Consider the following 57671-nt stretch of genomic DNA (forward strand, 5'->3'; position numbering starts at 1 on the left):
GCGGTAGTAGGTGGCGACCTGGGTGACGTGGTTGAGCATGGCGTTGCGCAGCGAGGTGCCGGACATGTTCTGCATCCAGCCGGGCTGCTGCGAGTGCCAGGCCAGCGCGTGACCGCGCACCCGCATCCCCTGCGAGATGGCGTGGTTGACGATCCGGTCCGCGTTGCCGTAGCTGAACTGGTTCTGGTTCGGCTCGGTCGCGTCCATCTTCATCTCGTTCTCAGCCGTGACCATCTTGAACTCACGGTTGAGGATGCCCACGTACGTGGAGTCGCCCAGCTTGTTCGCCGCCACGGCGGTGCCGTAGTACCGCCCGCTCTCCGCGGCGGACGCGCCCAGCGTCGTGCCGGCGCTGGCCACGCTGGGCAGCACCACGGCCAACGCGCCGAGCAACCCGACCGCGCCGGCCAGGGCGGCGACGCGTCGCTGCCCTCCTCGCGCCACCGGCCTGCCGGCAACGGTGACAGCATTCCTGGACATCACTTCCTCCAAGGGATCGTCGTAGCAGGTCGAAAGTTTCGCATCCTGCGGTGGCGGCTTTCGAAAGCTAGGACGAATGATCTCCGGAGTCAAGCACCGGACTTCACCTATAGAGACGCAAGATCCCAGGTAGACGAGCAGTGGTCGGCACGCGTACTACCTTCCGCGAGTTACGAAACTATCGAAACTTACGGCCGGTGATCGGCCAAAACTACGCCGCCTCAGTCCTCCAGCAGCGCGGCGATCGACGGAATCCGCCGAATCCTGGCCAGGCAGCGCTGCCGGGTCGGGCCGATGGACCCGCGCGGGATGCCGAGGTTCTCCACGATCATGTCGTAGGGCGTCGGCGGGTCGGAGAACAGCAGCGAGAGCAGTTCGCGGTCGCGTTCCGGCAGCAGGACGAGGGCCTGGCGCAGGGCCTCGTGCCGCTCGGCGTCGAGCAGGGACACGTCCGCGCCGGGCTCCGCCTGGTCGACCGGCTCGTCGTCGGTCGGGGTGTGGCGGTTCCGGTGGCGCAGCGCCATGAAGCACTCCCGCCTGGTCGTGGTGGCGAGCCAGCCCGGCAGCGCCTCCGGCTGGCGAATCGTCTTCAGGTTCAGCACGAGGCGCAGCCAGACGGTGGCCCCGACGTCGTCGGCGTCCGCGCCTCTGATCCCGTGTCGCAGGCACACGGCCCGGACCAGCGGGGTGTAGCTGCGGACGATGTCCCGCCAGGCCGGTTCCCCACCGCGCGCGGCGTGTTCCAGGAGGAGTGTGTCCGTGGTGTTGTGACCCATGTCAGGCCCCCGATTTCGCTTGCCGGTTCGACCCGTTCACGATTTCGGGTCGCCCTGCTCGAAAACCTTGCGGCGACCTTGCGGAGCGACGAGCATCGATGGATGTGGAATTCCGGTTGTTCGGTGAGGTGAGGTTGCTCGCGGGCGACCGGCCGCTGGACGTCGGAACCCCTCGCCAGCAGGCCGTGCTGGCCGCGCTCCTGGTGGACGCCGGCCGGCCGGTCGACATCGGACTTTTGATCGACCGGGTGTGGGACGACGCACCGCCCGTCGAGGCGCGGAACGTCCTGTACTCGCACCTCAGCCGGATCAGGCGGCTGCTCGCCACCGCGAGCGGGCGCACCGGCGTACCGGCACGGCTGGAGCGGCGCAGCGCCGGGTACGTGCTGGACGTCGACCCGGACCTCGTCGACCTGCACCGGTTCACCCGGCTGACGGCACGCGGCCCGGCCGAGGACGAGGCCCGCGCGGCGGCGTTGACGGAGGCGTTGGGCCTGTGGCGCGGCCCGCCGCTGGCCGGGATCGCCGGTGACTGGGTCGACCAGGTCCGGGAGAGCTGGCGGCGGCGCAGGCTCGACGCGGTGACCCGGTGGGGCGAGGTGCAGCTCCGGCTCGGCCGTCCCGACGCGGTGATCGCCGCGCTGCCCGACGTCCTGGCGGAGTACCCGCTCTCCGAGCCGCTGGAGGCCCTGTTCCTGCGGGCGCTGCACGCGACCGGGCGGGACGCGGAGGCGGTCGAGCGCTACGCCGTCGTCCGGGCCAGGCTCGCCGACGAGCTGGGCACCGATCCCGGCGTCGAACTCCGCACCCTGCACAGCGCCATCCTGCGCGGCGAACTGCCACCGCCCGAACAGGACAGTCCACTTGCGACCCCCGCCCAGCTGCCGCCGGACCTTCCTGGTTTCGCGGGCCGCGAGGACGAGGTGCGGCTGCTCGACGACCTGGTGGGTGGCAGTGCGACGGCGGTGCGGATCGTCGCCGTGTCCGGCACGGCGGGCGTCGGCAAGACCGCGCTGGTCGTGCACTGGGCGCACCGGGTGCGCGGGCACTTCCCCGGCGGCCAGCTGTACGTGAACCTGCGCGGGTTCGACCCGACCGGGTCACCGGTCACGCCCGCCGAGGCGGTGCGGCGGTTCCTGGACGCGTTCGAGGTGTCGCCGCAGCGGCTGCCGGTCGGCTTCGAGGCCCAGGTCGGCCTGTTCCGCAGCCTGCTCGCGAACCGCCGGGTCCTGGTGGTGCTGGACAACGCGCGCGACGCCGAGCACGTGCGCCCGCTGCTGCCCGGCTCGCCGGGCTGCCTGGTGCTGGTGACCAGCCGGGACCAGCTGTCCGGCCTGGTGGCCGACGGCGCCCGGCACCTGTCCGTCGACCTGCTCGAAGCCGACGAGGCGCGGCGGCTGCTGGCCGGTCGGCTCGGTGCCGAACGGGTCTCGGCCGAGCCCCGGGCGGTGGACGAGATCGTGACGCTGTGCGCCCGGCTGCCGCTGGCGCTCGCGGTGGTGGCGGCCCGTGCGGCCACGCACCCGAAGTTCGGGCTGGCGGCGCTGGCCCGCGAGCTGCGCGCGGCGCGGGGGAGCCTCGACGAGTTCGCGGGCGCAGACCCGGCGACCGACCCGCGGGCCGTGTTCTCGTGGTCCTACCTCCGGCTGACCGCCGACGCGGCCCGGCTCTTCCGGCTGATGGGCCTGCACCCCGGACCCGACCTCGGCACCCGTGCCGCGGCCGGCCTCGCCGGACTGCCGTTGCGCACCGTGCGCCGCCTGCTCGCCGAGCTGTCCCGGGCGCACCTCGTCACCGAGCACAGCCCCGGCCGCTACACCTGCCACGACCTGTTGCGCGCCTACGCCTCCGAACAGGCAGAAGCGCTCGACCCCGAACCGGAGCGGCGGGCGGCGGTCCGGCGGACGCTGGGCCACTACCTGCACAGCGCGAACGACGCGGACCGGCTGCTCGACCCCCGCCGGGAGGAGCTGCCCGCCCTGACGCCACTTCCGCCGGGCGTCACGCCCGAACCGGTCGCCGACCGCACGGAGGCGCTGGCCTGGTTCGACGCCGAGCACCGCGTGCTGCTGGCCGCCACCGACCAGGACCCGGAGTTCGACGTCGAGGTGTGGGAGCTGGTCTGGACGATGCGGCGGTTCCTCGCCCACCAGGGCCACTGGCAGGACGAGGTCGACGCGCTGACCGTGGCGCTGGCCGCCGCGCGACGCCTCGGCGACCCGCTGAAGGAGGCGTTCGCGCACTGCTACCTGGGCTGCACGTACGTGTGGTTCGGCAAGTACGAGGACGCCTGCGCCGAACTGGACCTCGCACTCTCCCTCTACCGCGGGGAGGGCGACCGGGTCGGCGAGGCCTTCGTCCGGTTCTACTGGTCGTGGCTGCTCGAACGGCAGGAGCGCAACGTCGAGGCGCTGTTGAACGCGGAGCAGGCGCTGGAGCTGTTCCGCGCGGCGGGCCACCAGGCGGGGCAGGCGAAGGTGCTCAACGCCGTCGGGTGGTTCCACACGCTGCTGGGCGACCACGTGACGGCCATCGAGTACTGCCGCAAAGCCCTCGACCTGCAAACGGAACTCGGCGACCAGCTCGGTGCGGGCCAGACCTGGCACAGCCTCGGCTACGCCCACCACCAGCTCGAGGAGCACGCCCGCGCGGTGGCCTGCTACCAGGCCGCGGTGGACCTGTTCCGGGCGTCCGGTTACCGGATCAACGAGGCGCACGTCCTGTCCTCGCTGGGCGACGCGCACCACGACGCGGGTGACGTCGACGCCGCCCGTGCCGCCTGGCAGCGGTCCGTCGACATCCTCGACCAGCTCAGCCACCCGGACGCGGACGACACCCGCGCCAAGCTGGAGAAGTCCACATCGGACACGTGAAAGGAGCGCAGAACGATGACACAACCGCACATCACCGCCGAAGAGGTCGAAGAGCTCTTCGCGAAGCTCGACGAGGTCCAGCTGAACGACCCGCAGCGCGCCCTGTTGTCGGCCATCCTCAAGGTCGCCGGCGACGTCACCGAAGTCACCGGCCTGTCGGGTGCAGCGGACGACCGTCCCCCCGACGACCGTTCCTTCAGCGACCAGTTCGCCACCGCGTTCACCCCGCACCAGGCGGCGCTGGTCGTCGAGTACGCCGCGGCACCGCAGGAGAACCTGATCAGCCGGAACAACCCGCCGTGCCCGCCGGTGCCGCCGGGCTCCGCGCAGGCGGCGATGATCAGCAGACGCGGCACGCCGAGCAGCTCGCAGCCATGACCGTGCCGACGGTCCTCGTGTCGATGCCGTTCATGCAGGTCGATCGACCGTCGATCCAGGTGGGACTGTTGAAGGCGATCGGGGAGGCGAACGGCTTCCCGGTGCGCACCCTGCACGCCAACCTCGACCTCGCGGCGCGGATCGGGCCGGCCTACTACCGGCTGCTCGCCGAGCACCGGGGCAGGCAGGTCGGCGACTGGCTGTTCTCCGTGGAGGCGTTCGGCGCCGCCGCACCGGACGTCGACGGCGAGCTGCCCGCGGAGTTCGCCGACGAGTTGGCCTACCTGGCGGGGGAGTCCGCGTCGGTGCGCGACCGGTTGATGCGGACGCGGGAGCACGACGTGCCGGCGTTCCTGGACGCGCTGGTGGACGGTGGCGACTGGCACGGCACGGGGGTCGTCGGCTTCAGCTCGACGTTCCAGCAGAACACCGCGTCGTTCGCCCTGGCCCGACGGCTGAAGGAGCGCTTCCCGGACATCGTCACGGTGTTCGGCGGCGCGAACTTCGACGGCGTGATGGGCCTCGAACTCGTGCGCTCGGTGGACTGCGTCGACTACGCGGTCATCGGCGAGGGTGACCGGGCGTTCCCCCGGCTGCTGGCCGCGCTGGCGGCGGGAACCGACCCCGCCGACGTCCCCGGCGTGGCCCGCCGCGACGGTGACCGGGTGGTGGCGACCGAAGCGGCCCCACCGCTCGACCAGCTGGACGACCTGCCCGCGCCGGACTACGGCGAGTTCTTCGAGCGGTCGGCTTCGCTTGGCCTGCCGACCGCGGAGACGTGGCTCCCGTTCGAGTCGGCGCGGGGCTGCTGGTGGGGCGCCAAGCACCACTGCACGTTCTGCGGGCTCAACGGCACCACGATGCGGTTCCGCGCCAAGTCGCCGCAGCGCGTGCTGGACGAGCTGGTCGGGCAGGCGCGCCGCTACCACGCGTTCCGCTTCGAGGCCGTCGACAACATCCTCGACCCGGCCTACCTGAAGGAGCTGTTCCCCGCGCTGGCCGCCGGACGCCACGACTTCCAGATCTTCTACGAGGTCAAGGCGAACCTCACCAGGGAACAGCTCAAAGTCCTGGCGCACGGCGGGGTCACGCACCTCCAGCCGGGGCTGGAGTCGCTCAGCTCCGGCGTGCTGCGGCTGATGGACAAGGGCGTGCGGGCGGCGCAGAACGTCAACCTGCTCCGCTGGGCCCGGTACTACGGCTTGCACGTGGGCTGGAACATCCTGTGGGGCTTCCCCGGCGAGACCGAGGAGGACTACCTGGCGCAGGCCGCCGTCGTGCCGCACCTCGTGCACCTGCAACCGCCGGCGAGCGCCGCCGGGATCTGGCTCGAGCGCTTCAGCCCGCTGTACGCCCAGCCCGACCGGTTCGGACCCCAGCGCCGGACGTTCGAGGCCAGCTACCGGCACGTGTACCCGGAGGGCGTCGACCTCGACCGGGTCGCGTACTTCTTCGACCACGAGTTCGTCGACGCCCTGCCGCCGTCCGCGTACGCGCCGTTGGCGAAGGCGGTGGCGGACTGGGCGGAGGCGTGGTCGGGCGGTCCGCCGTCGCTCACGTTCCGGTCCACGCGCGGGTTCCTCCGGATCGAGGACCGGCGCCGGCAGGGGCACGACGGCACGTACACGTTCCACGACACGCTCGCGGACATCTACGTCGCGTGCAGCGAACGCCCGACCACCGCTCCGGCGGTCCGTTCCGCTCTGGGGCTGGACCGGCCGGTGGCGGACGTGGAGGCGGCGTTCGAGCAGTTCGCGGAGCGTGGGCTGATGTTCCTGGACGGCAACCTGGCGCTGTCCCTCGCGCTGCCCGCCACGCCCGGGCGCTGAGCCCGGCAAGACCGCTGCCTGGGACCGCTGCCTGGGACCGCTGCCTGGGGCCGCCTACCGAGACCGCCTACCGAGACCGCCTACCGGGGCCGCTGACCGGGGCCGCTGACCGGGGCCGCCGAGTAAGACCGCCGCCTGGGACCGCCGCCTGGGACCGCCGCCTGGGACCGCTGACCGGGACCGCCCACCGAGAGACCGGGAGTCGACGATGTTCGAGGGTCGGGTCGGCGAGTACCGGCTCAGGCGACAGAAGGGCGGGGTCGGGTACTTCGGTCAGGTCCGGGTGAGGGTGGCGGCGGCCGAGGGGAGCGGGGCGGCGGTCGTGTGGCGGGTGGACGAGGACGACACGTCGTCGCTCCAGCCCGGTCCCGACCGCGAGTTCGTGGACGCCGCGCTGGCGGGCGCGGCGGACGGGCTGGACCTGGTGTCGCGCTGCGGGCCGGAGCCGGCCGGCGTCGTGGTCGAGGTGGTGCACGCGCAGTTCGACCCGACGGACCTGGAGGAGTCCGCCGTCCGCGCTGCGGCGGCTCTCGCGGTGTCGGCGGCGTTCGGCGTCGCCGACCGGGTGGAGCTGCGGTTCGACGCCGGGTGGACCGTCGGCCTCGGGAACGCGTAGGCGTCGACTAGCGGGACTGGAGGGCGTCCACGGCGACGGCCTGTGCGATCACCACGCGGCGGTCGACGTGCGGGTCGGCGATCTGGATCAGGTAGTGGTCGCGGATCCAGGTCTTCTTGTCGACGCTGAACACCGGCTGACCGTCGCGGGCGAAGTCGAAGTGGTAGCGGAACGGGAAGGGCAGGTCGTTGACGAAGGGGAGGAAGCCCCACAGGCGGCGCAGGACCGCCAGGCCCGCGTTGCGCTCGCGCCCGGTGGCCGTCGGCGCGCCCTGCTGGTCGAGGTGCCAGGTGGAGTTCGTCAGGGATTTGCCGAAGTCCTTGCGGAAGTTGCCGATCGGCCGGCCGTCGCCGTCGGTCACGTCGTAGCCGCTGCCGAGGTCGATCACCTTGCGCGCCCGGAAACCCGCGAGCACCTGGCTCTTGCCGGAGTCGGTGTAGATGGTCACCTGCTCCTTGAACGCCATCCGCTTCTGCTCGACGAACGCCACGAGCTGACCCGGTTCGCCGCCCTGGTCGGCGAAGATCTCGTAGCGGTTCACCATCAGGGTGACCTTCTGGTGCATGTGCAGCACGTTCATCGCCTGCGAGAGCATCGGTGTCCCCTTGACCTTCGGTGGAGCCGCATTCTCCCACCCGGCCCGACCAAGATCGCCGCCGGGATCGTCGTCCCCGGTCCGTCACGCGTCGGTCACGACCCGCAGGCATGACCGTGAAACGACAGGTACCGATTGACATTCGATAGGGAACGAGTGACACTCAATGCATGATCGCAGAGCGTTGGGCGGTAGCCCTGCTGAGGGTCTTCCTCGTGTTGCTGTTCGGAGTCCTCGTCCTGTTCCAGGTGATGTCCCTGCCCGGCCAGTTCGCGCACATGGCGCAGGAGTCGCCAGACCTGGCCCACCTGAGGTGGCCGCTGACCGCCATCACGGTGTTCTGGGTGCTGTGCGTGCAGGTGGTCGTCGTGTCGACCTGGAGGTTGCTGACCCTGGTCAAGAACGACCGCATCTTCAGCGAGGCGTCCCTGAAGTGGGTGGACGCGATCGTGTGGGCCATCGCCGCCGCGTGGGTCGTGTTCGTGGGCGTGTTCCTCTGGGTCGGCTTCAACGCGGACGACCCCGGCGTGCCGCTGATGCTGTTCCTGATGCTGATCGGCCTTACCGTGCTTGGGCTGCTCATGGTGGTGATGCGGGCGCTGCTGCGGCAGGCCACCACGCTGCGGAACGACATGGAAGCGGTGATCTGATGCCGATCATCGTGCGCATCGACGTGGAGTTGGCCAAGCGCAAGATGAGCGTCGGCGAGTTCGCGGAACGCGTCGGGCTCACGCCGTCGAACGTGGCGGTGCTGAAGAACGGCCGGGCCAAGGCCGTCCGCTTCAGCACGCTGGAAGCCATGTGCCGGGTGCTCGAGTGCCAGCCCGGCGACCTGCTGGAGTGGGTCGACGAGGCCGACGAAGAAGGACAGCGGTGATCGAGGTCCGCGGCCTGACGAGGCGCTACGGCGACGTCCTCGCCGTCGACGACCTGAGCTTCGACGTCGAACCGGGCAAGGTCACCGGGTTCCTCGGGCCGAACGGCGCCGGCAAGTCCACCACCATGCGGATCATGCTCGGCCTCGACCGGCCCACCTCGGGCACGGCCCTCGTCAACGGGCGTCCGTACGCGACGTTCACCGAACCGCTCCGGGAGGTCGGCGCGCTGCTCGACCCCGGCGCGGCGCACCACGGCCGCACCGGGCGCAGCCACCTCCGCGTGGCCGCCCGGTCGAACGGCATCCCGGCCCGCCGGGTGGACGAGGTGATCGAACGGGTCGGCCTCGACCGCGCGGCCCGCCGTCGGATCAAGGGCTACTCGCTGGGCATGAGGCAGCGCCTCGGCATCGCGGCGGCGCTGATCGGCGACCCGGGCGTGCTCCTGTTCGACGAGCCGATCAACGGGCTGGACCTCGACGGCGTCCGGTGGATTCGCGGGCTGCTGCGCCAACTCGCCGACGAGGGCCGCACCGTGCTGGTCTCCAGCCACCTGATGAGCGAGATGGAACAGGTCGCCGACCGCCTGGTCGTCATCGGCCGTGGCCGGCTGATCGCCGACGCGACGACGGCGCAGATCATGAGCGGGCTGGGGCACGTCCGGGTGCGTGTCCGCGGCCCGGAGCCCGATCGCCTCCTCACCGCGCTCCGGGAGCACGGCTTCCAGGCCGAACGGGTCGACGCCGACGAGGTGCGGGTCGAGGACAGCACCGCCGAGGAGGTGGGCGACCTCGCCCACGCCCTGCACGTTCCGCTGCACCACCTGTCCGAGGTGCGCCAGTCCCTTGAGGATGCCTACGTGGAGTTGACCAACAGCAGCGTCGAGTACCACGGCCGTGAGGCGCGGTCGGCGGGGACGACCGAGGTGGCGCGGTGACGGCGGCGTCCGGCGTGGCCGGCCAGGTCCCAGCCGACAAGGCCCCAGCCGGCAAGGCACCAGTCGGCCGAGGCCGAGCCGGCAAGGTCCCCGTCGGCGGCGTGTCCTCCGGCGGCGTCTCCGTCGGCAGGGTGTTCGCCCGCTCCTGCGCTGCCGAGTGGACGCGACTGTGGACGGTCAAGGCGACGTGGTGGTTCCTCGCCGCGGCGGCCGTGACGATGGTGGGGGTCGGCGCCATCGCGGGGTTGGAAGCAGCCTCGGACCCCGTTCCCCCGCAGGGCGCCCCGGCGTGGTCGGCGGCCTCCGTCGCCGGGATGCCGGTGCAGTTCGCCCTGCTCGCCCTCACCCTGACCGCGGTGACGTCCGACTACGCGACCGGCGGGATCATCCCGGCCCTCCAGTGGACGCCGCGGCGCGGCATCTTCTTCCTCGCCCGTACGACGGTGGCGGTGGGAACGGTGACGGGCCTCGGCGTGCTGCTCGCGGTCGCGTCCACCTTCACGGCGTTCGTCACGGCCCACCCGCTGCTCGACGTTCCGCTGGGCCACGGCCTGGACGTGCTCGGCAACGTCGCCTTCGTGTTCGCGGCGGGGTCGGCGTTCGCGATCGGGCTCGGCTTCCTGCTGCGCAACATCGCCGGAGCCCTCGTCACGGTGTTCCTGCTGATGCTCGTGCTCCCGCTGATGCTGCCGAACTTCGGCTACGAGTGGACGTCCGCGGTCGCCGAGCGCCTGCCCGGGTCGGGCGCGGTGTTCCTGCTGATCGGGGAGGTGCCGGGGATGACGTGGACGTCCTCGGTGGTCACCTTGCTCTGCTGGGCGGGTGGCGCCCTGCTGCTCGGCCGGCTGCGGTTGGGGCGCGACGACGCGAACCGGTGACGAGCCGCGTCCACCGGTCCGCCGCGTCCACCGGTCAGCTGGGGTCGCCGGGCTGGGGGTCGGTGGGGCGGTCCCAGGCGTGGGTGGTGAGGCGGGCGAGGGTGGAGCTGGTCAGCTCGGTGACCAGGAGGCTGCGCCGGAGGGGGAGGAGGCGGTGGGCTTTGCAGTGCTGCGTGGGCAGCACGGTGACCTCCTCGCCCACCACCCGGGTGTAGTCGGCGTCGAAGGCGACGCGCACGACCACGTCCAGCACGTCGTCGCAGATGATGGACGAGCCCAGCAGCCACGCGCCCGGTCCGCGGCCGGCGTCGGGCGGGTCGAACGCGATGTGCAGCAGCCCCGCGTCGGCCACCTCCGAGGACTGCAGCCGGAACCACGTGATCCGGCCGCGGGCGTCGATCCGGCCGAACGTGCCGGTGCCCTGCTCCTTCGTGCCCAGCATCGCCACCCACAGCCCGGTCGGGCCCGGCACGAGCCCGACCGGCGTGCGGCCCTCCACCGGGATCTGCGTGACCCGGTCCGCGCGCGGGTCGATGCGCAGGATCAGGCTCGCATCGTCCTGGCTCGCGTAGAACTCGCCTGACAACGGGTGCCGGGCGACGAAGATCGGGTTCTCGCGCGCCCGGTAGAGCCGGTAGCGGGACGGATCGGCGTGGTCGATCGACAGCACGTCGTTGCTGGTCTTGAGGCTGACCCAGAGCCGGTCGTCGTACTCGCCCACGTAGTGCGGGCCCCGTCCCTCGGGCACGTCGATCACCCGCACGACCCGCGGCGGGACGTCCACGTCCGCGCCACCGGGGTCGACCAGCAGCAACCGGTTGCCGCCCTCGTGGGTGGCCCACACCATCCCCGGGTAGCGCTGGGACACCGCGAGGCCGTGCAGCATGTCGCCCGGCCCGCCGAGCGGGTGCGCGCGCACCGCCACGGCCTCTTCGGTGTCGGGGTCGAGCCGGACCTTGACCAGCCGGGCGTCGGACATCTGCGACACCAGCACCAGCGGCAGGCCGGGCACCTTCACCAGCTCGTGCGTGTCCTTCGTCGGCGGCAGGCCGTACTCCACCACCGACCGGCTGGGCACGTCGTTCGCCGTGGCGCCGATCGCGACACCCGACCCGAGCGCGGGCACGGTGACACCGCTCAGCAGCAACGCCCGGTGAAAAGCTCGTCGTTCCACGCCACACCCCGCAACGGTGGTAACGGTCTCCACCGGCACGGTAAGCACCGGGACCTCCCGCCACCCGCCCGAACAGCCGGTTCAGCCCTTGTGGGTGACCCCCGTCGAGCGGCCCGCCGCGGGCCGCAGAAGTTTTTCGCCGGTCGTGTCGATTCGCGGTGCCCGCCGTTCGACCTGAGGGTGAAGGGGGCCGGGAACGGCCTGAATGGACACAGGAGAGACTAGGGCCATGAAGTACATGTTGATCATGCGCGCGACCGACGAGGCCTACAAGAGCATGGGTGAGTTCGACTTCAACCAGATCTTGGAGACCATGGGCAAGTACAACGACGAGATGCTCCAGGCCGGTGTCCTGGTTGCCGCGGAAGGACTTGCCGACGCGGAGGAAGGCGTGGTCGTCGACTACTCCTCCGAGCCGCCCGTCGTCACCGACGGCCCGTACGGCGAGACCAAGGAGCTGTTCGGCGGGTTCTACATCCTCAACGTGACCTCGAAGGAAGAGGCCGTCGAGTGGGCCAAGCGGTCGCCGATGAGCGGTCCTGGCTTCAAGACCGAGATCCGCCGGGTCACGTCGATCGACGAGTTCCCGCAGGACAACGAGTGGATCCAGAAGGAGCGGGCCTGGCGCGAAGCCACCGGCCAGCTCTGAGCGGGTAGACCGGAATGGCCACCCCCGCCGACCGCGCGGCTCGTGACGCCGTCGCCGCCGTGTGGCGGATCGAGTCCGCACGGATCGTCGGCGCCCTCACGCGGTACACCGGCGACTTCGCGCTGGCCGAGGACATCGCCCAGGAGGCGTTGGCGGAGGCGCTCGTGACCTGGCCGCGTGACGGTGCGCCGCGCAACCCGGCGGGGTGGCTGCTCACCGTCGGCAAGCGTCGTGCGATCGACGCGTTCCGCCGGCATTCCGCCCTGGACGAGAAGTACGCCGCCCTCGCCCGTGACCAGGGTGAGGGCGGCTCCTTCCCGGGGAGCGCGTCCGACCAGGCCGAGGACGTGCTGTGGGACCCGGACCAGATCGACGACGACGTGCTCGCGCTGATGTTCACCTCCTGCCACCCCGTGCTGTCGCGGGAGGCGCGGGTGGCGCTGACGTTGCGCGTGGTCGGCGGTCTGACCAGCGATGAGATCGCCAAGGCGTTCCTCATCCCGACCGCCACCGTGCAGGCCCGGATCACCAGGGCGAAGAAGACCCTCGGTGCGGCGAGGGTGCCGTTCGAGGTGCCGCCGGTCGAGGAGCGCGGGAAGCGGCTCGGCTCGGTGCTCAACGTGCTCTACGTGATCTTCACCGAGGGGTCGACGGCCAGCTTCGGCGGCGACCTGATCCGGCTCGACCTGGCGAGCGAGGCGCAGCGCCTGGCACGGGTGTCGGCGCGGCTGATGCCGGACGAGCCCGAGGTGCACGGCCTGCTGGCGCTGCTCGAACTGACCGCGGCCCGCTTCCCCGCCCGGACCGGGCCGGACGGTGAACCCGTGCTGCTGGAGCACCAGGACCGCCGCCGCTGGGACCGTGCCGCGATCCGCCGTGGACGGGCCGCCCTGGCCCGTGCGGAACAGGTCGGCCGCGGTCTGGGCGCTTACGGCTTGCAGGCGGCCATCGCCGAGTGCCACGCCGTCGCGCCGTCGGTCGAGGCGACGAACTGGGACCGGATCGTGCTGATCTACGAAGCGCTCGGCCGGCTCGCGCCGTCGCCGGTGGTCGACCTCAACCGGGCGGTGGCCGTGTCGATGGCGCGGGGACCGGCCGCCGCGCTGTCGATCGTGGACGACCTGGTGACGGCCGACGCGCTGGCCCACTCGCACCTCCTGCCGAGCGTTCGCGGTGAACTCCTCACCCGCATGGGACGGGTGGAGGAGGCACGCGCGGAACTGGAGCGCGCCGTGCGGCTGTGCGGCAACGAACGTGAACGCCTGGTGCTGGAGCGCAAACTCGCCGACCTCGCCTAGATCGTCTTCCCTATATTGGAGAATCGGGGGGCGTCCCCCCGGTTCTCGGAGGGGGATTGATGGGCGACACCGGCACGGCTCCGGGGGCGGCGGTCGGTCGCGGCAAGTGGCGTGACGCGGCGGAGTTGTTGGCGGACCGGAGGTTCCGGCGCTTCTTCCTCGGCTACGCCACGTCCCTGGTCGGGTCGTCCATGGCTCCGGTGGCCATGGCGTTCGCCGTGCTGGAGACCGGTGCTTCGGCGACGGCCCTCGGCCTGGTGTTCACGGCGGGCGTCGTGCCGTCGATCGTGCTGCTGCTCGCCGGCGGGGTGCTCGCGGACCGGGTCTCGCGCCGGACCGTGATGGTGGTGGCGGACGTCGTGTGCGCCGCCGCCCAGTTCGTGTTCGCCGCGCTCGTCCTCACCGGCACGGCCGAGGTGTGGTCGATGATGCTGCTGGCAGCCGTGCGTGGTGGTGCGGCGGCGTTCTACCAGCCGGCGTTGACCGCCATGCCGCCCGACCTGGTGGAGCCGGACCGGTTGCAGCGGGCCAACTCGTTCCTCGGTCTGGCGAAGGCGATCCCCGACGTGGCGGGTCCGGCCGTCGCCGGTGTGCTGGTGGTGCTGGGCGGTTCCGGTGTGGTCCTCGTGGTGGACGGGGTGAGCTACCTGCTCAGCGCGGTGTTCCTGGCCGGTGTCCGGGTGCCGCGGCGCAGCGCGCCGAAGCGGGAGTCGATCCTGGGCGACCTGCGGGAGGGCTGGGCGGAGTTCCGGTCCCGGCGGTGGGTGTGGACGGGCGTCGTGCAGTTCGCGTTGTGGAACATGGTCGTGGTGGCGCCGTTCATGGTGCTGGGACCGGTGGTCGCGCGCGACGGGCTGGGCGGTGCGTGGGCGTGGGGCACGATCGCGGCGGCGCAGGGTGCGGGCGCGGTCGTGGCGGGCGTCGTGCTGCTGCGGGTCCAGGTGCGCCGACCGCTGGTGACCATCGTCCTGGTCCAGCTCAGCTGGGTGTTCCTGCTGGGTTCCCTCGCCCTGGGTCTTCCCCTGCCGGCGGTGGCCGTGTCGGCGTTCGCGGTGGGTGTCGGATTGGGCGTGTTCGTGGCGTTGTGGCGCACCACCGAGCAGACCCTGATCCCGCGCGACGTGCTCTCACGGGTCACGTCCTACGAACTGCTCGGCGCGTACGCGCTGGGACCGGTCGGCCTCGCGGTCGTGGGCCCGGTCTCCGACTCGATCGGCATCGGCCCGGTCCTGTGGTTCGGCGTCGCCTGGCAGCTCCTCAGCAGCGCCGCCATCCTCCTCGTCCCCGAAGTCCGCTCGACCCGCCTCGACCCGTTCTGACGTCCTGGGTGACACCAGCGGGGTGTGGCTAGGTCCGCTGGGGTGGCCGAGACTGGGGCCATGGACGCGAAACGCCTGCTGGGGGAGTTCCTCCAAGCCCGTCGTTCGCAGTTGCGGCCGGAGGATGTGGGTCTGGTCGACCACGGCGACCGGCGGCGGGTGGCCGCCGACCAAGGCGGGGGCCGTCGTCGGGGCGTCGCGGCTGGCGTCCGGGCGACACCCGGACGATCCCGCACTGGCTTCGTTTGTAGGCGAGCTGTCCGCACGCAGCCGCGAATTCGCGTCCCGGTGGGCTGACACCGCGTCACGTCGGTCGGCGAAGCGGTGGTCGAGATGCAACACCCGCTGGTCGGCTCGCTCACTCGCCCTCGCACGCGGCCATGACCCTGCTCGTGCACGCCCTCGATCCACAGAGGACAGCGGTGCGCGAAACGCCGTCGCGGGAGCGGGACGGACGATCGTGCGCGCCTGAGAACACATGAGAATGGGAACAGAATGCGCAGAAAGGCCATCATCACCGTGATCCTGACCGCCGGCACGGCAGTCGCGCTCTCCACCGCCCCCGCGTCGGCTGCGGGGGCAGGTACGCCGGCCGCGATGTCGCAGTCCCGGCCGGCAGCGCACACCCAGGTGGTGCGGTCGCGGATCGCGAACCACTTCGACCTGCTCGCCGGGCAGCTGCCGGAGAACGTCGCCCTCGCACCGGACGGCACGGCTTACGTGACGTTCGCGGCGGCACGACAGGTCGCCGCGGTCATCCCCGGCGGTGCCACCACGATTCTCGCCACCATGCCCGAGCCCGCCGACGGCGGCGTGCACACCCCGGTGCTGAAGTTCGCCCTCACCACCGGAATCGTGCGCACCGCCGACGGCACGCTGTACTTCCTCTACGCCAGTGGCGACGCCGGTTCCACCGGCCTCTACCGGCTCCGCCCCGGTGGCGCACCGCAGCGCATCGCCGCGCTGCCCGCCGACGGCCTGCCCAACGGGCTCGCCCTCGACGAGCGAACGGGAACGTTCTACGCCACCGACTCCGTGCTCGGCACGATCACGACCGTGCCGCTGCGCGGTGGCACGGCGGAAGTCTGGTCGGCGGCACCGGAACTCGCCGCCACCGGTTTCCTCGGCGCCAACGGCGTGCAGGTGCGCCGCGGCGCGGTGTGGGCCACGAACCTGGACCAGGGCACCCTGCTGCGCGTCCCGGTGCGGCACGGACGCCCCGGCCAGGTCGAGGTCCGCGCCACCGGTCTCGTCGGCATCGACGACTTCGCCTTCCTGGGCGACGACGTGCTGGCCGCGCTCAACGGGCCGAACCAGGTGGTGCGCATCGCACCCGACGGCACCTCCACCACGCTGCTCGACGCCGCCGACGGCTTGCAGAACCCCACGTCGGTGGCCGTGCGCGACGACACCGCGCACGTGTTCAGCGCGGCCTACACCACCGCCGCCGACCCGAACCTGCTGCTGGCACAGCTGTCCTGCCGTTGACCGGCGGCCCCGGGGTCCGGCCCGGACGACACCGTCCGGGCCGGACCCGTCGGCTCAGCGGAGCGGGCCGGTCGAGGCCGGTGACCAGCGGACCGCCTTCTCGTCAGCGCGACGACGACCGGGAACCCTTGCCTCCGAACGCATCGCCGTCGCGTCACCCGGAACGGGTCGTGCCCCCTGCGGCACCGCCGGAGCGGTGGCCGTCAGGGGGCACGAGCCGTGTCACCACGGCATCCCGGTGTGTCCTCCGGAGATCGGGTCGGGTCAGCCCGCCGCGCAGGAGACCGTCGGCCAGGTCCAGTTGCCGTTGGCCTGGATCGTCGCACCCCAGTTGTTCCCGCTGCCGTTGGACTTCGCCGTCAGCACCTGTGCGCTCGGGTAGCTCGCGCTGACGTTCCAGGTGGACAGGACCTTCGCCGGCGACGGCACGTTCATCGTCACGGTCCAGCTGGTCGCGCCGCTGACCGAGACGTTGAGGTTGTACCGGTCGCTCCACTTCTCGCCCGCGGACAGGGTCGCGGTGCAGCTGCCGCCGCCGCCGGTGGGAGGCGGCGTGGTGGTGCTGCCGCCGACCGTGATGTTGGAGCTGCCGCTGCTCTGGTAACCCTCGGTCGCCATGATCATGTAGTCGTGCGAGCCGAGGTTCATCCCGTTGCGGGCCCAGGCGTCGAAGTGGTTGCCGGACGTGATGGTGCCGCCCGTCCTCTTCGACTGCCGGACGCTCCAGTACTGGTCGAACGTCCGGGTGCCCTCGATGGAGGGCTGGTTGACCCGCGTCGTCTTGTAGATGTCGTACGTGCCGCCGTCCGAGGTGACCGTGCCCTTGTACGTCCCGGTGGGCCGGTAGGTGCCCCAGTTGTCGACGATGTAGTACTCCACGAGCGGACCCCTGGTCCAGCCGTACAGGGTCAGGTAGGCGTTGCCGGACGGGTTGAAGCTGCCCGAGTAGCTCACCGAACGGCGCCCGCCGGTGCTCCAGCCCTTGCCCGCGACGAAGTTGCCGGTGTTGCGCCACGACGTGCTGTAGTTGCCGCTGGAACCCAGCTCCATCGACACGCTGCCGGGGCTGTCGGTCCAGAACGAGTAGAAGTAGCCGTTGTTGTTGCCGGTTTGGTTGGAGGTCACCGCGCCGTAGGCGTTGGGCGCTCCGAATACGACGAGCATGAATGTGATCGCCATCAGCGGGATTGCTTTCCCGCGTCTGATGTTGACCGACATCGGCGAGTTCCTTTCCGGTGCAGGGGGCATCGGCCGTTCCGGTGGGACAGCGGAACAACCGGGGCGGCTGGATCGGCGCACGTCACGTGCCACGATCGACGTGGAAGAGAATCGAGCTGTTCGCCGGAACCTGTCAACACTTTGCGAAACTCCGAACGCGCACCGGGCGTCAACTCGCGACGCAGGTGAGCACCGGCCGGCCGGGTGTACCGCTGGACGTCCCGAGGAAGCCGAACGTGGTCGTGGCACCTGCGCCCACCGCGCCGTTGTGGGAGACGTTGCGGGCCGTGGCCACCGTTCCCTGGCTGGTGACGGTCGCGTTCCACGCCTGGCTGATCGACTCGCCGGCGGCCAACGTCCAGGACACGGTCCAGTTGCTGATCGGCGACGTGCCCGCGGTGACGCGGACTTCGCCCTGGAACCCGCCCGGCCACTGGTTGACCACCGTGTAGGTCGCGCTGCACCGCGCCCCGCCGGGAACCGTCGTCGTCGTAGTGGTCGTGCTCGTCGGCGTTGTCGTGGTGGTGCTTGTGCTTGTCGTGGTGGTGGTGGATGTGGGTGTGGTGGTGCCGCCCCATCCTGACGCCGAATCCAGCCACGCCGAGCGCCGCTGCATCCAGTCCCGCATGAACTGCACCTGGCCCTGCCACGTGGGCGCGGTCGGCGTGTTGAAGAAGCCGATCATCGGGCTGGAGAGGTTCGGCCAGCGCTGGAAGTTGCGCTGCGCGGCGTTGGTCAGCGGCCTGGTGAGGGCGTCGATCCGGGTCTGCACCGCGGAATCGGAGAACAGGCCGCGGCGCAGCGACTGCCAGCGCGACTTGAGCTGGTTCACGAAGGCCGGGTCGCGCAGGAGCTGGGCGTGCCAGTCGTTCGCCGACGGCTGCCGGGTCTGGAGGTGCTGCCAGCCCGCGATCTGGTCGTTCTGGAAGTACCCGCCCACGCCGAACGTGAGGTCGAAGTCCCACAGCGGACCCGCGACGATCTTGGCGTCCCGGTCCTTGTGGAAGTGCGCGCTGCGCAGGTACGCGTCCATTCCGCGGCTGACCTCGTTGATGATCAGGTGGTCGATGTACGACGGCACGTCGAGGTACTTCTGGTAGCCGGTCACCGGGTCGGCGAAGTTCGGCGCCCTCAGCACGTCGTGGAATTCCTGGACGTAGTTGCGCAACCAGTCGCGCTGAGCGGGTTGGAGCGGGTCCGGGTCGACCACTTCGAGGTAGTTCCAGCACGTGTTCGTCGGTCCGGTGCAGGGCAGCGTCGGCTCTTCGGTGGCCATCCACTCGAACTTGAAGATGTACCCGCCCGAGATCCGGGGCAGGGTCGTGTCGTCGGCGTTCAGCTTCTTGAGGTCGAGCCGGTCCTTGTCGTTCTTGATCGTCTCGACGAGCATGTAGACGCCCATGTAGTCGTTGGCGGCCACGGGACTCGCGTCGGTGTTGACGTACAGCTCCGTGAACGCGTACCGCGGCGCCTTCAAGCCCATCTCCCGCCCGAGGTCGTAGATGAAGGCTTCCCGGATCAGCGACTTGTCGGTGAACGGCCCGCGCAGCACCCAGTCGGACTCGGCGGGCATGCCCAGCAACGGGTAGTCGGCGTCGTCGCTGTCGTTGTCCCACAGCTCGACGCGGTACGGCGTCTTCTCGAACGAGGCCGAGGACTGGCCGCGCAGCTTGAACCCGGCGCGGGTGGCGATGGTGGGCGTGCCGGCCAGCGAGGTCGTCCCGCCGGCGCTCGGCTGGAAGATCATCGCGGTGGCGTCGAAGTACTCGCGGGCGGGCTTGCCCGCGCCGTACGAGTCGATCAGGGTCACCGGCAGGTCGTGCGCCGTGGTGACGTTCTGGGCGGCGTACATGGCCGTTCCGGGTGCACCGGACGCCGTTCCGCCGACGAACGCCTGCGCCCGCAGCTGCGTGGTGCGGGTGAACTGGAGTGGTGAGCCCTGGTAGAGCGTGGACTGCGCGTTGGGCAGCCGCCCGTCGGTGGTGTAGCGGATCTCGGCGCCGGCGACAGCGGTGCTCAGCGACACCGACACCTGTCCCTGGAACGTGCGGCTCGGCACGGAGAAGACGATGTCGCCGACCAGTTCGTCGGCCGACGCGGCGGCGGTGACGGCGTCGGCGGCTGCCGTGCTCGCGTCGTGCGCGGCGGGCGGGGTCGCGGACTCCGGTTCGGCGCCGGCCGACAACGGGACGAGCAGTCCGGCGAGGAGCACGGCGGCGACTGCGAGCCCCGTGGTGCCGTGGGTAGCCGCGGCGCCGTTGCTGCGGTTGGTCAAACGCACGATGCCTCCTGTTCGGGTCGGTGGGACATGGTCGGTGTCGGGTCGGCCGACGACGCGGTGCCGCGGAAGTGGCGACGCAGCGTCCGTCGCCACGGCACGTCGGGCAGGTCGAGTCGGAGCGCGGCCAGACCGGTGGCGTACTTGGAGATGCGGGCGGGTCGCAGCCCTCGTTGCCACAGCATCCGGTCGACCGGTGTGGCGGCCGACGCGGTCTTGGTCTCGACCACGGCCAGGCCGGGCAGTCGCAGCGTGGAATCCGCGTCCCGCCAGGAGAGCCCGGTGTCGATGGTGACCCGGCTCAGGGTCTCCGGGAGCAGCAGGGTGGCCCGGTGGTAGTCGGTCACCAGCACCGGGTCGAGCGTGCTCCCCGCCTCGGGGCCGATCGACTCGCGACCGAGGGCTTCGTCGATGAAGTCGCGTCCGGGGTGGACGGTGCCGCTGTTGCGGGGGTGGTACGGCAGCCGGTGCTTGGTGATGCTCCCGCGCGCACCGCTGATCTTGACCTCCAGCCAGCAGTCGCCGGAGTCCACGTAGGTGCGCGTGCGCACCTTGAAACGGCGGCGTCGCCGGTACGCCGCGCAGTAGTAGCTGGCCAACCTGGGCGTGTCGAAGTACACCGACTCGTAGCGGAACGTGCGCTCGCCGTCGATGTCCAGCACCTTGGCGTGCGGCGCGAGCTGGGCGAGCAGGCGCGGCAACGCCTCCACGGGGACGAGGTACTTGCGGTCCACCCTGGTCTGCAACGCCGCGCGGTCGATCAGCTCGGCGAGCCCGACGGGCGCGAGCCGCGCCAGCGCCCGCTTGATCGGCATCGTGGTCATCGGCGCGCTCCCGTGCGAGCGGGCGCGCCGGCCTTGGCGGGGGCGAGGCCGTGTGCGGTGATCGCGTACCGGACGTCGACCACGGTGGTCTCGTTGACCAGGTCGAGCCGCTGGACCGTGACGGCGTGCACCCTGGCGTGCAGCAGCTGTTCCAGGTGCGCGACGAGCGCCACGTGGTCGGTCATCGCCGTGTCCAGCACCAGGATCTGGTGCCGGTAGTGCCGGAACAGCCGTCGGTGGTCGCCGAGGAACATCACCAGGACGATGAGCGCCATCAGGCCCGCGTTGAGCCAGAGCGCGGTGGTGCCCAGCGCGCCGAGCAGACCGAGGGCGAGCGCGGAGAAGTAGTACGCGACCTCGTGCTGGTCCAGTTCCGTCGAGCGCAGTCGGATGATGGACAGCACGCCGAACAGCGCCATCCCGAGCCCCAGTCCCGCGCCGGTGTTGCTCGCGCTCAGCGCGCTGGCGACGGCGAGGACGCCGATGTTGACCCCGAGGTAGGCGACGACCAGGTCGCGGCGGCGGTGTCGGGGGAAGTAGAGCCCGAACACGAGCAGTGCCACTGCGCAGATGTCGATCGCGAACAGGACGAGCTGGGACATCTCGTTCCTCCTGAGCCGGTGCCGGGTGTCGGCTGGGCACCGCCCGCTTCGTGGCGGGGGTCGCAGGACGGTCGCCGAAACTATCGGGAGTTGAGATAAACTTTCGGGAACTGCTTCGAAACGATAGGGGGCCTTGTGGTGTCGCGTCAATGAACTTCAGGTGCCTGACTCTGGGCCGAAGGGAGCAATTATTGGTGATAAATCTCAATTGCTGCGACATCCGGGTGACAGCCCTGGGCGGGGGAGGTAAACGCTCATCGCGGGTGTCGACTAGCGAAACTTTCGGATCATCCGACTCGGTGTCCGAGGTGTCGGGTGTTCGCCGGACAGTCGCGGAGCGCCCGCGCCCCTAGCCTGAAGATCGACAGCGACGACGCTGGGGGTGTGTGCCGTCGAGGGGCCGGCACACACCGGATCGGCACATCAAGAGGGGGAGGGCCATGCGCAGAGTTCTGGTGGTGGCAGCGGTTTCGGCCGCGATGTCGACGGGTCTGGGCGTCGGAACGGCGTCGGCGGCTTCCGTCGGCACGTGCGACGGCGGCAAGGCAGTGGTGATCAACAGCTCTGGTCACACCATCCGGCAGCCGGTGCACACCGGCACGGGCAGCCGGAACTGCGAGCTGTCGCGCGGGAACAGCGGCGCCGGCGTGCGGCACCTCCAGATCGCGTTGCGGGTGTGCAACTCCGCGAGCAGCCTGGAATCGGACGGGATCTTCGGCCCCCAGACCGAAGCCGTCCTGGCGAAGGTGCAGGCCAAGCTCGGCGTCGGCGTCGACGGCATCTACGGTCCGGAAACCCGCGAAGTCCTGGGGTGGCCCGTGTACGACGGCTACGGCAAGCTGAACGGCAAGTGCGCGCGCTACACCTCTTAGCGCCGTGGACCCGGCCGGTTGAGCGCGTGGGGGGCTCAGCCGGCCGGTACCGCCGCCTTGTCGGGGGACGGGCTGGTGGCGAGGAATTCCCGCAACCAGGCCAGCACGTCGCGCATCACGTGGTGGTCCTGGTTCGGGCGCAGCGCGCCCAACTGGAAGAACTGGACGCCTTCGCTGGGCGGGCCGAGGAACGTCAGCCGCCGGTCCACCCGGTCGTCCGGCCCCACCGGGTGGAAGTCCGGGGTCAGGTCGAGGCCGCCCGGCTCGAAGTGGTCGCCCGTCGCCGACGGGTTGCGCCACTTGTGCACCAACCCGCGTTCGAGCAGGCGCTGGTACAGCGGGGCCGTGTCGAGTTCGGGGTCGAAGGCGTGCACCTTCGCGTCGACCAGGACGTCCACGTCGCGCTCGGCCCCGGTGACGTGGCCGCGCACCGCGTACCGGCCGGTGTCCGGGTTGCCGGCGACCGCCGCGCGCGGACCGGCGGACACGTCCACGACGCCGTGCTCGACCAGCGCCAGCACCTTCTCCATGACCTCCAGCGCCGCGCCGTTGGCCAGCCTGTTGTGGTGGCGCATGTAGACGTCCAGGAACTCGCGGTGCGACGCGGCGGTGAGGCCGCCGAAGTCGACCGCGTGGCCCAGCACCGGGCGCAGGTCGCGCCACACGCCGTCGGCGGCGGCCTTCGCGGGGTTGGTCAGGTTGTCCTGCGCCGCCCACAGGTGGTCGCGGCGCATGAACCCGACCAGCGCGTCGCGGTACCGCTCCGGTGACGCCAGGTCCGCGGCGGGGATCGGTGCGATGGTGTCCGCCCAGGAGAACCTGTTGTCCGCCAACAACAACCCATGACCCCACGGACGTTCCAGCCCACCGGCGACTCGGGCCACGGCGTTCGTGTCGGCGAGCACCTGTTCCCGGCCGGACTGCCCCAGCACGACGTCCAGGTACCGGCTGAACGCCGCTTCGAACGACCAGCCGTCGGCCGCTTCGCAAGCCTCGGCGTACGTCGACGCCCCTTGCAGCACGGCGTCGACCAGCGTCACGGCGGCAGCGACCGCCTCCTCCACCGGTTCGAGCAGGTGCGCGCCGGGATCGGCACCGCCGGACGCACCCGCGAGGAACGCCCTGAAGCGGGCCGACGCCCGTGCCGCCAGGAACTTCCCGAAGTCCGCGCCGAGCAGCGTCGTGTAGTGCAGGTGCGCCATCTCGAGCAGCACGAGCGGGAACACGTGCCGGGTGAAGTCGAGTTGCCGTCGTGCGCCGATCCGGCCGACGACACCGGGCGTGGCGACCGAGGTGCGCAGGGCGTCGATCGCCGGCTCGGTGAGGAACACGCCCCGGTGCTCCAGTTCGGCGAGGTCGCGTTCCTTGGCGTTGTAGGGGCGGGCGAAGGTGAACAGCCCGGCCTCGCTGAACGCCACGACGGACGCGGGCTCCTTGCCGGACGGCCGGTACACGAGCCGACCGCCGACCTCCTCGAACGTGCCGCCGCGCCCCTCGGTGAGCCAGAGGATCACGTCGATCGTGGTCAGGCCCATGCCCATGCACCCGACGACGCTGCCCGCGGGCGCCACGTCCTCGCCGAGCGTTTCCTCCAGCGGGTACGCGGCGCCGACGAACGTGGCGTCGCGGTCGGCCGCGAAGTCCACGAGCGGCCGGAGCCTGCGGTTCTTGGCCGGGTCGTTCCACGAGTGCCCGGTCAGGAACAGCACGTGGTCGGCGGTCACCACCCCGGTCTCGCCGACGACCTGGAGCTCCGTGCCGCCGTCCACCACGTCGACGACTTCGGTGTCGTGCATGGAGACGCGCACGTGCGGCTGCTCGCGGAGGATGTCGACGTACCAGCCGAACACCTCGCGCAGCGCCATGCCGTGCACGTACCGCTTCGGCCAGTCCTCTTTGGACACGTCGAACACCGGGTCGCCGGTCTCCCGGAACTTCCGCCGGCACCACTCGTACAGCGTCGGCCGCAGGTCGGTCGCCAGCAGCGGGCCGGCGTCCGCCACGCTCTCGTCCGCCGCGAACGCGACCTGCCCGACGATGCGGTTGAGGAAGCTGGTGCGTGGCTGGGCGTCGCTGTGCACGGCGCCCGCGCCGAACTGGCCGCCCTTGTCGAAGATGTCGATCTCCAGGGCGACCCGTCCCCGGAGGGCGGGCACCGTGGCGGCCAGGCGTTCCATCACGTAGGTGCACGTGGGCCCGGCTCCGATGACGGCAAGTCGCACCGTGCGCATCAACCCGTACTCCTCGGTGGATTTCAGTGCTGGGAGGCGGTCGCCCGCAACGCGGCGACGACCTGGTCGAAGGCGTCGAGGAAGCGGCGGACCTGCGCCTCGGACAGGTTCCCCATCGTGGCGATGCGGCAGACCCGCCCGAGCGGCGGCGGACAGCCGTAGATGACGAAACCGGCTTCCTTGAGCCGGTCGTGCAGGTGGGTGTAGTCGATGTCCTCGGGCAACCGGAACACGGTCACCGAGGACGCGCTGTGCTCGGGCGTCAGCAACGGCTCCAAGCCGTGGCGCACCAGGTGTTCCCGCAACAACATCGACAGCCCGGCGTAGCGCGCCGACCGCCGGGACACCGTCTCCTCCAGGGACAGGTCCAGCGCACGGTCGAGCGCGTAGAGCGCCTGGACGGCGGGGGTGAACAGCGGGGCATCGACGTGCTCCTGGGAGGCGTAGTGCCCGTGCAGGTCGAGGTAGAACGTCCGGGGCGGCACGGTGGAGAGCTGCTCCAACAAGGCGCGGGGCGCGCACGCGAAACTCGCGCCGGGCAGGCCCTCCAGGCACTTGTTGGCGGTGCCGACGCACCAGTCGACGTGGTCCGCGACGACGTCCAGCTCCTCGGCGCCCAGCGAGCTGATCGCGTCCACGAGCAGTGACCGACCGTGCCGGGCGACCAGCCGGCCCACCTCGGACAACGGGTTGAGCATGCCGGTGCTGGTCTCGTGGTGGACCATGCCGACGTGGGTGATGCCGGGGTCGGCCGCGAGCGCCGCGTCCACCCGGTCGAGGTCGAACGGCTGCGTCCAGCCGAACTCCAGCCGCTGCTGCGCGATGCCGTGCACCGCGGCGATCCGGGAGACGCGCTCGGCGTAGTGCCCGTTGTGCAGCACCAGGAGCTTGCCGTCCGCCGGGATGACCGACGAGATCACCGCTTCCAGCGCGGCCGTGCCGGAACCGGCGAACAGGACGCTGGTGTGCTCCGCGCCGCCGCCGCAGATCGCGGTGGCCTTCGCCCGCACGTTGCGCATCAGGTCGGCGGCCTCGGGCTCCCGGTGGCAGACGTCGGGGTGGCGCAACACCTCGCGGACCCGCTCGTCGACGTTCACCGGTCCGGGGTTGAGCAGCACCTGACTCGGCGGCGCGGCGGTGCGCGGCGCGGACCGGAGTTCGCCTGACTGCACGGTCATCGCGTTCCTCCATGCGACGGTGGGCGTTCCGAACAACGTGACCGCTATTCACGCGGCCATTCGGCTGCACCCGGACCAGGCCACTCTGCCGGCGGCAGCTTACCGCTCGCCATGCCTATTGGACACCTTACTAAAGTGCACGCTTAGTCGTTCATCCAAACGTGTCTACGCTGCGGTCCAGCGGGTCTGGGTGATCTGATCCCGCACTACAGTAGCCGGCGAAACCGCGCGCGGTTCGTCCGCCGAGTCAACGCGGCAAGCCGATTACGAACAGCTGCGAGAAGGACTATGACGAGCACTCAGGGATTTGGTGTGGAAACCGCGCGGCCCCGCCCCGGGGCCCGGTTTCGGTCAATGCTCCGGGATAGCGACAGCCTCGTTTATCTGATGGAAGCCCATGACGGGCTGTCGGCCCGGATCGCCGAGGTCGAGGGTTTCCAGGCCATCTGGGCGTCCGGGTTGTCGATGTCGACGGCGCTGGGCGTCCGGGACAGCGACGAGGCGTCGTGGTCGCAGTTGCTCGGCGTGGTCGAGAACATGGTGGAGTCGACCACGGTGCCGATCATCGTGGACGGCGACACGGGGTACGGCAACTTCAACACCGCGCGCCGGTTCGTGGCGAAGGCCGAGCGGGTCGGGGTGGCCGGCGTGTGCCTGGAGGACAAGGTCTTCCCGAAGATGAACTCGTTCGTCGGCGACTCGCACACCCTGGCCGAGGTGCGCGACTTCACCGCGAAGATCAAGGCTTGCGCGGACGCGCGGCAGGACCCGGACTTCGTGCTGATCGCCCGGGTCGAGGCGCTGATCGCGGGTCGCGGCATGGAAGAGGCGTTGCGCCGTGCGACCGCGTACCACGAGGCGGGCGCCGACGCGATCTTCATCCACTCCCGCCGGTCGGACGCCGAGGAGATCCTGCGCTTCAGCGCGGAGTGGGCGGGCAGGCTGCCGCTGGTGATCGCGCCGACGACGTACGCGAGCACGCCGTCGTCCGAGTTCCACCGGGCCGGCATCTCGGCGGTCATCTGGGCGAACCACAGCATGCGTGCCGCGGTCGCCGCGATGCGCCGGGTGTGCCGGGAGATCTTCAACAAGGAGAGCGTGCACGACACCGACAGCGAGCTGGCCTCGCTGGCCGAGGTGTTCGAGCTGATGGACTACCAGGAGATCGAGGAAACCGAGCGGCGCGTCTACGGCGCCTGAGGAACCGGTGGGAGCACACATGACCGCGTTACCGCTCGACCGGCTGCCGAAAGTCCTCGTCCTCGACCCGGTCGCCGACACCGCGTTGCGCACCTTGCGCGAGGGGTTCGACGTCGTGGTGCGAATCCGCCCGGACCCGGACGCGCTGCTCGCCCTCGCACGCGACGCCGACGTGATCGTGCTGCGCAGTGGTGTGCGGCTGCCGGCCGCGGTGTTCGAGAACGCCCCCGGCCTGCGCCTGGTGGTGCGCGCGGGCGTCGGCATGGACAACATCGACGTGGCCGCCGCTGCCGCCGCCGGGGTGCGGGTGGTCAACATCCCCGCCGAGTCCGCGACGGCCGTTGCCGAGTTGGCGTTCGGGCTGATGCTGGCGCTGCTGCGGAACGTCGCGCTGGCGGACCGGCAGGTGCGTGACGGCCGGTGGCGCAAGCACGAGCTGGTCGGTGGTGAGCTGGAGGGCCGGGTGCTGGGGGTGGTCGGCCTCGGTGCGATCGGCAGCCGGGTGGCCCGGATCGGGCGCGGGTTCGGCATGCGGTGCCTGGGTTCCGTCGCGCGGCCGAGTCCGGAGCGCGCCGCCGAACTGGCCGCCGCCGGCGTGCAGCTCACCGATTTGCCGCAGCTGTTGGCGGACAGCGACGTGGTGTGCCTCGCCGTGCCACTGGACCACCGCACCCGCCACCTGATCGCCACGCCGCAACTGACTGCGATGCGGCGCACTGCGGTGCTGGTCAACGTGTCGCGGGGTGACGTGGTCGCGGAGGGTGATCTGCACGCCGCGCTACGGGCCGGGGTGATCGCGGGCGCTGCGACGGACGTGCACGAGGTCGAGGGGGAGACGAAGCTGGCGGAGTTCGACAACGTGGTGCTGACGCCGCACATCGGCGCGATGACCGCCGAGACGCAGGAGCGGATCGGACGGCGGGTGGTCGCACTCATCCACGACGAGTTCGCCCGCCCTGAAGGCCCTGTCCCCAACGAGTCCCGCGCCGATGGCTCGCGCCCTGACGACTCTCGCGCCGATGGCTCCCGCCCTGACGACGCCCGCCCTGACGACTCGGGCACCGGGGTGTCCGGCTCCGACCATGCCGACGCCCGGCCCGACCCGGCGCCGGTGGGCGCGTGACCACCGTGGCGCGGGGGACCATGAGCGCCGCGGTGCTCACCGGGCCGCGGCACGTCGAGTCCCGCGGCATCCCCGTTCCCGACGTCGAGCCGCGCACCCTGCTGGTCCGGGTGCTGACCACCGGCGTGTGCGGTTCGGACGTGGCCGCCTACCGCGGCACGCACCCGTACAAGACCGCCCCGATCGTGCTCGGCCATGAGCTGTGCGGGGTCGTCGAGCGGCTGGGCGACGGGGTGCGCGGCTTCTCGGTGGGCGACCTCGTCTGCGCGGCGGCGTACTCGCCGTGCGAGCGGTGCGCTGCCTGCCGTGCCGGCGCCGCGAACCTCTGCACCGACCGCCGCAACCTCAGCCACCTCGGGTGGCAGGGCTCGTTCGCCGACTACGTGCTGCTGCACGAGAACATGGCGTTCCGCCTCGCGGACCACGTGGACCCCTTGGCGGGCGCGATGGTCGAGCCGCTGAGCATCGGCCTCCACGCGGTGCGGTTGGCGCGGCCCGCCGGTTCGGTCGTCGTGCTCGGCTCGGGTTCCATCGGCTTGAGCTGCGCGCTGGCCGTGAAGCGGCGGTGGTCGGCCTGGGTGACGTGCGTCGACCTCGGCCCGCACAAGGAAGCACCGGCCAGGCTGGCCGGCGCCGACGACTACGTGGACGCGGCGGGGGACGACTTCGCCTCCTGGGTCGCGCTCGGTCCGGCCGACGTGGTCTTCGTGGCGTCCGGCCACGACGGCGCGCTCGCCCAGGCCGCCGCGATGGTCCGCCGGGGCGGCCAGGTCGTGGTGGTCAGCTACTTCGACGCACCCGTGCTGCTCGACGCCAACGCGCTGGTCGGCGGCGAGCTGACGCTCGTCGGCTCGGCGCTGTCCACCGCGGCGGACTTCGCCGAGGTGATCGACTGGGTGGAGACCGGCGCCGTCGACCCGCGACCGCTGGTCACCCACCACTTCGACCTCGCGGACACCGCCGGCGCGCTCGCGCTGCTCGACGGAGCCGGTGGGAACACCGGGAAGGTCATGATCCACGTTTCGACCAGGGAGGGTGGCGGCCGGTGACAGGACAGGTCGACGTCGGTGTCGTCGGGGCGACCGGGTGGACGGGGCGCGAGCTGTGCCGCCTGCTGCTCGGGCACCCGGCCGTCGGGAGGATCGTGCCCACCGCGCGGGACACCACGAAGGCGTTCCACCACGTGCACCCGAACCTCCAGGGCAGCGGGCTGGAGTTCGTCGACGTCGGCGAGCTGGTGGCACAAGCCGCTGATCTGGACGTGGTGTTCTTCTGCACGCCCGCCGGCGAGGCGATGGCGCTGGCACCCGACCTGCTCGCACGGGGCACCCGGGTGGTGGACCTCAGCGCCGACTTCCGGTTCCCCGATCCCAAGTTGTACCAGGAGATCTACGCCGCCGAGCACACCGCGCCCGACCTGACCGCGCGGGCCGTGCTCGGCGTCACCGAGCTGTTCCGGGAACGCGTGGCCACCGCGCCGCTGGTCGCCAACCCCGGCTGCTACGTGATCGCCACCCTCCTGGGCCTGGTGCCGCTGGTCGAGAACGGCCTGCTGACGCCGTCGTCCGCGGTGCACGTCCACGCGGTCAACGGGACGACCGGTGGCGGCACCAAGCCGAAGACGGAGCTGATGCACGCCGAGGTGTTCGGCTCCGTGCTGCCGTACAGCCTCGAAGGCCACCGGCACAGCGGCGAGCTGGAGCACTACCTGGGTGAGCTGGCGGGCGGCGGGATCACCGTCGTGATGAGCACAGCGCACGGGCCGTTCGCCCGCGGCATCCTGGTGCAGGCCGACGTCGTGGTCCCGCCGGGCGCGAAGGCAGACCTGGACCGCGACGCCCTGCTGTCCCTGTACGTCGACCGGTACGGCGCCGGCCACGACGGCGAGCACTTCGTGCTGGTCAACGACGTGGCCAAGCGCGGCGGCCCGAACGCCAAGGAGTACGGCGCCTACCCGAGGGTCGCGAACGTCGTCGGCTCGAACCACTGCCACCTGGGCGTCGACTACGACCCGGTGCGCGGTGTCGTCAAGGTCGTCTCGGTGATCGACAACCTGGTCAAGGGCGCGGCGGGCTCGGCGGTGCAGAACATGAACGTGATGCTCGGCCTGCCGGAGACCGAGGGCCTGCGGATGTACGGCCTGTGACGGGCCCGGCCGGGATCGCGCTGGTGACCGACCGCACCCCGGAGGCGGGCGAGCGGTGGGTGTACTCGGCGGGGTTCAACATCGCGCCCGGCCCCGGCGGCATGGCCCGCGTCGACGTGGAGGTGCCGGACCTCCTCCGGCTGGCACGGGCGGGCGCGCGCGTCGCGGTGCTGACCCACCAGGGCCGGTGCGCCGACGGGACCGCGCGCCACCTCGACGACCTCGCTGACTACCTCGGCGAGCGGCTGGGCCGGGCGGTGCGCTACGTGCCCGACAACGCGGGGGAGCAAGCGGTGGAGGCGGCAGCCGCGTTGCGCGACGGCGAAGTCGCGCTGTTCGGCAACACCCGGCTGCATTCCGGCGAGGAGTCCAACGACCCCGACCTGGCCCGCCGGTTCGCGCGGCTCGGTGACCGGGTCGCGGTCGGCGGGTTCGCCAAGGCGCACCGCGCCCACGCGTCCAACGTGGGCATCCTGGACCACCTGCCGGGCTGCGCCACGAGCAGCCTGGTGGACGAGGTGGTGTCGCTCTCGCCGTGGGCCGGGGCGGACGACACCCGCTACTCGGTCGCCGTGCTGGGCGGCAACAAGCGGGAGAAGGTCGAAGCAGGGCTGCGCGGCCTGAGCCGGACCTACGACCTCGTCATCCCCGGTGGCGCGGTGCTCAACAGCCTGCTCGCCGCGCTGGGTCACCCGATCGGGCGGTCCGTCCTGGGCGACGACCCGGAGCGTGCGGTCACGATCGCCGGCGAGGTCCTGAACGGCCCGCGTCGGGCGAACATCCACCTTCCCGGTCACGTGGTCGTGGCACGTCCGGTGGACGGCGCGTACGTGGACGCCGAGGTGGTGCCGCTCGAAGGCCCCGGCGGTGGCGTACCGCCGGACCGCGCCATCGTGGACTTCCGGCTGCGCGGCTGGGTCCGCGGTCGGCTGGCGGACCTGGGACGTGGCGACCGGGTCGTCGTCGCCGGTCCGCCGAGCGCCTGCGCTGCCGGTCACCGGGGCGCCGCCGACACGCTGCTCGCCGCACTGGGCGACGCCGAGGCGAAGGGTGCCGAGGTGGTGCTGCTCGGGGGCGACACGGCGGCCGAGCTGCCCTGGAGCGGCCACAGCTCGACGGGTGGCGGATCGGCCCTCCGCTACCTGGCGGACGGCACCTGCGTGGTGCTGGAAGCCTTGCGGCGCAACGCGAACAGGAGGCGACATGCTTCGCTTTGACCACCTCGTCCCGACATCGGTGGCCTTCGGCCGGGGACGGATCGGCGAGCTGGGGCGGATCACCGCCACGTACGGACGCCGGGCGCTGGTCGTGACCGGTCGGACGGCCGTGCGCCGGCACGGGGTGCTGGACCGGGCGCTGGCCGCCTTGTCGGACGCGGGCGTCGAGAGCGTCGTGTTCGACCGCGTGTCACCCAACCCGTTGGCGTCCGAGGTGGACGAGGCCGCGGCGCTGGCCCGTGCCGAGCGTTGCGACGTCGTCGTCGGCATCGGCGGCGGTAGCGCGTTGGACGCGGCGAAGGCGACCGCGGTGACCGTGCCGCGCGGCTCCGTGCGGGACCTGATCGGCGCGACCCTGTCGCACGACCCCGGCAGCCTGCCGATCGTCGCCGTGCCCACGACGGCGGGCAGCGGCTCGGAGGTCACCAAGGGCGCGATCATCACCGACGCGGAGGCCCGGTCGCGGGCCGGGGTGCGCGGTGACGACGTGTTCCCCCGTGCGGCGGTGGTCGACCCGGACCTGCTGGCCACCGTGCCCCTCGCGGTCGCCGCGGAGACCGGGTTCGACGCGTTGGCGCACGCCGTGGAGAGCTACGTGGCCCGTCGAGCCAACCCGATCAGCGACCGGCTCGCCGAGTCCGCCGTCGGGCTCCTGGTCGAGCACCTGCCGCGGGCGGTGGCGGGTGACGCCGACCCCGACGTGTCGGAGGGCCTGGCGCTGGCCGCGCTGCTGGGCGGCTGCAACGTCGCCACCGCGAGCACCTGCCTGCCGCACCGGCTGCAACAGGCCATGGGCGCCGTGCCGCACGCCGACATCTCGCACGGCCGCGGCCTCGCCGTGCTGTACCCCGCGTGGCTGCGCCGCGCCCACCCGTGGGCGGGGGAGCGCTTCGACCGGCTGGGCCGGCTTCTCGGCGGCACGTCGGCGGTCGAGTCGCTGGACGCGTTCCGGGAGCGGATCGGGTTGGCGTCCCGGCTGCGCGACCACGGCTTCCGGCCGGCGGACATCGACGTCCTCGTCGCCGGCGTGACGGGCAACCTCGACAACGACCCGATCGAAGGGGTGGACGCCGGGTTGATCGAGGCCCTGTACCGGGAGTCGTGGTGACCGGGGCCGTGCCGCTGCGGGTTTAGGGCATGGTCTAAAGGTCCGCGCCCGCGTTGACGCTGCGGAGACTCCCGCGAAACGATTCGGCGGTGCTTCAGCAGAAAGCGGTTGTCGACCTGTTGCTGTGGGCTGCCGGGGGAGACGTCGCGCCGCCTGACCTCCGCGAGTCCGATTGCGAGCAACTCGCGGCGGCGCTGCACAGCCACCGGTTGGACGCCAGGTTCCTGCGCCGGGCCAGGGTCGACGGCGTCGAGGTGCCGCACGTCCTGGCGCGGCGGCTCACCGAGCGGCTCGCGGGCATCCGCCGCGACGTCGACAAGCGCGCCGCGCTGGCCCGGACGCTCTCGGCCCTCGCGAGCCCGGACGACCACCGGCGGGGCTTGATCACCCTCAAGGGGTTCACGCTGCTCGGCCTGACCGGCGGCGAACAGGCGGTGCGGCACAGCGGTGACCTCGACGTGCTCGTCGGCGACCCGGCCGAGTTCGTCCAGCGGGCGCTGACGCTCGGCTTCACGATCCGGGACCGGATGGACGTCCTGGACGAGTACGCCCGGCTGGTCCACGACGAGCACGGCATGGTCGAGGTGCACTCGTACTACGCGGTGCCGTCCTGGCGGTCCCGCGCCACCGAGGTCGACTGCGACCCGAAGGCGAACCCGGACCGGTGGGTCCACGGCGTGTCCCTGGGCGAGACCCGGCTGCACTACGCCGACATCGTGGACGACCTGGTCCCGGCGCCCGCCCTCGAAGGGGGCGGGTGGGTCCTGCGACCCGAGGTCGCGGTGCTCGTCCAGGCCGCCCACCTGCACGGCGACTACGTGCGCGCGGTCCTGCCCGAGCCGATGGGCACCGCCCGGCTGGACGAGATCGCCACCGTGCTCGACTTCTGCGCGTTGCCGGGCTTCGACTTCGGCTACCTGGCCGAGCTCGTGGACCGCTTCCAGGCGCACGACGTGGTGGCGTTCGCGCGGGCGCTGGCCGTCGACCTGCTCGACCGCGACCCGTTCCCGCCCGGCACGGGCCTCGACCTGCCCGACGGCCGCTTCTTCCCGGTCGACCTGTGGTGGGACGGGGTCGAGGGGTTGCTCGTGGACCTGGGGTGGAACCCGCTGGAGATCGTCGTGCGGTCCGAGCCGCCCCTCGCGGTCCTCGAACGGCTGGGCGCGTGCCGGGTGCCCGTGACCGACGTGCCGCGTGAGGTGTCCGCGGCCACCGGCACGTCGAGCGACCTGGACCGGTACGTGCTGCGGGAGGGGCGGTCCGGCCACTTCGACGTGCGGTGCGCGCCGGCCGCCGACGACCGCGCCCTGTCGCTCACCATCTCCGTTCCCGCCGCGGCGGACGACCGGATGATGGCCGTGTCGCTCAACTTCGGCGACTACCGCTTCGAGTTCTTCCACCGCAACGCGGAGAACGACCTCCAGTTCGACGACTACTCGCTGACCCCGGTCGAGGGTCCGCCGGTCGAGCGGAGCGCCCGTCGCGTCGACGGCCGTGACGTGCTGACCGTCCGCATCCCCTGGGTCCGCCTGGGTGACACCCGACCGGCGGACCTGCCGCTGTTGCTCGGGGTGCGCCGGCAGGTGCGCGAGTGGGGCGCGACCGACGGTGTCGCGATCCTGCCGCTCCGCCTGACGTGGGGCGCGGCGTGAGGACCACGCGGGGCGGCTTGCCCGTTCCGGTGCGGATCGGCGTGCTGGCGAACGCGACGTTCAGCGGCCTGATCATGGTCGCGCTGCCGCTGCTGCTCAACGCGCGCGGTGTGGGCAAGGCGCACATCGCCGCGTTCTTCGTGCTCAACGCCCTGACGGCGGCCGTGCTGAACCTCACCGTCGGCCGGCGGCTGCGCCGGATGCCGTCCAGCCGGGCCATCTCCATCAGCGCAGGCACGTCGGCGGCGGGGCTGGTCCTGCTGGCCGTGACGCCCTGGCCCGCCCTGGTCTACCCGGCGGGCATGGCGGTGATGGCGATGAGCCTCGTCTACCCGCGGTACGTCGCCATGGCGGACAGCTACTCGGCGCGGTCGGCCGCGCGCACCATCAGCGGGATGCGCTCGCTGTACGTGCTGGGCTACGTGGCCGGGCTCGGCGTGTTCGCCGCGGCGACCGAGCTGGAACGCCTGGCCGGTCCGGCGTTCCGGCCGGTGCACGTCGCGGTCGGGCTCGCGCTGCTGAACGTCCTCGTCGCGTGGCTGCCCCACCGGCCGCCGGCCGTCGAAGAGCCCGGTGCGACGACCTCCGACGCCGCGAAACCGTTGCCGGGACGGGTGGTCCTGCTGGGTGCCGCCGCGGCCGTGCTGCTGCTGCGCGCGGCGGACAGCCTGCGCGCCGTGTACCTGCCGCTGTACGCGGTCAACTCCGGTGTCGGCGAATCGGCCGTGTCCGGGCTCTTCGCCGTCACCGCGATCGTGGAGTTCGCGGTGCTGGTGCCGTTGAGCGGGCTGAGCGACCGCTTCGGCAGCCGTCGCGTCCTGGTGGCGGTGTGCCTGACCGGCGCGCTGTCGTTCGTGGCCGTGGTCGTCGCGTCCGGGTACCCGGTCCTGATCGGCTCGCAGGTGGTCTACGCGGTGTTCGCCGCCGGATTCCAGAGCATCGGGATGGTGGTGCTCGGCGAGGCGCTGCGGTCCGGCATGGGCGGCGGCGCGGCGCTGTTCACCGCGTTGGTGCAGGTCGGTTCCACCGTCGGCGTCCTCGCGCCGCTGCTCGTGCCGGGCTACAGCTCGTCCGTGTTCCTGATCGCGGTAGCGTTCTGCGTCGTAGCAGCGGGGCTGCTGCTCGTGGACCGGCTGCGACCGACCCGCCGCCCGACCGGTGTGCCCGTGGGCGCCGTCGGCAGCACCACGTGACCGACCACCGAGGGAGACGTATCCCGATGACGGATGACCTCCGGGCGCTGTTGCGCGGACTCGCCGTGTTCGCCGGCGACCTGCCGCCGTTCGACACCGAGGCCACGCCGGACGAGCCCGTGCCGCTGTTCACCGAGTGGCTGCGCACGGCGATCGAGCGCGACGTGCCGGAGCCGCACGTCATGACACTGTCCACGGTGGACTCCGAGGGCCGGCCGACGTCCCGCGCGTTGATCCTGAAGAACGTCGACGAGTCGGGCTGGCAGTTCGCGTCCACTTCGGCCGGTCGCAAGGGCCGGGAGCTGGGCGCGACGCCGTTCGCGGCGCTGAACTTCTATTGGCAGCCGTTGGGGCGGCAGGTGCGGGTGCGGGGTGCGGTGCGGTCGTTGGGGCCGGAGGCGAGCGCCCGCGACTTCCTCGCCCGGTCGCCCGGGTCGCGCGTCGAGACGTTGGCGGGCAGGCAGAGCGAGCCGTTGACCGACCCGGCGGAGCTGACGGAGGCCGTGGCGCGGGCCGAGCAGCGGGTGGCCGCCGAACCGGACCTCGTGTCGCCGACGTGGACGCTCTACGCCGTGCTGCCCGACGAGGTCGAGTTCTGGCAGGCGGACAAGGGGCGGCGGCACGTGCGGCTGCGGTACGAGCGCGGTGACGACGGGTGGACCAAGGGCCGGCTGTGGCCGTGACGACAGGAGGACGGTCATGCTGATCGCGGTCGTGGGCAGTGACGGGGCCGGCAAGTCGACGGTCACGTCGAGGGCCGCCGAGCGGCTGGTGGGGCTGGGGCACCCGGTGCGGCAGATCGACCGGTGGCACATCGTCGACAACCCGGCGTACCCGGTGACGCGGTTCCTGAGCCCGCCGGTGTCCGAGCTCAGGCTGCGCGTGGCCGAGATGCCCAACCCGCCGCGCTTCCTGTTCCTGATGTGGTCGATCGGCATGGCGCTGCTGGGCCGGGAGGACGCCGTGCCGCCGCCCGAGGGCGAGGTCCAGCTGCTCGACGGGTACTGGATGAAGCACGCGGCGAGCGAGATCGTCTACGGGTTGGACCAGGGCTGGGTGGAATCGGTGGTGGCCGGCCTGCCCCGGCCGGACCTGGTCGTGTACCTGCGGTTGGAGCCGGAGGACGCCTGGCGGCGCAAGGTGGACGACGTGGTGCCGTACGAGTGCGGGATGGACGCGTCGTGCTCGAAGGAGAGCTTCCTGGGGCACCAGGGACGGATCTTGTCCCTGCTGGACGAGTGGTCCGCCCGCCACGGCTGGACCGAAGTCGACGCCACCGCGCCCTTGGACGCCGTGATCGAACGCGTAACCAAAGAAGTAACCGCCGCGCGGGGTTAGCCGGCTGGCGTGTCCGGCCGTCGGGTTCGGCAGGCAGGCAGGCAGGCAGGCCCGGCTGGCAGGCCCGGCTGGCAGGCCCGGCAGGCCCGGCAGGCAGGCCCGGCTGGCGGGTCGGGCCGGCGGGTTCGGCAGGCAGGCCCGGCAGGCTGGCCCGGCTGGCGGGTCGGGCCAGCGGGTCGGGTCGGTGGATCGGGTCGGCGGGTTCGGCTGGCGGAGCTGGCTGGCTGGGTTCGGCTGGCAGGCCTGGCTGGCAGGCCCGGCAGGCGGGTCGGGCTGGCAGGCCCGGCAGGCGGGTCGGGGCGGCGGGCCCGGCTGGCGGGTTCGGCTGGCGGAGCTGGCTCGGTTCGGCAGGCAGGCCGGATCGGCAAGCCGGTTGGCCGGCGCCGTCAGCAGGCCCGGTCAGCAGGCCCGACAGGTGCAGTCGGCACAGTCGGTGCAGTCGGTCGGTGGGCTCAGGTTGCGGGGGTTGGCCGGCGGGCCGCGATTCGGGTCGAGCGGATGCCGGCGGGCCACTCGGCGCGCGGTCGGAGCAGGAACCTGATGTCGGCCGACGTGTGGTCACCGCGCAGCACGAAGCACTCCGCGCCGCGCCGGGCATGCTCCAGCAACGCCGTCAGCTTGCCCGCCATCGCACCACTGGTGTCGTGATCGGCGGCCGGCCAGATGCGCCGGAACGCCTCGTCCGCCGACTCGGGGTCGATCTCCGGCAGCACCTCACTCCCACCCGGACCATCGGCCAGCACGCCGGGAACGTCGGTCAGCACCGCCACCCGCACCCGCCCCGGATGCGAGCGCACGACCACCGCCGGCACGTGATCACTGCCGAAGACGTGCAGCGCGCCGTCGTCCCCGAGCACGCAATCCCCCGACAGCACCGGCAGCATCCCGTGCCCCAGCAACCGGTCCAGGACACCGGGGTAGACCTCGGGACCGTCCTCGCCGAGCGTGCACACCGCCGCGACCTGCACCGGCAGACAAGGCACACCGTGCCGGCGCAACGCCTCCACCCAAGCCCACTTCACCCGGAACGTCGCCCTGGTCAACGGCAGCGACGCGAGCGGGTCCGCCGCGTCCAGGTGCCGCACGGCCCCGTGGCCGATCGCACCGCCGCCGACCACGAGCACGACCCTCTGCGGCGCGGCGCGGTGCAGGTCGGCGACGAGCTTGGCGTAACCGGCGAGCACTTCCTCGTCCAGGTGGTCGTGCCTGGCCTTGTCGGAAACCAGGCTGCCGCCGACCTTGAGCACCAGGACGTCCACGTCGCGGTTCACGTCATCCCGACCGGCACGGTCGCCCACGAGCCCGCCAGCGTGATGCCGGACCGACCGGCCTCCGCGCGGACACTGCCCAGGTCGTCCACCCACGCGTCCAGCGCCGGCGACGACACCGCCATCCCGACGCCGACTCCGACGCAGCGCATCCCGGCGGCGGTGGCCGCGCCGAGCCCGACCGGCGCGTCCTCGAACACCGCGCAACGCTCCGGCGGCACACCCAGCTTCTCCGCCGCGAGGAGGTAGCCCTCCGGGTCCGGCTTGCCGTGCGCCACGTCCGCCGCGGTGATCACGAGGGACGGTTCGGGCAGGCCGACGGCCGCCAGCCGGGCACGGGCGATCGGTGGTGTGCCGGAGGTGACGATCGCCCAACTGCTCGGCGGCAGCGTCCCGAGCAGGTCGGCCGCTCCGGTGACGGCGGTGAGCGTGTCCATCACCTCGAAGTCCAGTTCGGCGATGCGGGCGACCTCAGTGTCCACGTCCAGCCGGGGTGCCACCAATCGCACGAGGTCCGCGTCCCGGCGACCGTGGGCGAGGGCCACCACCCGGTCGCCGTCGAGTCCGCGCTCGGTGGCCCAGCGCCGCATGCATTCCTCGATGGCCGCCACCGAATTGACCAGAACCCCGTCGAGATCGAAAAGGAGCGCGTCGAGCCCGGAAATCGTCCAGTTGCGCAGCACCGTGTTCCCCCCCTGGCTGGACTGCGGTGACCGGCCCACCCTAGGCCGGCGGATAACGGTGCGATGGCGTCGGACGCGGGAATTGGACGTTTTGCTAAGTGTTCTCGACAGTACGCGTCGGCGCACATATACATGTTTCCGCAATTGTGTTCCGGCGACGACGTCAGGAGTTCCGTCCGGTGACCGCAGGCCCTGGGGATCCCGTGTTCGTCATTCCGCACTACGCCCGGTCCGAGGAGTCGTGGACCGCGTTGCGGTGGACGGTCGACAGCCTCCTCGCGCAGGACGACCCGGCGTGGCGGGCGGTGATCGTGGACGACGCCTCACCCCGGCCCGACACCCGTCCGCGGCTGGACGCCGTGCGCACGTTGGCCCCCGACCGGATCGACGTGGTGCTCCGCGACACCAACCAGGGACCTGGCACGTGCCGCAACGCGGGCGTGGGCTGGGCCGCCGAGCAGGGCGCGCCTTTCGTGCTGTTCCTGGACGCCGACGACATCGCCCACCCACAACGCCTGTCCCGCACGCGGGAGTTGTTCGGCCGGCGGCCCGAGGTCGACTTCGTCTACTCGGGATTCACCGTGATCGACGAGCGGGGTGACGCGGTGGCCGAGGAGCACATCACCCCGTCGATCCGGGAAATCCTCGACTCACACCGGAAAGGCCCCGTCGAAGGGCCCGACGCGTGGATCGCGATCGGCACCGAACTCGGCTACACCACCCTGACCTCCACCGTGTCGGTCCGCACCGACCTCGCGCTGCGCTTCCCGTTCCCCGGCACGTACGTCGCCGAGGACGACCACGCGTGGCTCCGCATGTCGGCCGGTGGATCGGGCTTCGCGTTCCTGCCGGACACGCACACCGGCTACCGGGTGCCCACCGGGGTCGAGGGTTCGGCGACCCGGCACGCCATCGGCAGCGGGTTCTACTGGGCCTCGGCGCAGGTCACCTCCGACGGGTTCGCCCGTGCGCTGTCCCTCGCGCTGGCACGCGGCACGGTGGAGGAGTCGGAGGCCGAGCGACTCCGGGCGCGCTTCTACGCCCGGCTCGCGGAAACCATGGCAGGGGAGGGTTTCACGGACATCGCCGACATCCTCCACGCGCTGGGCCTGGCCGAACCGGCCGACGGGTGAGTGGCGCGGGCTAGAGGCGTGGGTGGATCGCGCGGGCCAGTTGCGTGGGTGGATGGAGCGGGCCGGTGGCGCGGGTCAGTGACGGGCCTCGATGCCGGTCCGGCGGTCGAGCAGGCCCTGCTCGTAGGCGAACGCGACCAGCGCGGTGCGGTTGCGCACCTTGAACCGCGTCATCAGCCGGCCCAGGTGGTAGCTGACGGCCTGGCGGCTGTAGTGCAGCGCGTTCGCGATCTCCACGGTGGACAGACCACGGGCGATCATGACCAGGATGCTGCGCTCCAGGCCGTCGATGGAGTGGGTGTCCACCGGCGGTTCGCCGTGTCCCGGCAGCACATCCGTCAGCAGGGCGGACACCACGTCGTGCGTCGCGACGACGGCCCGGCCGCTGACTTCCCCCGTGTCCGAGCCGTGCTCGGCGCCGAGCGCCACGAGCTGGTTCGCCGCGATGGCGGCGTACCGCCGGGTGATCTTGACGAGGGTCCGTCTCGGTACGCCGGCCGCGACCAGCGTGTCGGCCGTCCTGGCCACCAGCGACAGGACCTCCTCGGGGATCGGCCTGCCGTACAGGACGAACTCCCGCACCGCGGGCCACACTTCGCCGAGCACTTCCACCACGTCGCGCTCGACCGCGGCCCGGTGCGCGGCGATGGGCCACTTCTCGGCCAGCGCACGCAGTTGGTTGGCCAACTCGGCTTCGATGTCCAGCGGTCGGTGGACGACCGCGACATCGCCTAATTCCCCAAGAACCACGATTCCCCCATAGTTTCGGCTGCATTCGGTCGCGGCAGGGCGCCACCCCTGTCAGCGCGACGGTCGCCGCGGGGACGGAACGACCGGATCAGCGGCCGGGTGCGCGCCGCGGGCAGGGGAACACCGAGGTCCGAGGTGTCGATCCGCCGGTCGAGCTCGGTGGACGGGCGAGAGCGCAACCATGATCCCGGTAACCCCCATGCCGGGTTTTCCGATCATCCGCCGGCCGATCCAGGTTAATTGGGAACGCTCCCAGGGTCAAGGATCGGTGGCGCGGAGGTTAACGCACAGTGGCTCTATATTCGCGTACATCCGCACTTGCGGATCGGCCCGAAAGATCACTGCGGAATACCGTGGGTAATCGACCGGCGAGTGCATCGGCCGTTCAGGTATTTCTCTGCGGGATCGCGCAGTGGGCGATATTGGACATTTGGACCGGTGACTGCGCAATCCCGCAGTCACCGGGTGCTGCGCGGCCGGGTTCCGCCGGTGTTCTCCCGCCAGTCCACTGAGGACCGTGGGTCACCGTCCTCTGGCGGATAGCAGGTGGTGACGGCCAGTGCCGGCACTGTCACGGACGGTCGGTGCACGCCCGCGCCCGCGGACGACGCTGCCCGGCGGCTTCCGGACGGCCAGTCGGCAGACGCCCATCGTCGCGAGTGGACCAATCCTCGTGTCCCGGTAGGCCATGCGGGTGACGTCGCGTAACGAGCGCGGACCCGCTCACGACTCGGTTGGGTATGAACGCGGATCAACGCGGCACATGCGGTTGTGCGGCTGTATTCGTTGACGTGCGGGGAGGCGTCGAGAAAGATGAACGGACCGGTTGTCCGCGGACTTCGCGCCAAGGTCTCCGTCGGCGGCGGTGTGGCCGCCGTTCCCGGGTCGGGTAGTGGGCGCGTGACGTCCCTCCTCGCACTCGGAGCCTGATTCTTCGGATCGTCATCCCGACTTCCGTCGACCTGTCGCCATAGGTCGACGGAAGTCGCGCTACCTACCGCCGCATGTTGCCGAAGTGGAAGGCTCGACGTGAGCAGCGATTTATACGAAGGGCCTGTCAGGTCGCATGCGGGCACCGTCCCGGTCACAATCCCGGCAGAAATTTTCGTACCCGACCGCGAGTCGGTCGGAATGGGAGTGGCGGTCACCTTCGAACAATCGGTCGCGGCCCGTGTGCGACCGGATCCGGTCCGTGACCCGTTGTCGGACCGGAGGGTGCTCGCCACCCCCGCGCCCGCCGGGCTCGGCCTGGACCTGCAAGCGGGCAGCACGTCGTGGCCCACGCTGCTCGACCGGGTCACCCTGCTCTCGGCCCGGGAAATGGAAGTGCTGCTGCTCCTCGGAACAGGTGCATCCAATCGGACCATCGCGGGCCGGTTGAAGGTGGCGGAACGAACGGTGAAAGCGCACGTCGCCCAGGTGATGGCGAAGCTGGTGGTCGAGTCGCGACTGCAGGCCGGACTCGTCTCCCTGGTGTTCCAGTTGGTTTGTGAAGGGTCGCTCCCGCTCGCCTCGCCGAATCACGGCGGACGGCCGGTGGGTGACGCTGCGGGTTGACCCGATTACCGAGCGGTCGTACTTCGGAATGCCGAGACGCGCGCATTTCGAAACGGCTGGCACTCGAATTGGACCTAAGTTCCACTGAACCAAAGTTCCATTGTGGCCGCAGGTCCCGGTCCGGCAGGCTGGGGCCTACGTTTGTGGAGTGGCGCGACCGGATGGGGGTCTATTTGTCATGCGTTCCTACGGGTCCTATATTGCCGGTTCGGATGTTCCCTCCGAGAACTGGGTGTACACGATCAGGGCCTCGGCGTTCCTGGACGACTTCCTGCCCAACCTGAAGGTCAAGCGGGAACTCGAACGCGGCACCCGCACCGACGGGGACTCGCTCCCCTCGGTCGCCGCCCGGTGCGCGTTGACCGGTGAAGCCGATCTCCAGGACGCCCTCGTGCGGGCCAAGGAGGCCGCGCCGAAGTGGGCCGCGTTCCCGCTGGAGACCCGGATGCGCCTCGGCGCGCGGGTGCACGAGGAGGTGCTGCGGCGCAAGGAGGAGTTCCTCGACGTCCTCGTCGCGGAGGGGCACCCGAGGCGGCTGGCCGAGTGGGAGATCGCCGGCATCCTCCAGGGCACGTCGCCGGAGACGCTGGACCTGTGGCGCCGGCAGATGCGCGAGGAGCACCAGGTCGGTCCGCGCAGGCTGCTGCTGGTGCGCAAGCCAGACGGCGTCGTGGTGCTCAGCCCGCCGCAGAACGCCGCCGCGTCCAACTCGATCCTCGGCGTGCCCGCGCTGGTGGCGGGCAACTCGCTGGTGGTGAAGGCACCGCGCAGCTCGCCGTTCGGCGTCATGTTCGCGTGGCGCGAGATCGTCGCGCCGATCCTGGACGAACTCGGCGCGCCGCCCGGCACGCTCGGCCTCGTCTGCGGGCTGCCGAACAAGATCCTGGCCCAGTGGCTGGACAGCCCGCTGGTGGACGACATCTTCTTCTTCGGCGGCAGCGAGCGCGGCATCCAATTGGGACAAGACGCCGTCGCGCGCGGCAAGAAGCCGGTCCTGGAGCTGGCGGGCAACGACGGCTGCGTCGTGTGGAAGGACGCCGACCTCGACCTGGCCGCCGAGGCGCTGACCGAGAGCTTCTTCGGCTCCGGGCAGATCTGCATGGTGCCGAAGTACGCGGTCGTCCACCCGGACGTCGCGGACCGGCTGCTGGCCCGCCTCGCCAGCCTGGCCGCCAAGATCCGTCCGGGCTACCCGGAGGACCCCGAGGTGCTGCTGTCGCCGGTCATGCGGACCGACGAGTACTTCGCCCACCTCAACCAGGCCACCGCCGCGGGCGCCCGGGTGATCACCGGCGGGCACCGGGTGGAGATCGACGGGACCGTGTCGGAGACCGGGCCGTTCCTGGCGCCGACCGTGCTGCGGGTCGACGGCCTCACCGGGGCGCGTGAGCTCTCGGCCGTGCGGGAGGAGACGTTCTTCCCGCTGCTGCCGGTGGTCGTGCCGACGGCGGACGACGGCACCCTGCTGGACGAGGTCATCGCGTTCCTCAACGGCAACAAGTACGGCCTGCGCAACTCCCTGTGGACGTCCGACCCCGACGTGATCGACAAGGTGGCCGCCGGGGTGACCAACGGCGGGCTGCTCAAGGTCAACGACTCGCACATCGGCTTCGTGCCGCTGCTGTCGACGCACGGCGGCACCGGCCTGACCGGCGGCCCGTTCGGCGAGCTGAACTACCCGCTGCTGCGCACGTCGCACCTGCAGGGCATCAGCATCGCCGAAGGCGTCCAGCCGCGGACCGCGGTGTTCGAGTCGGCGGCATCGGCGTCGGCGGCGGAGGAGGAGGCCCGATGAGACTGCTCGCCGCCGAACGCGAGGCCTGCGACCGGCTCCTGCCCGGTCTGGACGGCAAGCTCGCCTCCATCCCGCTGCTGGAGCTGGAGGCGCCGGGCAGCCCCGGCATCGACCTGTTCCGCGACGCCGGCGGCGCGGGCCTGCTGATCCCCGAGATGTACGGCGGCGGTGGGGCGTCCGCGCTGGACGCCGTCCGCGTCACCCGTGCCCTGGCCGTGCGCTCGCCCTCGCTGGCGGTCGCCACGACCATGCACCAGTTCTCGGTGGCGAGCCTGGTCGCGCTGGCCGCGTCGAGCGACGGCCTGGAGTGGATGCTCCTGGACGGCGTGGCGCGCGACCGGCGGCTCATGGCGTCCGGCTTCGCCGAGGGCCGCACGTCGCAGAGCATCCTGGCGCCCACCATGAAGGGCGTCTGGGACGGCGCGAACTGGCGGGTCAGCGGGCGCAAGCAGCCGTGCAGCCTGTCCCGCTCGATGGACCTGCTGACCGCGAGCGTCACCCTCGAACACCCGGAGGAAGGCGTCCGGACGGCCATCGCGCTGATCCCCGCCGCCGCGCCGGGCATCCGGATCGAGCCGTTCTGGGGCTCGTGGGCGCTGGCCGGCGCGGAGTCCGACACGGTGATCCTCGAAGACGTCGAGGTGCACCCGGACCTCATCGTCGAGCTCAAGGCCGGCCTGGACGGCGAGCTGGACGACCTCCAGACCCTCGGTTTCGTCTGGTTCGAACTGCTCGTCACGGCCTGCTACCTCGGTGTCGCCCAGGCGTTGACCGAACGGGTCCTGAACGGGTCGCGCGGCGCCGCGGACGAGCGGACCGGCCTCGCCATGGCGGTGCAGGGCGCGGCCCTGACGCTCGACGGCGTCGCCCGCAACCTGGACGACGGCGACGGCGGCAACGACGGCCTGGCCCGTGCCCTGATCACCCGGTTCACCATCGCCGACACGATCCGCTCGACCGTCGCGAAGGCGGTGGAGGTGCTCGGCGGGATGGCCTTCGTCGGCTCGCCGGAGGTCGCCTACCTGGCCGCCGCGTCGCACGCGATCGGCTTCCACCCACCGTCCCGGCACAGCTCGGCCGACGCCCTCCTCGGGTGGTTCTCCGGGCGTCCGGTCGTTCTCGACTGAGACCGGCGAGGAGACACATGTCAGTCACGGCGGTCGCCCAAGGCGACCAGGCGCTCGACCACGCGGAGGTGCTGGACCTCTACCGCCGGCACCTGTCCCGCGGTCGCGCCAAGATCTCCGAGGTCTTCGGCACGCAGATGGAGGTGGCCTCCCGGGGCGCGTGGATCGAGACGTCGGACGGTGGCCGCTACCTCAACGCGGGCGGCTACGGCGTCTTCGTCCACGGCGCGCGGCACCCGCACGTCGAGGAAGCGGTGATCCGGCAGATCCGGTCGAACCCCATCGCGTCCCGGATCCTGCTGGAGCCGGAGGCGGCACGGGCCGCCGAGGCGCTGGGCCGGGTCGTCCCCGACGGGTTGGCGCACGTGCACTTCGCGGGCTCCGGCACCGAGGCGACCGAGGCCGCGATCAAGCTGGCACGCACGCTCGGCAAGCGCCGCCTGGTCTCGACCGTCGGCGGCTACCACGGCAAGACGTTCGGCTCGCTCTCCGTCACCGCGAACAGCCTGTACCAGGACCCGTTCCGCCCGCTGCTGCCGGACGTCGCGCACGTGCCGTTCGGTGACGCCGACGCGCTCGCGGCCGAACTGGCGGCCGGGCCGGAGGCGTGCGTCGTGCTGGAGCCGATCCAGGGGGAGGGCGGCGTCAACATCCCGCCGGACGGCTACCTCCGCGACGTCCGCGCGCTGTGCGACCAGCACGGCGGGCTCATGGTGCTGGACGAGATCCAGACCGGCATGGGCCGGGTGGGCACCTGGTGGGGCGCGGACCGCGAGGGCGTCACCCCGGACGTGATGCTCGTCGGCAAGGGCCTGTCGGGCGGGATCGTGCCGGTGTCCGCGATGGTCGCCACCCCGGCGGCGTTCCGCGCGTTCGCCAAGGACCCGTTCATCCACACCTCGACGTTCTCCGGCGCGCCGATCGCGATGGCCGCCGCACGGGCCGCCGTCGAGGCCGTCGAGGCGGACGGCCTGGTGGAGCGCGCCGCGACGATCGGCGCCACCCTCCTCGCCCGGATGCGGGAGGTCGTCGAACGGCGCTGCCCGCACCTGGTCGTGGAGGTCCGCGGCGTCGGCCTGCTCATCGGCGTGGAGCTGGAAGGCCCCGGGCTGGCCGGCGCGCTGCTGTCCGAGATGGTCGACCGGCACCTGATCGTCAACTACTCGCTCAACGCGAGCTCCGTGCTCCGGTTCACCCCGCCCGCCGTGATGGACGACGACGACGTCGACTTCCTGCTGTCCGCGTTCGACGGCGCGTGCGCCGAGCTCTCGGCGCGCTACCCGTCCGTCCATTCCGTAGGAGCCAGCTGACGTGCGACACGTAGAGATCCACGCGTTCATCCGAGGCGTCGACGCCGACACGGTCTTCGACACCCTGGCCGACTTCAGCCACTACACCGACCTGGTGGACGTCGTGCGCTCGGTCGAGATGACCCGGCCCGCCGACGGTCCCGCCCACAGCACCTGGGTGGTCGAGTTCCGCAACGGCCTCCTGCGCTGGACCGAGGAGGACTGGTTCCGCCGCGACGAGCTGCGGCTGGACTTCAACCAGACCGAAGGGGACTTCGACGAGTTCTACGGCGGCTGGGTGCTCGAACCCCTGCCGGACGGGGTGAAGACGGCGCTGATCGCCGACTTCGACTTCGGGGTGCCCTCGCTGGCGAGCATCGTGGAGCCGGTCGCGGAGCGCGTGCTGACCGACGTCACCCAGCTGATCCTGCTCGGCCTGTTCGGCGACCGGGTCGAGTTCCCCGAGGGCACCGCGGTCCCCGCGCGACCGGCCGTCGCCCGCGTCTGACCGCGTCCGACCGCCCGCGTCCGACCGCCGCACCCGGCCCGCCGGGCACAGGCCCGTCACGCGCATCCCCAGTACCGACCAACCGCAGGAGGAATCGATCATGAGCAAGGCCCGCGAACTCTACCAGTTCCACGCCGCGCCGAACACGGTGCCGGAGGGGAACCTGCTGAGGGACGTCTCGCCCAAGCAGCTGCTGCGCGCCGCGCAGATCACCCTGGCGAAGTCCACCCTCTCGCGCAAGCGGCTGCCGGTGAAGCTGAACCTGGACGAGTACCGCTCGCCCGACTTCCGGTACGACACCGACTCCGGGGAGAAGACGCAGAAGCTGCTCGAGGACGTGCCGCTGAACAGCGACGGCGTCCGGTGGATCCACGACGACGAGGACCGCGCCGTCCTCTTCTACGGCATCCGCACCCTGGAGATGGACTACGACGAGTTCGTCGAGAAGGTCGACATCAGCCGGGTCGGCGACTGCTTCCGGGACGTCCTCGGCATCAACACCCAGGTGCTGCGCCGCGACGACGCCGGCCGCCCGCTGCTCCAGATCGAGCGGATCGCCGCGCTGGCCCAGCCGAACTACTCGGCGTTCCTCGGCAAGGACGAGCTGGACGTCTACAAGCTGGAGTTCATGGAGTACGGGCCGGACGAGGTGCGCAACTGGATGCGCACCGTGTGCAGCCCCAACGCCTCCACCTCCGCCGACGACGGCTACCTCGCGTTCCGCCGGATGCCGGGCGGCGCGGGCACCCAGATCGTCTTCGTGGCGCGCCAGGCGTTCCCCCGGCCGCGGCTCATGGTCCTGTTCCGGCTCGACCGCTGGGTGTGGTTCCGCACCATGCTGACCGAGAACGCCTACATGGACTTCTGGAACGACACGGTCGACAACATCCTGTCCGTGTACGAGGGCCGGGAGATCGGCATCGGCCGGCCGGACCGCAGCGGGCGTTCCGGGAAGGTCCTCACCGTGGCCGCCCTCCTCGCCGGCGCCGCGTACCTGCGGGCACGGCGGCGGGCGAAGAAGCGTCGTTGAGCCCCAGCGACCCCGTGCAGTGATGAGAGGGGAGGGATCCTGATGGACTACCCGTACGCGTTCCACATCGCTCTGGACGGCAACGGCCTGAACGGGTTGGAAGGCCGCGCCGGGGTCTGCGTGTTCCAGTACGACCCGGAAACCGGGCGCTACGCCTACAAGGTCGAGTACTACGACGGCATGTCGGGCGGACACGCGGTCAGCGTCAGCCCGGACCGCCGGGTCGGCTTCCTCGGCAGCACCGGCCAGCACCTGATGTTCTACGACACGGGGACGCTCGACGAGATCCAGCGGATCTCCACCCTCCGGTTCGAACCGACCGACTCCTCCATCAAGGGCAGCACTCACGTCGCGTGGATCAACGACACGCAGGCCGTTGCCGCCATGGGCGACGGCCTGTGGCTGTCCGACCTCCAACGGCTGGACAAGGCCGAACGGCTGGGCGACCACGGCGTCAAGCTGCCGCACGCCATGAAGGCCACGGCGTCGGGTCGCTACCTCGTGTACGGCGGCATGGACCACCCGGGCCGCGGTGAGGCGTGCGAGGTCGGCATCTTCGACATGCACACCCGCACCGCGCGCCGGGTGGAACTGCCGGCGACGTGCTGGCACGTGGTCTGCCACCCGTCCGAGGACCGCTTCTACGCCCTGTCGTTCCGGGTGCGCCCGCAGGACGGCCGGGACTGGCACGAGTGGAGCATCGCCCAGTTCAAGGAGTACGCGTTCGAGATCGACGCGGAGACCGGGCAGGTGCTGCGGCACTGGACCGCCGGGCACGACACGCCCGCGCACATCAACTCGGACGTGTGCATCTCCGACCGCGAGCTCATCTACTGCAACGGCGCGAGCGGCACCATCGTGATGATCGACCTGGACACCTTCACGTCGTACCGGGTGCTGGACGAGCGGCCGAACCTGCGCACCCAGCTGCGCGCGGGCCGCCAGGTCGCGCGCACCCTCGTCGACACCCTGACCAGGGGTTCCGTCGTCACGAACAGCCACCACTACCTGCGCGCGCTGCGAGTGGCCCGTGGCGCGATGGTCGACTCGGTCTACGCCTGCCAGCTCTCGGCCGACCAGTCGCTGCTGTTCACCGCGAACCGGGGGCTGAACTCGATCACGGTGTACAACTACCCGGAGAACACCGTCCGCCTCCAGGTGCGGATGCCCGAGCTCCAGGAGTTCGACGGCGGGCTCCGGTGGTGGAGCGATCCCCGGCTCGGCTTCCACCACAGCACCCTGCTCAGCCCGCCGCCGGCCAAGGCGGAACCGGAACCCGCGCCGCAGGCACAACCGCGGCCACGATCACGGGCGCGAGCCCGAGCGCGCTAGCGACCACGCGGCGGCATCCGAGGCCACCGCTCCGAGACCGGCGAACCCACCTGCTCGAACCAGGAGTCCCCGTTGGACCGCCTCACCGACTTCCTCTTCCGCAACAGCAAGCCCATCCTGGTCGGCTGGGTGCTGCTGGCCGTCGTCGGCGCGGCGTTCGCGGTCGGGCTGGAGGGCCGGGCCGTGCCCGGTGGCGAGGCGTCGGACTCCAGCCAGGCCGAGGCCGTCGCCCGCGAGCTGGGTGCGAACGGTGTGCCGTCGTTGTTCATGGTGGTCACCGGTGACGCCGCGACGCCGGACGACGAGGGAACGGTCGCGCTGGACAAGCTCAAGGGCGCGGTGGCGAGCACCCCCGGTGTCCGGGGCGTCGAGCCGCTGCCGCTGCCACCGGCCGCGGCGGACGCCGACCCGATCCTGGTGCTCGGCATCTCGGCCACGGGTGGCGTCGACGGCTCCATCGACGTCGCACACCGGCTGCTGAACACCGAAGGGCTCGAACCGGAGGGGACCAAGGCGTTCATCGGCGGCTACGGTGCCCACCGGGAGGAGCTGGTCCAGCTCTCGCGCAGCGACCTGCTGCGGGCCGAGCAGGTCGGCCTGCCCATCGTCCTGGTCGTGCTGCTGCTGACCTTCGGGTCGCTGTGGGCGACGGTCGTCCCGCTCGTCATCGGGCTGTCCGCGCTGCTCGGAGGGCTCGGCGCGGCGGGCGCCCTGGCTTTCGGCGTCCCGTTCTCGGAGTACGTGACGAACGCGGCGTCGATGGTCGGCCTGGCCCTCGCCGTCGACTACGCGATGTTCCTGGTGCAGCGGGTCCGCGAGTCGGTGGTGCGCGGGTTGAGCGTGGACGACGCCATCCGGTCCGCGATGCGCACCACCGGCACCGCGATCGCCTGGTCCGGGCTCACCGTCATGGTCGCCGAGGCCACCATGTTCCTGGTCGACTCGCGGGCGATCCGCACCGCCGGGCTCGGGATGATCCTGGTGACGTTCGCGGCGATCGTGGCGGCGCTGGTCGGCGCACCGCTCGTGCTGCGCCTGCTGGGCCACCGCATCCTGCGCAAGAAGGACCGGGAACGACTGCTCGCCCGCGGCGGCCAGGTGGACGCGGACCAGCCCGACGCGGAGGTGTCCGGGTTCTGGGCGCGCTGGGGTCGGCGGGTGACGGACCGACCCGGCCGTTGGCTGGTCGGCGCGACCCTCCTGCTCGCGGTCTTCTGCGTGCCGGCGTTGAACCTGGCGCAGGGCGTCGACCTGCCGTCCGCGAGCGCCATGCCGCCCGACTCGCAGGTGCGGCAGGCGACCGAGCAGGCCGCGGAGGCGTACGGGCACGGCGTGATCTCGCCGGTCGAGATCGTCCTGCGCGGCACGTCGGCCGACGCCGACCGGGTGGTCCAGGCGCTGTCCGGCGACGACCGGGTGCGCTTCGCCCAGCCGGTGCCGCTGAGCGGGTCGGACGTCTACCGGGTGACCGTCGCGACCGAGCACAGCCCGTCCGACGACCGCACCCACGAGCTGGTGCGGAGCCTCCGCGACGGTGACCTGCACCGGTCGCTGGCCGGCGTCCGGTACGAGGTGGGCGGCGAGGCCGCGATGCGCATCGACTCCACCGACGCCCTGTTCGCGAGCCTGCCGCTGATGGTGTCCGTGCTGCTGGCGTTGGTGCTGCTCCTGCTGGTCGTCGCCATGAGGTCGATCGTCCTGCCGCTCAAGGCGATCCTGCTCGTGGTGATCTCGTTGGGCGCGAGCATGGGCGGCTTGCTGCTGCTGTCCACCACCGAACTCGGCGCGACGCTGATCGGCTGGTCCGATCCGGCGGACCTTCACCCGATCGTGCCCATCACCATCGTGGCGATCGTGGTCGCGCTGTCGACCGACTACGAGGTGATCCTGATCTCCCGGATCGCCGAGCGGTACCGGGACACCGGGGACAACACCGGCTCGATCATCGACGGCGTTGCCCGCACCGGCCGGGTGATCAGCAGCGCCGCGGCCATCATGATCGCCGTGTTCTTCGGGTTCGCCCTGTCGGACGTGACGCCGCTCAAGCAGCTGGGCGTGGGGCTGGCGTTCGCGGTGCTGATCGACGCCACCGTGATCCGGGGAGTGCTGGTGCCGGCGAGCATGCAGCTGATGGGTCGCTGGAACTGGTGGCTCCCGTCGTTCGCCCGCCGTGCCGTGCCGCCCGTGTCGCCCGTGCCGCCCGCTTCGCCCCAGCCGGTCAGGGCCGGTCACCGCCGGTCCGACGACCGGGCGTGACACCCCACTCATCGAGAGGTCCAGGGACAGTGCGCCAGATTTCCGCAGCCTTCGCCCGTGCGGTGCAGATCGTGTTCGCCAAGCGCACGGTGCTCCGCGGGGAACCGCCTTTCGCGATCGACCTGGGCCTGTACCACGAGGCCGATTACGAGAAGATCATCCCGTCGCTGGAGGACGTGGAGCGGCGGCTCAAGGCCGTGCCCGCCGACCGCCGGGGGATGCGCTGGATCCACCTGCACGACACCGTGCTGTTCTACGGCGAGCGCACGTTCGCCGTGCCCTACGACGACTTCGTGTCGCGTGTGGACATCGGACACGTCGGCCGGTTCTACCGCGACTCGCTGGGGGTGGCGACGGAGGTCGTGGCCCGGGACGCCGAAGGGCGACCGGTCCACCAGGGCGTGCGCGTCGTCGCCTTGCCGCAGCCCAACTACGCGGCGTTCTTCGGCAAGGTCGACCTGGACGTCTACAAGCTGGAGAAGGTCGAGTACAGCGCGGACGAGCAGCGCGTCTGGATGCTGACCGTGCACAGCCCGAACGGCTCGGCCGTCTGCGACGACGGCTACATGTCGTTCGCCCGCTCGGCCGACGGCAGCGGCACCGTCGTCGCGTTCCTGGCGTGCCAGAACTTCCCGATCCCGCCGCTGATGGCACTGACCCGGATGGACCGCTGGACGTGGTTCAAGAACCTCATCACCGAGGCCGCCTACCGCCGCTTCTGCGACGTGATGATGCGCAACGTCCTGGACTGCTACAACGGCAACGACTTCCACGTCGGGCGGGTGAAGGGGTAGGACGGCGGGGCCGTCGGCACGGGGCGTGACCGGCGGCTCACTCCAAGCGTCGGTGTGGGGTCGCCGGCGAATTTCGTGGCGGCTGAGCATGGCGCTGGAGCGGATCGCGCGGTAGAAATAGCCAACCCGTTGCTGCTACGTCCGATCCCGGCAGGTGCCGTTGTGAGAGCGCTCTCTCGCATCGGCGGCCGGCCGGTCGGCGTTACTACCCCCACAGAGGCCAGTCAATGACGATCATGCCCCACGCAAGACGTGAGAGCGCTCCCATGCGCCGAGGTCGGGTGTTCGTGCTCGGCCTCGCGCTGGCCGCGACCGCCGTGACGATCGCACCGGCCGCGAGCGCCGACCCGCCCCGCCCCGGCACGCCCGACCAGCTCGGCGTGAACGTCAAGGTCTTCGACCCGAGCATGCCGGTCGCCGAGATCCAGGCCGCCCTCGACGCCACGCACACCGCCCAGGTGGACAACGAGATGGGCACCGAGCGGTACGCCTACCTCTTCAAGCCGGGGCAGTACGGCACCGCCGAGCAGCCGTTGCAGATCAAGGTCGGCTACTACACCGAGATCGCCGGCCTGGGCGCCTCACCGACCGACGTCGTCATCAACGGCAAGGTCGAGGTCTACAACCGCTGCCTCGCCGACGGCGGAACGGCCAACTGCCTCGCCCTGGTCAACTTCTGGCGCACGCTGGGCAACCTGACCATCAACATCGACGGAGCGGGCCAGGACGGGTGCCGTGCCGGCGCCAACTTCTGGGCCGTGTCGCAGGCGGTGTCGTTGCGACGGCTCAACGTCACCGGCGGCACGATGTCCCTGATGGACTACTGCACCGCCGGTCCGCAGTACGCCAGCGGCGGGTTCATCGCCGACTCACGGCTGCCCTCCACCATCAACGGCTCGCAGCAGCAGTGGCTGACCCGCAACAGCGAGGTCGCGAGCTGGTCCAACGGCGTGTGGAACCAGGTCTTCTCCGGTGTCGTGGGCGCTCCCGACGACGCGGCGTTCCCGACCCCGCCGTACACCACGCTCGACACCACCCCGGTGAGCCGCGAGAAGCCGTACCTGTTCGTCGACGGGTCGGGCGCCTACAACGTCCGCGTCCCCGAGGCCCGCAAGGACACCAAGGGCGTCTCCTGGGCCGACGGCCTGACCGTGGGCCGCACCATCCCGTTGTCGGACTTCTTCGTCGCGTCGCCGGCGGACTCGGTGCGTGACATCAACAACCAGCTGGCGCGCGGCAAACACCTCCTGCTCACGCCCGGCGTGTACGACATCGCGCGCAGCATCGAGGTCAAGCGCCGCGACACGGTGGTCCTCGGCATCGGCCACGCCACCCTCACCGCCGTCAACGGCTCCACCCCGGTGGACGTCGCGGACGTGCCCGGTGTCGTCATCGCCGGTGTCACGGTCGATGCCGGTACCGAGCTGTCGCCGGTGCTGATGCGGGTGGGCAAGAAGAACGGCAACCGCCCGAGCTCGCCGACCAACCCGACCACGCTGTCCGACGTGTACTTCCGCGTCGGCGGACCGCACATCGGCAAGACCGAGACGGCGCTGGAAGTCAACAGCGACAACGTGCTCATCGACCACACGTGGGTGTGGCGCGGCGACCACGGCGTCGAGGGCTTCACCGACACCGAGCGCTGGAACACGAACATCGGCCGCACCGGCGTGGTCGTCAACGGCGACCACGTGACGGCGACCGGTCTGTTCGTCGAGCACTTCCAGCGGTACAACACCGTCTGGAACGGCGAGCACGGCACCACCGTGCTGTACCAGAACGAACTGCCGTACGACCCGCCGACGCAGGCCGACTGGATGAACGGCGACGTCGAAGGCTGGGCGGGTTACAAGGTGGGCGACCACGTCCGGTCGCACACGCTGCACGGCGGTGGCGTCTACGTGTTCAACCAGAACAACCCGTCGATCCACACCGAGAACGGCTTCGAGGTCCCGGTGACGCCGGGCGTCAAGCTGCACCACATCATGACGGTCAACCTCAGCGCCGGCGTCGTCGACCACGTCGTCAACGGCGTGGGTGACGCGGCCGACATGACGAAGGTCGGTGTCCCGATCTACATCGCGGAGTACCCGGCCCCGTAAGCCCCGGCCGCAACCGGAGTGTGAGCGGTGCCCGACCCGGCAGTCGGGCACCGCTCACCCCTGTCCTACCGCTCCGGCGCGATCAGCCGGCGCAGCCGGAGCGCGACGAGCAGCGCGACATCGACGGCGTCCACACCTACTACGTCATGACAGGTGGGCCGAATTTCCTGGTTCACAACTGCGGCGACGTTGACTACGGGGAGGTGCTCGACGACGGACGGCGGACCGGAGTAGTGGCAATCATTACGCTGGCGGACCTGGGTACAGGGAGCAAGCCCAGCCGTCGGATCATTCCTCCCGGTTTCGCAAAGAACACACCCGGTCACACGAGGGGGCACCTGCTGCCCAAGTCGCTGGGTGGTGACGGCAGAGTGTCGGCGAACATCGTCCGGACCAGCTCAAAGGTGGACAACGGTGCGATGGCCGCATTCGGTGACTCTATCGCCACGCATGTGGGCAACGGGAACACCGTGCTGTTCCAGGCGGCACCGCGGTACTTGCCGGGGGCGAACGTCCCCTACCGGGTGGACATCAATGCCTTCGATGACAACGGCTGGTCCGTTTCGGCGCAGTTTCTGGTTGGGTGAGACGATGACTGACGTGTTTCCGTTCGAGCTGGTGCGGCTGACCGATCACGAAAACGAGGTCAGGGTTGTCGTTGCGTCGGTCGATGACGCCGCCTTTTGGGAGGCCGAGATTGCTGTGACCAGCATGTTTGTTAAGGGCAGGACCCTGCTGATGCTCTCCCGTGAGAAACTGGAGGCATGGTCCCGCGCGCTGGACAGGCTGGCACTGGGGGAGAATGTCACCTGGATGGAGCAGACCTCCGGTCCGACGGTGCGCATCGAGCTCGACGGTGAACGGGACTGCCCGGAGGTCATCGTGGAGGACGAGTCGATCTCCATGGTGACTGTCCGCGTCCCGATCGCCCTCGATGCCGGGTGGATCGCCGACCAACAGGAACGCGTCCGCCGCTTCATCGAGCAGTGCTGACTGCCGCTTGACGCGCAGCCTTCGCCGAAGGGCCTCTTCGGAAAACCCGCGCGTGATCGCGGGGGCGCGCGTCGGGCGTCGGGCGTCGGGCAGGAGCGTGAACGTCTGATGGCGGGCATCTCCGACAAGCGCGGCAACAGCAGCGCGCAGGGCGTCGGTGTGCGGAACCTGTGCCTGTCCGAAAATGTAGTCCATGCAGGTCGCGCGCGTGTGGGTCCTCTCTGAGGATGCCGCCCGATTGTTGCCTCGGTCAACGTCAAGTCGGGTGACGGGCTACAGGATCACAAGTGGTGTCGACAGCGGAGACGTTGGACTACACCGCCGGCAAGGTCAACGACGCTTCAGTTTCGTTGGGTGAGATCACAGCCATCATGTGGGATATGGTCCCAGCGCGCGAGGGTGCGTCACGTGAACTCGGGTCGCCGAAGCTTCGTGGTGAGCAGGGAATACCTGCTCACCACGTAGACCTCAGCGTCCCAACGGGATCTCGAAGTGGACGGTTTGGAAGGTAATCGGGTCACCGTCACGGGCGTCGTGCACCTCCTCGGCCACCGACCGCCAGAACGGCTCGGCCCCCGCGATCCGCGTATCGGTGTGCAGGTACAGGCGCTCATACCCCGGCGTGTCCGCCACGAACGCCGTCGCCATGTCGACCAACGCCCGCGCCAGCCCACACCGCCGATGATCCGGCCGCACGTACACCCGGAACATCTGGGCGGTGGTCGGCTCCGGGTAACGGGCGGCGAGCCAAGCCGGGTGCGGGGGGCTGGACGGCGCCGTCGCACGGACACCGGTGGTCGCGACCACCTCGTCGCCCTTGACTGCCACGAACAGCGCGTGCCGCGCCGGCCGCACGTACGCACCTTCCAAGTCGATCACGTCACCGTGCCACTCGGGCCGGTACCCGTACCCGAACTCCTGGTAGAACGTGTCCAGCATGACACTGCGCGCTCCCGGCAGATCAGCCGAAAGCGCCCGGCGGACCTCGTAAGGCCCCACTTCACGGTGGTACTCGGTCATGTCCTCTTCTCCTCTGTTCCTTCCAACGAACGGCCCAGCAGGCCGATGGTCACCGGGTGGGTGGGGGAGCCCAGCACGTCGACCGCCGCACCGTGCTCGACAAGGTCTCCCTGGTGCAGCACGGCGACGCGGTCCGCCAGCCGTGCGACGACGGCCAAGTCGTGGCTGATCAGCACCAAAGTGCACGTCAATCGCGCGAGCTGATCGAGCAGCCGGGCCTGCGTCAGGGTGTCCAGACCGGACGTGATCTCGTCGCACACCAGCACGTCCGGCCGGGCGAGGAGCGCGCGCACCAAGGCAGCCCGTTGCAACTCACCACCCGACAACGCCGCCGGCCGCCGCGTCACGGTCGCCTCGTCCAACCCCACCGCGGCGAGCTCCGTCAACGCCAGCGCCCGGGCGTCGGCGACCCCACCCAGCCGCACGGCAGTCCGACTGACCTGGTCCAGCACCGTCCGATACGCGTCGAACGAAGCACGGGCGTCCTGGAACACGTACTGCACCGCAGCCAACTGCCCCCGCGAACGCCGCCGCAACGACCGCGGCAACGGTCGACCGTCCAGCAGCACGTCCCCCTCGAACGTGGGATGCAGGCCGGCGACACACCGCGCCAGAGTCGTCTTCCCACTCCCCGACCGACCCACGACCGCCAGCCGCTCACCCGCACCCACCTGCACGTCCACGGAACGCAACACCGCCGTGGACCGGTGCCGTGCGGTCAGCGAACGGGTCTCCAGCCGAGGCGCACGAGGCGGCCCCGCCGAAGGCACGGTCACGCGAGGCTGGGCAGCGACCAGAGCGGCGGTGTAAGGCGAACGGGGGCGTGTGAGGACGTCGTCCGTCGACCCCGCCTCCACCACCTGACCCGCACGCAGCACGACCACCTCGTCCGCCAGCGCACGCACCACGTCCAAGTCGTGCGTCAGCAGCACCAGCGCGACTCCCTGCGCCACCACCGCCGCCAGCTCGTCCACCACCTCCGCCCGCGTGATCGGGTCCTGACCAGTGGTGGGCTCGTCCGCGACGAGAACCGCCGGATCACCCACCAACGCCTGCGCGAGCACCACCCGCTGCTGCTGCCCACCCGACAGCTCGTGCGGGTACCGCCGCAGCAACTCCACCGGCACCCGCGCCCGCCGCAAAGCAGTCGAGATCAACGAGTCGCGATCACCGGGGTGCAACGCCGCGATCTCCCGGAACACCCCACCCAGCCGCCGAACCGGGTTCAAAGCGGCCGACGGTTGCTGCGGCACGAACCCAACCCGCCCCGACACCGTGATCTGCCCACTCACCGACACCCCTGGCCCGTGCTCGCCCAGCAACGCCAACCCGGTCGTCGTCTTCCCGCTACCGGAAGCACCCACCAGGGCGACCACCCGCCCGGCGGACAGGGCGAAGCTCACCCCGTCGACCAACGTCCGCGACCCCGCCACCGCACGCAGACCCTCGACCCGCACCACGGTCATGCCCGAGCCTCCGCCCGCAGCGCACGGTCGAACACCAGGTTCAGCCCCACCGACAACGCCACGATCAGCAACGCCGGCACGACCACCGCCCACGGCTGGAGGAACAGCCCCACCCGGTTCCGGTCGACCATCACCGCCCAGTCCGCCGCGTCCGGAGCCACGCCGACCCCCAGGAAACTGGCCGACGCCACCAAGTACAGCGCCCCGGTCAGCCGCACGCCCG

General features: G+C 71.1%; 53 protein-coding genes (1 of these 53 running past the window's edge). 37 read left to right on the forward strand and 16 right to left on the reverse strand.

The genetic code is table 11. The features are described 5' to 3' along the window. A partial coding sequence (locus tag OQ02_RS20775) for an endo-1,4-beta-xylanase (RefSeq protein WP_033440293.1) occupies positions 1–480 on the reverse strand: 480 nt, incomplete at its 3' end. A 221-nt stretch (positions 481–701) separates the two neighbouring features. Beyond that, entirely contained in the window at positions 702–1256 is a 555-nt protein-coding gene (locus tag OQ02_RS20780; RefSeq protein ID WP_033440188.1) for an RNA polymerase sigma factor, read from the reverse strand. A gap of 98 nt (positions 1257–1354) precedes the next feature. On the opposite strand from OQ02_RS20780, the gene OQ02_RS20785 reads away from it, so the two are divergent. The 4 genes from OQ02_RS20785 (at position 1355) to OQ02_RS20800 (ending at position 6952) form a co-directional block, all read left to right on the forward strand. Continuing rightward, a complete protein-coding gene (locus OQ02_RS20785; protein WP_081915804.1) occupies positions 1355–4129 on the forward strand; it encodes an AfsR/SARP family transcriptional regulator in 2775 nt (924 codons plus the stop codon). A gap of 15 nt (positions 4130–4144) precedes the next feature. Further along, on the forward strand, positions 4145–4507 hold the full coding sequence (locus OQ02_RS20790; protein ID WP_033440189.1) for a hypothetical protein: 363 nt from the start codon (positions 4145–4147) through the stop codon (positions 4505–4507). Beyond that, complete coding sequence (locus tag OQ02_RS20795; RefSeq protein ID WP_033440190.1) at positions 4504–6336, forward strand: RiPP maturation radical SAM C-methyltransferase; 1833 nt, start codon at positions 4504–4506, stop codon at positions 6334–6336. The genes OQ02_RS20790 and OQ02_RS20795 overlap by 4 nt, the downstream gene beginning before the upstream one ends. A gap of 208 nt (positions 6337–6544) precedes the next feature. After that, complete coding sequence (locus OQ02_RS20800) at positions 6545–6952, forward strand: hypothetical protein (RefSeq protein ID WP_033440191.1); 408 nt, start codon at positions 6545–6547, stop codon at positions 6950–6952. A 7-nt stretch (positions 6953–6959) separates the two neighbouring features. On the opposite strand, the gene OQ02_RS20805 is transcribed toward OQ02_RS20800, so the two are convergent. Then, positions 6960–7547, reverse strand: a complete 588-nt coding sequence (locus tag OQ02_RS20805) for a hypothetical protein (RefSeq protein ID WP_033440192.1) — start codon at positions 7545–7547, stop codon at positions 6960–6962. Between the two features lie 170 nt (positions 7548–7717). Between OQ02_RS20805 and OQ02_RS20810 the strand changes: the two genes are divergently transcribed. Genes OQ02_RS20810 through OQ02_RS20825 form a run of 4 tightly spaced genes read left to right on the forward strand, consistent with a single transcriptional unit; the run spans position 7718 to position 10237 of the window. After that, on the forward strand, positions 7718–8197 hold the full coding sequence (locus tag OQ02_RS20810) for a DUF2975 domain-containing protein (protein WP_033440193.1): 480 nt from the start codon (positions 7718–7720) through the stop codon (positions 8195–8197). Beyond that, a complete protein-coding gene (locus tag OQ02_RS20815; protein WP_033440194.1) occupies positions 8197–8424 on the forward strand; it encodes a helix-turn-helix domain-containing protein in 228 nt (75 codons plus the stop codon). The genes OQ02_RS20810 and OQ02_RS20815 overlap by 1 nt, the downstream gene beginning before the upstream one ends. Continuing rightward, on the forward strand, positions 8421–9359 hold the full coding sequence (locus OQ02_RS20820) for an ABC transporter ATP-binding protein (RefSeq protein WP_033440195.1): 939 nt from the start codon (positions 8421–8423) through the stop codon (positions 9357–9359). The genes OQ02_RS20815 and OQ02_RS20820 overlap by 4 nt, the downstream gene beginning before the upstream one ends. Next, a complete protein-coding gene (locus OQ02_RS20825; RefSeq protein ID WP_033440196.1) occupies positions 9356–10237 on the forward strand; it encodes an ABC transporter permease in 882 nt (293 codons plus the stop codon). Before OQ02_RS20820 ends, OQ02_RS20825 begins: the two co-directional genes overlap by 4 nt. Before the next feature lie 34 nt (positions 10238–10271). On the opposite strand, the gene OQ02_RS20830 is transcribed toward OQ02_RS20825, so the two are convergent. Further along, the gene (locus OQ02_RS20830) at positions 10272–11411 is read right to left on the reverse strand and encodes a hypothetical protein (RefSeq protein ID WP_156077173.1); all 1140 of its coding nucleotides are present in this window, start codon (positions 11409–11411) and stop codon (positions 10272–10274) included. A 229-nt stretch (positions 11412–11640) separates the two neighbouring features. Here OQ02_RS20830 and OQ02_RS20835 point away from each other — a divergent pair, with 229 nt between their 5' ends. The 5 genes from OQ02_RS20835 to OQ02_RS20850 all read left to right on the forward strand — a co-directional run bounded on the left by OQ02_RS20835 (position 11641) and on the right by OQ02_RS20850 (position 16165). Beyond that, a complete protein-coding gene (locus OQ02_RS20835; protein WP_033440198.1) occupies positions 11641–12060 on the forward strand; it encodes a YciI family protein in 420 nt (139 codons plus the stop codon). A 14-nt stretch (positions 12061–12074) separates the two neighbouring features. Beyond that, positions 12075–13358, forward strand: coding sequence for an RNA polymerase sigma factor (locus tag OQ02_RS20840; protein ID WP_033440199.1), 1284 nt, complete (start codon positions 12075–12077; stop codon positions 13356–13358). A gap of 59 nt (positions 13359–13417) precedes the next feature. Beyond that, positions 13418–14677: an MFS transporter gene (locus OQ02_RS20845; RefSeq protein ID WP_051772583.1), complete on the forward strand. Its 1260-nt coding sequence runs from the start codon at positions 13418–13420 to the stop codon at positions 14675–14677. 124 nt (positions 14678–14801) lie between these two features. After that, on the forward strand, positions 14802–15149 hold the full coding sequence (locus tag OQ02_RS44860) for an MmyB family transcriptional regulator (protein WP_231500138.1): 348 nt from the start codon (positions 14802–14804) through the stop codon (positions 15147–15149). Positions 15150–15172: 23 nt separating this feature from the next. Continuing rightward, positions 15173–16165: a hypothetical protein gene (locus tag OQ02_RS20850; protein WP_033440200.1), complete on the forward strand. Its 993-nt coding sequence runs from the start codon at positions 15173–15175 to the stop codon at positions 16163–16165. A gap of 264 nt (positions 16166–16429) precedes the next feature. Here OQ02_RS20850 and OQ02_RS20855 read toward each other — a convergent pair whose 3' ends face one another. The 4 genes from OQ02_RS20855 to OQ02_RS20870 all read right to left on the reverse strand — a co-directional run bounded on the left by OQ02_RS20855 (position 16430) and on the right by OQ02_RS20870 (position 21087). Then, complete coding sequence (locus tag OQ02_RS20855; RefSeq protein WP_197043415.1) at positions 16430–17344, reverse strand: glycoside hydrolase family 11 protein; 915 nt, start codon at positions 17342–17344, stop codon at positions 16430–16432. A 208-nt stretch (positions 17345–17552) separates the two neighbouring features. Then, positions 17553–19664: a CotH kinase family protein gene (locus OQ02_RS20860; protein ID WP_033440202.1), complete on the reverse strand. Its 2112-nt coding sequence runs from the start codon at positions 19662–19664 to the stop codon at positions 17553–17555. After that, complete coding sequence (locus OQ02_RS20865; RefSeq protein ID WP_063747114.1) at positions 19655–20485, reverse strand: polyphosphate polymerase domain-containing protein; 831 nt, start codon at positions 20483–20485, stop codon at positions 19655–19657. Before OQ02_RS20865 ends, OQ02_RS20860 begins: the two co-directional genes overlap by 10 nt. Beyond that, on the reverse strand, positions 20482–21087 hold the full coding sequence (locus OQ02_RS20870; protein ID WP_033440203.1) for a DUF4956 domain-containing protein: 606 nt from the start codon (positions 21085–21087) through the stop codon (positions 20482–20484). The genes OQ02_RS20865 and OQ02_RS20870 overlap by 4 nt, the downstream gene beginning before the upstream one ends. A 440-nt stretch (positions 21088–21527) precedes the next feature. On the opposite strand from OQ02_RS20870, the gene OQ02_RS20875 reads away from it, so the two are divergent. Beyond that, positions 21528–21959, forward strand: coding sequence for a peptidoglycan-binding domain-containing protein (locus OQ02_RS20875; RefSeq protein ID WP_081915806.1), 432 nt, complete (start codon positions 21528–21530; stop codon positions 21957–21959). Between the two features lie 35 nt (positions 21960–21994). Here OQ02_RS20875 and OQ02_RS20880 read toward each other — a convergent pair whose 3' ends face one another. Both OQ02_RS20880 and OQ02_RS20885 read right to left on the reverse strand, forming a co-directional pair. Beyond that, a complete protein-coding gene (locus tag OQ02_RS20880; protein ID WP_033440205.1) occupies positions 21995–24190 on the reverse strand; it encodes an FAD/NAD(P)-binding protein in 2196 nt (731 codons plus the stop codon). Between the two features lie 23 nt (positions 24191–24213). After that, the gene (locus tag OQ02_RS20885) at positions 24214–25368 is read right to left on the reverse strand and encodes a pyridoxal-phosphate-dependent aminotransferase family protein (RefSeq protein WP_051772584.1); all 1155 of its coding nucleotides are present in this window, start codon (positions 25366–25368) and stop codon (positions 24214–24216) included. 354 nt (positions 25369–25722) lie between these two features. Here OQ02_RS20885 and aepX point away from each other — a divergent pair, with 354 nt between their 5' ends. From aepX to OQ02_RS20935, 10 genes are all read left to right on the forward strand, one after another. Next, on the forward strand, positions 25723–26568 hold the full coding sequence (gene aepX, locus OQ02_RS20890; RefSeq protein WP_197043416.1) for a phosphoenolpyruvate mutase: 846 nt from the start codon (positions 25723–25725) through the stop codon (positions 26566–26568). Between the two features lie 19 nt (positions 26569–26587). Further along, on the forward strand, positions 26588–27691 hold the full coding sequence (locus OQ02_RS20895; protein WP_063747115.1) for an NAD(P)-dependent oxidoreductase: 1104 nt from the start codon (positions 26588–26590) through the stop codon (positions 27689–27691). After that, positions 27688–28740, forward strand: coding sequence for a zinc-dependent alcohol dehydrogenase (locus OQ02_RS20900; RefSeq protein WP_197043417.1), 1053 nt, complete (start codon positions 27688–27690; stop codon positions 28738–28740). Before OQ02_RS20895 ends, OQ02_RS20900 begins: the two co-directional genes overlap by 4 nt. Continuing rightward, a complete protein-coding gene (gene argC, locus OQ02_RS20905) occupies positions 28737–29837 on the forward strand; it encodes an N-acetyl-gamma-glutamyl-phosphate reductase (RefSeq protein WP_033440207.1) in 1101 nt (366 codons plus the stop codon). The genes OQ02_RS20900 and argC overlap by 4 nt, the downstream gene beginning before the upstream one ends. After that, complete coding sequence (gene pgk, locus OQ02_RS20910) at positions 29834–31054, forward strand: phosphoglycerate kinase (RefSeq protein WP_033440208.1); 1221 nt, start codon at positions 29834–29836, stop codon at positions 31052–31054. Before argC ends, pgk begins: the two co-directional genes overlap by 4 nt. Then, positions 31041–32162, forward strand: coding sequence for an iron-containing alcohol dehydrogenase (locus OQ02_RS20915; protein ID WP_033440209.1), 1122 nt, complete (start codon positions 31041–31043; stop codon positions 32160–32162). Before pgk ends, OQ02_RS20915 begins: the two co-directional genes overlap by 14 nt. 89 nt (positions 32163–32251) lie before the next feature. Then, positions 32252–33814, forward strand: coding sequence for a nucleotidyltransferase family protein (locus OQ02_RS20920; protein ID WP_033440210.1), 1563 nt, complete (start codon positions 32252–32254; stop codon positions 33812–33814). Then, positions 33811–35007, forward strand: a complete 1197-nt coding sequence (locus OQ02_RS20925) for an MFS transporter (protein WP_156077174.1) — start codon at positions 33811–33813, stop codon at positions 35005–35007. The genes OQ02_RS20920 and OQ02_RS20925 overlap by 4 nt, the downstream gene beginning before the upstream one ends. A gap of 26 nt (positions 35008–35033) precedes the next feature. Beyond that, complete coding sequence (locus tag OQ02_RS20930) at positions 35034–35690, forward strand: pyridoxine/pyridoxamine 5'-phosphate oxidase (protein WP_051772586.1); 657 nt, start codon at positions 35034–35036, stop codon at positions 35688–35690. 16 nt (positions 35691–35706) lie between these two features. Beyond that, positions 35707–36345 carry a dTMP kinase gene (locus tag OQ02_RS20935; RefSeq protein ID WP_033440211.1) on the forward strand — a complete coding sequence of 213 codons (639 nt, stop codon included), beginning with the start codon at positions 35707–35709 and terminating at the stop codon, positions 36343–36345. A 452-nt stretch (positions 36346–36797) separates the two neighbouring features. Here OQ02_RS20935 and OQ02_RS20940 read toward each other — a convergent pair whose 3' ends face one another. Beyond that, positions 36798–37616 (reverse strand): amino acid kinase family protein, encoded by an 819-nt coding sequence (locus OQ02_RS20940; RefSeq protein WP_197043419.1) that lies wholly within the window; start codon positions 37614–37616, stop codon positions 36798–36800. Beyond that, positions 37613–38335 (reverse strand): HAD-IA family hydrolase, encoded by a 723-nt coding sequence (locus OQ02_RS20945; protein ID WP_331281544.1) that lies wholly within the window; start codon positions 38333–38335, stop codon positions 37613–37615. The genes OQ02_RS20940 and OQ02_RS20945 overlap by 4 nt, the downstream gene beginning before the upstream one ends. Before the next feature lie 164 nt (positions 38336–38499). Here OQ02_RS20945 and OQ02_RS20950 point away from each other — a divergent pair, with 164 nt between their 5' ends. Next, complete coding sequence (locus tag OQ02_RS20950) at positions 38500–39429, forward strand: glycosyltransferase family A protein (protein WP_231500141.1); 930 nt, start codon at positions 38500–38502, stop codon at positions 39427–39429. Between the two features lie 75 nt (positions 39430–39504). On the opposite strand, the gene OQ02_RS41115 is transcribed toward OQ02_RS20950, so the two are convergent. After that, the gene (locus OQ02_RS41115) at positions 39505–40179 is read right to left on the reverse strand and encodes a helix-turn-helix transcriptional regulator (RefSeq protein WP_156077176.1); all 675 of its coding nucleotides are present in this window, start codon (positions 40177–40179) and stop codon (positions 39505–39507) included. A gap of 1029 nt (positions 40180–41208) precedes the next feature. On the opposite strand from OQ02_RS41115, the gene OQ02_RS41120 reads away from it, so the two are divergent. The 12 genes from OQ02_RS41120 (at position 41209) to OQ02_RS21015 (ending at position 54962) form a co-directional block, all read left to right on the forward strand. Next, the gene (locus tag OQ02_RS41120; protein WP_156077177.1) at positions 41209–41736 is read left to right on the forward strand and encodes a helix-turn-helix transcriptional regulator; all 528 of its coding nucleotides are present in this window, start codon (positions 41209–41211) and stop codon (positions 41734–41736) included. 178 nt (positions 41737–41914) lie between these two features. Further along, positions 41915–43531 carry an aldehyde dehydrogenase family protein gene (locus tag OQ02_RS20965; RefSeq protein ID WP_081915811.1) on the forward strand — a complete coding sequence of 539 codons (1617 nt, stop codon included), beginning with the start codon at positions 41915–41917 and terminating at the stop codon, positions 43529–43531. Further along, positions 43528–44658, forward strand: coding sequence for an acyl-CoA dehydrogenase family protein (locus OQ02_RS20970; RefSeq protein ID WP_033440214.1), 1131 nt, complete (start codon positions 43528–43530; stop codon positions 44656–44658). Before OQ02_RS20965 ends, OQ02_RS20970 begins: the two co-directional genes overlap by 4 nt. 17 nt (positions 44659–44675) lie before the next feature. Further along, positions 44676–45968 carry an aspartate aminotransferase family protein gene (locus OQ02_RS20975; protein ID WP_033440215.1) on the forward strand — a complete coding sequence of 431 codons (1293 nt, stop codon included), beginning with the start codon at positions 44676–44678 and terminating at the stop codon, positions 45966–45968. A gap of 1 nt (position 45969) precedes the next feature. Beyond that, positions 45970–46455: a type II toxin-antitoxin system RatA family toxin gene (locus tag OQ02_RS20980; RefSeq protein WP_033440216.1), complete on the forward strand. Its 486-nt coding sequence runs from the start codon at positions 45970–45972 to the stop codon at positions 46453–46455. 100 nt (positions 46456–46555) lie between these two features. Beyond that, positions 46556–47485, forward strand: coding sequence for a hypothetical protein (locus tag OQ02_RS20985; RefSeq protein WP_033440217.1), 930 nt, complete (start codon positions 46556–46558; stop codon positions 47483–47485). Positions 47486–47527: 42 nt separating this feature from the next. After that, positions 47528–48817, forward strand: coding sequence for a hypothetical protein (locus OQ02_RS20990; RefSeq protein WP_197043420.1), 1290 nt, complete (start codon positions 47528–47530; stop codon positions 48815–48817). Between the two features lie 72 nt (positions 48818–48889). After that, positions 48890–51073: an MMPL family transporter gene (locus tag OQ02_RS20995; protein ID WP_033440218.1), complete on the forward strand. Its 2184-nt coding sequence runs from the start codon at positions 48890–48892 to the stop codon at positions 51071–51073. A gap of 29 nt (positions 51074–51102) precedes the next feature. Continuing rightward, positions 51103–51867 (forward strand): hypothetical protein, encoded by a 765-nt coding sequence (locus OQ02_RS21000; RefSeq protein ID WP_156077178.1) that lies wholly within the window; start codon positions 51103–51105, stop codon positions 51865–51867. A gap of 266 nt (positions 51868–52133) precedes the next feature. Next, the gene (locus tag OQ02_RS21005) at positions 52134–53969 is read left to right on the forward strand and encodes an adenylyl cyclase (RefSeq protein WP_156077179.1); all 1836 of its coding nucleotides are present in this window, start codon (positions 52134–52136) and stop codon (positions 53967–53969) included. 20 nt (positions 53970–53989) lie between these two features. Then, entirely contained in the window at positions 53990–54556 is a 567-nt protein-coding gene (locus OQ02_RS21010; RefSeq protein ID WP_033440221.1) for a DNA/RNA non-specific endonuclease, read from the forward strand. 4 nt (positions 54557–54560) lie between these two features. Then, positions 54561–54962, forward strand: coding sequence for a DUF5959 family protein (locus OQ02_RS21015; protein ID WP_156077180.1), 402 nt, complete (start codon positions 54561–54563; stop codon positions 54960–54962). Between the two features lie 468 nt (positions 54963–55430). Here OQ02_RS21015 and OQ02_RS21020 read toward each other — a convergent pair whose 3' ends face one another. The 3 genes in view from OQ02_RS21020 to OQ02_RS41930 are tightly spaced (each overlapping or abutting the next) and all read right to left on the reverse strand, a layout consistent with a single transcriptional unit that may run on beyond the window. Continuing rightward, on the reverse strand, positions 55431–55982 hold the full coding sequence (locus tag OQ02_RS21020) for a GNAT family N-acetyltransferase (RefSeq protein WP_033440222.1): 552 nt from the start codon (positions 55980–55982) through the stop codon (positions 55431–55433). Then, positions 55979–57448 (reverse strand): ABC transporter ATP-binding protein, encoded by a 1470-nt coding sequence (locus tag OQ02_RS21025; protein ID WP_081915812.1) that lies wholly within the window; start codon positions 57446–57448, stop codon positions 55979–55981. The genes OQ02_RS21020 and OQ02_RS21025 overlap by 4 nt, the downstream gene beginning before the upstream one ends. Beyond that, positions 57445–57671, reverse strand: partial view of an ABC transporter permease gene (locus OQ02_RS41930; RefSeq protein WP_033440223.1) — the final stretch only. The gene runs 544 nt beyond the window's last position; only the last 227 of its 771 coding nucleotides appear in the window; the start codon falls outside the window, past its right edge; its stop codon occupies positions 57445–57447. Before OQ02_RS41930 ends, OQ02_RS21025 begins: the two co-directional genes overlap by 4 nt.

It is taken from the genome of Saccharothrix sp. NRRL B-16314 (assembly GCF_000716595.1).
GTDB lineage: Bacteria > Actinomycetota > Actinomycetes > Mycobacteriales > Pseudonocardiaceae > Actinosynnema.

Coding starts and splice junctions, on each gene's coding strand:
- OQ02_RS20780 (WP_033440188.1), bottom strand. CDS start 1,256: ATGGGTCACAACACCACGGACACACTCCTCCTGGAACACGCCGCGCGC.
- OQ02_RS20785 (WP_081915804.1), top strand. CDS start 1,355: ATGGATGTGGAATTCCGGTTGTTCGGTGAGGTGAGGTTGCTCGCGGGC.
- OQ02_RS20790 (WP_033440189.1), top strand. CDS start 4,145: ATGACACAACCGCACATCACCGCCGAAGAGGTCGAAGAGCTCTTCGCG.
- OQ02_RS20795 (WP_033440190.1), top strand. CDS start 4,504: ATGACCGTGCCGACGGTCCTCGTGTCGATGCCGTTCATGCAGGTCGAT.
- OQ02_RS20800 (WP_033440191.1), top strand. CDS start 6,545: ATGTTCGAGGGTCGGGTCGGCGAGTACCGGCTCAGGCGACAGAAGGGC.
- OQ02_RS20805 (WP_033440192.1), bottom strand. CDS start 7,547: ATGCTCTCGCAGGCGATGAACGTGCTGCACATGCACCAGAAGGTCACC.
- OQ02_RS20810 (WP_033440193.1), top strand. CDS start 7,718: ATGATCGCAGAGCGTTGGGCGGTAGCCCTGCTGAGGGTCTTCCTCGTG.
- OQ02_RS20815 (WP_033440194.1), top strand. CDS start 8,197: ATGCCGATCATCGTGCGCATCGACGTGGAGTTGGCCAAGCGCAAGATG.
- OQ02_RS20835 (WP_033440198.1), top strand. CDS start 11,641: ATGAAGTACATGTTGATCATGCGCGCGACCGACGAGGCCTACAAGAGC.
- OQ02_RS20840 (WP_033440199.1), top strand. CDS start 12,075: ATGGCCACCCCCGCCGACCGCGCGGCTCGTGACGCCGTCGCCGCCGTG.
- OQ02_RS20845 (WP_051772583.1), top strand. CDS start 13,418: ATGGGCGACACCGGCACGGCTCCGGGGGCGGCGGTCGGTCGCGGCAAG.
- OQ02_RS44860 (WP_231500138.1), top strand. CDS start 14,802: ATGTGGGTCTGGTCGACCACGGCGACCGGCGGCGGGTGGCCGCCGACC.
- OQ02_RS20850 (WP_033440200.1), top strand. CDS start 15,173: ATGCGCAGAAAGGCCATCATCACCGTGATCCTGACCGCCGGCACGGCA.
- OQ02_RS20855 (WP_197043415.1), bottom strand. CDS start 17,344: ATGGCGATCACATTCATGCTCGTCGTATTCGGAGCGCCCAACGCCTAC.
- OQ02_RS20865 (WP_063747114.1), bottom strand. CDS start 20,485: ATGACCACGATGCCGATCAAGCGGGCGCTGGCGCGGCTCGCGCCCGTC.
- OQ02_RS20870 (WP_033440203.1), bottom strand. CDS start 21,087: ATGTCCCAGCTCGTCCTGTTCGCGATCGACATCTGCGCAGTGGCACTG.
- OQ02_RS20875 (WP_081915806.1), top strand. CDS start 21,528: ATGCGCAGAGTTCTGGTGGTGGCAGCGGTTTCGGCCGCGATGTCGACG.
- OQ02_RS20880 (WP_033440205.1), bottom strand. CDS start 24,190: ATGCGCACGGTGCGACTTGCCGTCATCGGAGCCGGGCCCACGTGCACC.
- OQ02_RS20885 (WP_051772584.1), bottom strand. CDS start 25,368: ATGACCGTGCAGTCAGGCGAACTCCGGTCCGCGCCGCGCACCGCCGCG.
- aepX (WP_197043416.1), top strand. CDS start 25,723: ATGCTCCGGGATAGCGACAGCCTCGTTTATCTGATGGAAGCCCATGAC.
- OQ02_RS20895 (WP_063747115.1), top strand. CDS start 26,588: ATGACCGCGTTACCGCTCGACCGGCTGCCGAAAGTCCTCGTCCTCGAC.
- OQ02_RS20915 (WP_033440209.1), top strand. CDS start 31,041: ATGCTTCGCTTTGACCACCTCGTCCCGACATCGGTGGCCTTCGGCCGG.
- OQ02_RS20930 (WP_051772586.1), top strand. CDS start 35,034: ATGACGGATGACCTCCGGGCGCTGTTGCGCGGACTCGCCGTGTTCGCC.
- OQ02_RS20935 (WP_033440211.1), top strand. CDS start 35,707: ATGCTGATCGCGGTCGTGGGCAGTGACGGGGCCGGCAAGTCGACGGTC.
- OQ02_RS20965 (WP_081915811.1), top strand. CDS start 41,915: ATGCGTTCCTACGGGTCCTATATTGCCGGTTCGGATGTTCCCTCCGAG.
- OQ02_RS20970 (WP_033440214.1), top strand. CDS start 43,528: ATGAGACTGCTCGCCGCCGAACGCGAGGCCTGCGACCGGCTCCTGCCC.
- OQ02_RS20975 (WP_033440215.1), top strand. CDS start 44,676: ATGTCAGTCACGGCGGTCGCCCAAGGCGACCAGGCGCTCGACCACGCG.
- OQ02_RS20985 (WP_033440217.1), top strand. CDS start 46,556: ATGAGCAAGGCCCGCGAACTCTACCAGTTCCACGCCGCGCCGAACACG.
- OQ02_RS20990 (WP_197043420.1), top strand. CDS start 47,528: ATGGACTACCCGTACGCGTTCCACATCGCTCTGGACGGCAACGGCCTG.
- OQ02_RS21005 (WP_156077179.1), top strand. CDS start 52,134: ATGCGCCGAGGTCGGGTGTTCGTGCTCGGCCTCGCGCTGGCCGCGACC.
- OQ02_RS21015 (WP_156077180.1), top strand. CDS start 54,561: ATGACTGACGTGTTTCCGTTCGAGCTGGTGCGGCTGACCGATCACGAA.
- OQ02_RS21020 (WP_033440222.1), bottom strand. CDS start 55,982: ATGACCGAGTACCACCGTGAAGTGGGGCCTTACGAGGTCCGCCGGGCG.
- OQ02_RS21025 (WP_081915812.1), bottom strand. CDS start 57,448: ATGACCGTGGTGCGGGTCGAGGGTCTGCGTGCGGTGGCGGGGTCGCGG.